Here is a 55,978-nt window from a genome sequence, read left to right as displayed (position 1 = left end):
TCTGCAACTCGTTGAAATCGCGGCCGGCGAACACCGAATTGCGATCGCCGATATAGCGCCTGCGCACCATCAGATTCGGCGCATATTTCAGCGCATCCTCGGTTGTCACGTTGACGTGCGAATCGATCCGCTCGCGCGTAAGCGATTCGACGACGCCCGGCGTGTCAATGGCAAACGCCGGCCGCCGCGCGGTGACGGTGACGACGTCGAGGGTGCGCGCGGGCACGGCCGCCGGGGTTGCAACGGCACCTGGCGGACGCGGCGAAACGGGCGGAAGGCCGGATGCGGAGGCGGCCGGCGCAGTGGCTGGCGAAGCGGCTGGCGAAGTCACGACGGCGGCGTCATTGGCCGCCGCGTGAACGGTGGGCCACGCGAGCGATGCCGCGCACGCGGCCGCGAGTTGCCTGTGCGCGTAGCGTGCGGCAAGAACATTGAGCATGATGAAACGAATCCTGAAAGCGAAGTCGACGACGCGCTGCATGCGCGAGCAAGCGCCACGCTCAGCCTCGACAAACGAGGCCAAACGGCGGCACCAGGCGCCGCGCGCGCAATAAAGCGCTTACGCGGACGCGGCACACGAGCGGGCAAAGGTCAGGTCAACGAGGATTCAGGCGGCGCGCGCGGCTGCGCGATGCGCATGCCGCGGCGCAAAAAAACGGTGGGTTGCTCGCTACGGCGCTCGCAAACGAACCGGCGCACGAAGCTCGGCAATGCAGGCGCACTCGCGCCAAGCGCGACGTTCGCGGCAAAGCCTGGACAATAGACGCAATGCGCGACGCCGCCATGCGCTTGCGATGTATCCCCGCCGCCTTCGTCGGCGATCGTGATGCGCTTCGCCCCTGCCGCGCTGCACAATTCGAGCGTAAACGGCGCATTCGCGACAGCCATGGCTGCGTCGCGCGCATAGCCGATGACGGGCGACAGTACGTTGAGTACCAGCGCCAGCCAAACGAGGCTCATCCATCGCGTCGACCGTTTCATTCGCAGTCCAGGGCAAAGAGGCGCGCAGTATAACAAGCCGATCCGCGCACGCGTCCGGCATCCATTCCTCACGCGCGCCCCGGCGTGTAACGTTTAAGCAACAAAGACAAAATCTAACGATTGATTACTGGCAAGAACCGGAGCTTGAGATCGATAATTGTTTTATCCCAAGGAGAAAATCATGGACGAGAGACCGACCCGCATTCCCCCGCCCGAGAAAGTGATGAGCCCGGACCCGGAGCCTGTGGCTGTCGAATTTCTCGCCGAGTTGCCCGATCATGTGCGCGCGTTTTTTGACGAACAGCACAAGATGTGCGCGCCGAAGTAAGCGCGTTGTTCATCTCACGTTCGCACCGGCAAGCGATCGCAGCCGTCACGCGCCGATGAGCGATCTCGTGTGCGCCTTGCGTCGCCGCTTCGGCACTCCCCTCTGAACCCGGACCCCACCAACGGCCCGGGTTTTTGCCGTCCCCCTTTCCGCTTCGCCCACTGATCTCCCGCTTGCGCCGCATCGCTGCGCGGCATCTTCGCTTATTCTTCTGAATTTCCCGTCACCGGCCCGACTGGCTGGCATCGTCATTTGTCGCCATGAAACAATCGCTTCGCTCAAGTCTTGCTGCCGCCGCGCTCAGTCTCGCCATGATGGCCGCTCCCCGCATCGCCGTCGCGGACGCAGGCGATACGCCGCTCACCAATCTCGTCGCGCTCGTATCGCAGCGCCTCGCGCTCGCCGAGCCGGTCGCGCAATGGAAATGGATCAATAAGAAACCGATCTCGGACCCGCCGCGCGAAGCAACGCTCCTCGCCGACGTCGAAAAACGGGCACAGCGCAGCGGCGTCGATCCCGCCTACGCCCGCACGTTCTTCGAAGACCAAATCTCGGCGAGCAAAGCCGCGCAGCATGCGCTGTTCGCGAACTGGCGCGCCACACAGGGCCCAACCGGGCCCGCCCCCGATCTGGCCACCAGCACGCGGCCGCAACTCGACCGGCTGACGCAGTCTATGCTGAGCGCCCTTGCGCGCGTCGCGCCGCTGCGCGATGCGCCGGATTGTCCGTCACGCCTCGCGCGCAGCGTCGCGAATTGGAAAGCGCTGACGCGCTACGACTCCAACCAGAAGAATGCATTCGATATTGCGCTATCTCACGTCTGCGCAGCAGGCAGCGCCAGCGCTGTCGGCTGAGCGCAGCCGGTGGAGCCCGCCAGTGGAATCAGTTGCAGACCGCGCGCGAGATGCGTCTGCAGAATACGGCGAACGGCAGGCGCCCCGCCCGCGTCGGATTCCAAACGGCTTGCCTGCGCTGCGAGCGCCGCGGCCTGATCGATCGTTGGCGCCGCGCCGACATAGCGCCAGCGATCGATCACATGGAAAAACCGCACCGCACCACGCTCCTCGAACGCGACCGGACCGTCAAACGGCCACTGCACGCCCGCGCCGGGATTGCGCGCGCCGCGCTCGGGCCGCCGGTTGAAAGCCGGCTGGAGCGCCGCAATCCATTCGGCTTCGGCGAGCAGCGCGCCAAGCTCGCTGCCCGTTTCACGCCACTCGATCCGCCTGACCTGCTGCGCGATCCGCATTTCCTTCGACGAGCGGCGCTCGCCCGTCAACAGCGCGCGCAACCGCTGCCGTAGCCTGACGCTGCGTCCCACATAGAGCGGCGCGTCTTCGTCGCCGAACAGCGCGTAGACCCCGCAGCCCGCAGGCACATCTTCCAGACGCTGATCCGTCAAACCATTCGCGAGCTGGAAATGGCGCGTCGCCAGCGCAACCTGCTCCCGCAAACGCTCGAGCGGCACGACGTTGTGCAGTTTCTGCCAGAACTGCCAGACGAGATCCGCATCCGCGAGCGCGCGATGCCGCCCCATCGGCGTGAGCGCATGGCGCTCGATCAACGCGTCGAGCCCGTGCCGGGGCTCGCGCGGAAAAAGCGCGCGCGACAGCCGCACCGTACAAAGCACGTCAGGATCGAACGCAAAACCTGCGCGCTCGAATTCGGCACGCAAAAAGCTCCGGTCGAAGCTTGCGTTGTGCGCAATGAACAGCCTGCCCCGAAGCCGCTCGAACAACGCGGGCGCGATATCGGCAAAGGCTGGCGCATCGCGCACCATATCGTCGCTGATTCCGGTGAGTTGCTGAATGAATGGAGGAATGGGTTGCTGAGGATTGACGAGCGTCGTCCACGTCGACACGCGTTGCGCACTTACCTCGACGATGCCGATTTCGGTGATGCGATGCTCGGCGGCCGAGCCACCAGTTGTTTCGAGATCGACAAATGCAAGTGGCATGTCGATCACAGGGGCGTGCAACGGCAAGGCAGTCATAGGGGGCGTGCTGATCGCGCTTTCTGTTTTTAGGGTACGCGCCGGCGAAGACCCGGCGCTTACAGCGCTATTCTACTCGCCATAAAAATCAAAACCCCCGCCTCGGCGGGGGCTTGCACGGCCCTCGGTTTTTAGGCGTTCAAAGCGCCTGAATATTCGCAGCCTGCTTACCTTTCGGACCAGTCTTCACATCGAAAGATACACGCTGATTTTCTTTAAGCGTTTTGAAGCCCTCCATCTTGATTTCGGAAAAATGGGCAAACAAATCTTCACCGCCATTGTCCGACGTAATAAAGCCGAAGCCCTTAGCATCGTTAAACCATTTCACGATACCGGTATCCATATTCCTAGTTCCCCACTAAATTTAAATAACACACGGGCTACGCCCTTATACGGTCACACAAGGCTCCGATACCCCCCAATCTCCTTACGGACATGGCGGAAGCAACGCGAGCCCGCGTGCTGCTTTTATAAATTGGAAAATCCAATGCAGTCAAGAAAATTTTTAGTGACGTCTTATGCCGCTTGATGGAAACACAACTGGAATCGGTACACTCGCGCTGGAAAATTAATAAGCCGCAACAACACCTGTCACAATTACCGGGATTAGCAGGCATATTTAATTTCAAAAAGAAAAATCTACCGTGAACGAGATAATCGGCACTGGATCGGTATTTTTCCGGGTTGCGGCAGCCCTAAACTTTTGCAAGGCTGAGCGGTGCATTGAAGCAGCAGGAGATCGTTATGCTGAACGGCATCAAACGCTTCGCCCATCGGCTGGGGATTGTGCGTCGCAGCAATCTATCGGGGCGCACTTCCGCTGCGTCCGCGACGCTCGCCAGCGAATTCGACGCAACCTGGCACGGCGATCATTGGCAAAATTTGCTGTCTTCACCCCTCGATGCACGTCATTACGTGATGGAAGACTGGACGCAACCGCCGATGCCGCTGCCTCACGAAGCCGCGGGCCCTCAACCAGTCAAGCGCCGCCGGCGCCGCCGCGAGCAATAATCGCGCGCAAAAAAAAGCGCGACTAGAAGTCGCGCCGACAAAGGTTTGGAGATCTTTTCCGTCAACGAAAAAGTCTGCTTAAGTAAGCAGAGTCTGCAGTATAACGACTTGACTCTCTTTTATTAGTCATAGTCCTGACAAACCTCTATTGTCGAAGCGACAATAATGAGTCGTTGCCGACGATGCCAGTGCGCATATCGCAGCGCATTGTCGCCATCACGCAACGCCGCGATACATTTCATTGTAGTCAGACTTTTCCCACCTCCCCGCAAAGCCTTATAGGACAAGGGCCACCGGCCTTTTATCAATTATTTCTGAAACATAAACATAATATTTCTTAAATTGATTCCATCGGATTTAAGCAACATTCTCTTACACTCCGCATTGATTGATAACGAGCGCCAAGCACGCTCGAAACATACCCTCCCCGGCTTTGTTTCTCGTCTCAATCGCCGGGAGCTTCGAAAAGCAGGTTGGACTGCCATCAGCCCTGTTTTACACGGAGATAAACCCAATGAAAAAGACTCTCATCGTTGCAGCTCTTTCCGGCGCCTTCGCCACTGCCGCCCACGCGCAAAGCAGCGTGACGCTGTATGGCCTGATCGATGCCGGCATCACGTACACGAACAATCAAGGCGGCCACAGCTCCTGGTCGGAAACGTCGGGCTCTGTCAACGGCAGCCGCTGGGGCCTGCGCGGAACCGAGGATCTCGGCGGCGGTTTGAAGGCGATCTTCGTATTGGAAAACGGCTTCGGCATCAATAACGGCGCGCTGAAGCAAAATGGCCGGGAATTCGGCCGTCAAGCATTCGTCGGCCTGTCGCAGACGCAATACGGCGCGCTTACGCTCGGCCGCCAGTACGATAGCGTGGTCGACTACGTCGGCCCTCTGTCGCTGACGGGCACGCAATTCGGCGGCACCGAGTTTGCCCACCCGTTCGACAATGACAACCTGAACAATTCGTTCCGGATCAATAATTCGATCAAATACACGAGCGCCGATTGGTATGGCCTGCACTTCGGCGGCCTGTACGGCTTCTCGAACAGCAATCAGTTCGCGAACAACCGCGCATTCAGTGCGGGCGTGTCGTACAGCTACGCCGGCCTCAACGTCGGCGCCGGCTACCTGCAAATCAACAACGACACGACACCGACGATCAATAACCAGGCGGGCGCCGTAACCGGCGACTACACGTTCGTCGGCAAGCGTCAACGCGTGTGGGGCGGCGGCCTGAACTATACGTATGGCCCGGCGACGGCCGGCTTCGTGTTCACGCAATCGCGGATCAACAAGGCGCTTTTCATCAGCCCGGGCCAGTCGGGCGTGGCGAACGGTATTGCGCTCAACGGCACGTTCCTGCGCTTCAACAACTATGAAGTGAATGCCCGTTACGCGATTACACCGGCCTGGACGGTCGCCGGCGCATACACTTATACGGCCGGCTATATCGACGGCCGTCACCCGGGCTGGAACCAGTTCAACCTGCAAACGGCGTATGCCCTGTCGAAGCGTACCGATGTGTATCTGCAAGGCGTCTACCAGCGCATCACCCAGGATGGCTTGAACATCGGCTCCTATGTCCTCGGCGCGGGCGGCGCATCGTCGACCAACAAGCAGGTCGTCGTTACCGCCGGGCTGCGTCATCGCTTCTAAGCCACGCGTTTCCGCACAAACGAAAGCGCCCCGGCCGGGGCGCTTTTTTATCGCCTGCGAACTTGCAATGCCGCCGCGCGGCTACGCGGCACCCGGCGCGGGATAATGAACGTCGAGCACTTCAATAGGTTGAGGACCGAGCGGCGTCATCAGCGTCACCGTATCGCCGATCCGCGCCTTGAGCAGCGCACGCGCGACAGGCGAAATCCAGCTCACGTGCCCACGGTCCAAATCGACTTCGTCGATGCCGACGATCGTCACGGTATGCTCGGCGCCGTCCTCGGTTGCGTAATCGACGGTGGCGCCAAAGAACACCTGATCCGTACTTTCCTGCCGGCTCGCATCGACGACTTCGGCCAGATCGAGGCGCTTGGTCAGGAAACGGATCCGCCGATCGATCTCGCGCAAGCGCCGCTTGCCGTATATGTAATCGCCGTTTTCCGAACGATCCCCGTTCGACGCAGCCCACGACACGAGTTTCACCACTTCGGGCCGCTCGTCGTCAATCAAATGCAGCAGTTCGTCACGCAAGCGCTTATGCCCGGCTGGCGTGATGTAGTTCTTCGCACCGGGCGGGATCGCCGCCTGTGCGTATTCGAGATCCTCGTCGTCTCCGTCCGACTCCTTCACAAACGCCTTATTCATGATGCTCTCAACGGCTATCCACCAGAATTCGACAAGGTTACACGATCGGCAAAGCGGCGACGCGAACCGGCACGCGCATCGCGCTATCCAATAATTTGTGTTCAGGCACTTCCCTTTTTAAAGAAGTTTGCTATAATTTCGCTTCTGCGTGCGGCTGTAGCTCAGTTGGATAGAGTACTTGGCTACGAACCAAGGGGTCGTGGGTTCGAATCCTGCCAGCCGCGCCACTTTTTCAGGGCCTTCTCCCGGGAAGGCCCTTTCAATTCGAAGTAGTTGTACCGCTTTGCGTGCGGCTGTAGCTCAGTTGGATAGAGTACTTGGCTACGAACCAAGGGGTCGTGGGTTCGAATCCTGCCAGCCGCGCCATCTTTGAAGGGCCTTCCTCCGGGAAGGCCCTTTGTTTTTATGCGTCACACAAGAACCTGCCCGCCGTTGATTTCAACAGGAGCGCGGCGGCCTGCCTCGGATATTTAACACCACCCCTGCCCCACCCTCGGACGGGCGCCGCGCCAGATCACGCTCAATAGTCCTGCCGCTCGCGATCGATTCGCATCCCGCCATCATGGCGCGCATGCACCGCGTCGTCATTCGAACGCTCGCGCATCATCCTCATCACGTCGGGATTGGTGCGCACACGGCGCATCACGTTGGCGAGATGCATACGATCACTCACCTGAATGACGAAGCGCAGCACCGTCGATTCATGGGTCTGATCGTCATCCATCGCGATATGAACGATGTTCGCATCAGCCGAAGTAATGTCCGCCGCGACACGCGCGAAAATCCCCTTCGCGTTCTTTACGAGCACCTTCACCGCGACATCGAACAGACGTCCGGGCTGCGGCGCCCATGCAACGTCGATCCAACGTCCCGGATCGCGCCGGTGAATCCGGCGCGCGACCCGGCAGGTAGTCGTATGAATCGCCATCCCGAGCCCGATGCCGATATAGCCCATGATGTCGTCGCCCGGTATCGGCCGGCAGCACGCCGACAACTGCACCGACATTCCTTCGGTGCCGGTGATGACCACGGGAGGCGCATGATTCGTCGCCTGGCGCTCGGCTCGTGAGCCGTCGTCGTCGGCGTCGCGGCCGCTCATCAGCACCTCGATGCGCTTGGCCATCACCGCGGCGACGCGCCGGCCCAGGCCGATATCCGCGAAAATTTCCTGCCGGCTCTTGTTGCCCGTCCACTGAACGAGTTTCTCCCACACCTCGGGCGTCACGTCGGCCAGCGTGAAGCCGTAGCCCTTGAGGCTCTGATCGACGAGGCGCTCGCCCAATTGCACCGATTCGTTCAGGCGCATCGTCTTCAGATAGTGACGGATCGCCGAGCGCGCCTTGCCGGTACGCACGAAGCCGAGCCATGCGGGGTTCGGCTTCGAATAAGGGGCGGTGATGACTTCAACGATGTCGCCGCTCTTCAGCTCGGTACGCAACGGCAGCAATTCGTTATTGATCTTCACGGCAACGCACTGGTTGCCGAGATCGCTATGGATCGAATACGCGAAATCGAGCGCAGTTGCGCCACGCGGCAACGCCATGATCTTCGACTTCGGCGTGAACACGTAGACCGCATCCGGGAACAGATCGATCTTCACGTGCTCGAGGAACTCGCTCGAATCGCCCGCTTCGCTCTGGATATCGAGCAGCGACTTCAGCCACTGATGCGCGCGCTTTTGCACGTCGTTCAGATCCGCGCCGCCGTTCTTGTACAGCCAATGCGCGGCAACCCCCGCCTCGGCAATCTCGTGCATCTTGCGCGTGCGCACCTGGAACTCGATCGGCGCGCCGAACGGGCCGACAAGCGTCGTATGCAGCGATTGATAGCCGTTGACCTTCGGGATCGCGATGTAATCCTTGAACTTGCCCGGCACGGGTTTATAAAGCGAATGCAGCACGCCGATGCACGTGTAGCAATCGAGCGGATGCTCGACGACGATCCGAAAGCCATACACGTCGAGCACCTGCGAGAACGACAGTTGCTTGTCGCGCATCTTCCGGTAGATGCTGTAGATCGTCTTTTCCCGGCCGTTGATTTCGGCTTCGATCTTGCCTTCGGCCATCGCGCGCTGCGCGGATTCGAGAATCTTGCCGATCACCTCGCGGCGGTTGCCCCGCGCGGCCTTCACGGCTTTCTCGAGCGTCGCGTAGCGATGCGGATTGAAATTCGCGAAGCTCATGTCCTGCAGCTCGCGATAGGTGTTGTTCAGGCCCAGGCGATGCGCGATCGGTGCGTAGATATCGAGCGTCTCGCGCGCGACGCGGCGGCGTTTCTCCATCGGCACCGCGCCGAGCGTGCGCATGTTGTGCAGGCGATCGGCAAGCTTCACGAGAATCACGCGCACGTCGCGCGCCATCGCGAGCAGCATCTTGCGGAAGTTTTCCGCCTGCGCCTCCTCGCGGCTTCTGAACTCCATCTTGTCGAGCTTCGACAGCCCGTCGACCAGCTCGGCGACCTTGGGCCCGAAACGCTCGGCGAGTTCGCTCTTGGTAACGCCCTGATCCTCCATCACGTCGTGCAGCAGCGCGGCCATGATCGCCTGTGCGTCGAGCTTCCAGCCGGCGCAGATTTCCGCGACGGCGACAGGATGGGTGATGTAGGGCTCGCCGCTCTGGCGATATTGACCGAGGTGGGCTTCGTCGCTGAAGTGGAACGCCGCCTTGACCTCTTTGATTTCGTCCGGACCGAGATAGTCGGCAAGCGCGGCGGTCAGTTTCGCGATCGAAACGACGCCGTGCTTGCGCGGCTGCTCCGGTGTCGCGGTCGGCCCGAACAGATGACGAAACGACTGCTCGAGAACCGCGTCGATATATTGACGTGCAGGCGACGGCGCAACGGCTTTGGAAGTGGCCTCGGTGGAGGCGGACGATGGTGCGGTGCTCATTTTCGCCTCCTGGGTTCGCGCGTCGCTGGGGATTACATGGTTAACGAAATCCGGCCGTGCCTTAAACGGGCACTTTCTTCAGCATTTCGACGCCGACCTGGCCGGCCGCGATCTCGCGCAACGCGACCACCGTGGGTTTGTCGCGGCTTTCGATCTTCGGCGTATGACCTTGCGCGAGCTGCCGCGCGCGATAAGTGGCGGCAAGCGCCAGTTCGAAGCGGTTCGGAATCTGCTTCAGGCAGTCTTCAACGGTAATGCGAGCCATGTTGGGTCGTTCCTTCAGAATATGGTGCTTATTCTACCTTATGCGCGCCGTTCGATCCGTCACTCGGCATGCGGCAGATGAATGCCGAGCTCGACGAATAGTTCGGTGTGCCGTGCATATTGCGACGCGAAGCGCAGGCGCGTCGCGGCGACGATGCATTCGAGCTCGGCAAGCGCGTGCTCGAAGGTCTCGTTGATCACGACGTACTCGGCCTCGGCCGCGTGCGCGATCTCGCTGCCCGCGGCAAGCAGGCGCCGCGTGATCACGTTCGGTTCGTCCTGCCCGCGCTTCTTGAGCCGCTCTTCGAGCGCGGCAAGCGACGGCGGCAGAATGAAAATGCCGACCGCGTTGCGGAACTGCTTCTTCACCTGCTGCGCGCCTTGCCAATCGATTTCGAGCAGCACGTCGTGACCGCTTTTCATTTGCTCTTCGATCCACACGCGCGATGTGCCGTAGTAATTGCCGTGCACCTCCGCGCTTTCGAGAAACTCGTGCCGCGCGTGGCGCTCGCGGAAATCCTCGACCGTCGTGAAATGATAGTGCTGGCCGTCCTGCTCGCCGGGGCGGGGCTTGCGCGTCGTGTACGAGATCGACAGGCAGATCGCCGGATCTTTCGACAGCAGCGCGTTGACGAGCGTCGATTTGCCCGCGCCCGACGGCGCGACCACCATGAACAGATTGCCGGGATAAACCCCGGCATGCAGCGTATGCGCGGGTGCGGGTGCGCCTGCGCCGTCGCGATGAGAATCGGTCATGTCACGTTACTCCAGGTTTTGCACTTGCTCGCGCATCTGCTCGATCAAAAGCTTGAGCGCCATCGACGCATCGGCAAGCTCTTTTGCCGCCGCCTTCGAGCCGAGCGTGTTCGCCTCGCGATTGAGTTCCTGCATCATGAAGTCGAGCCGCTTGCCGACACGCCCGCCCTTGTCGATCACATGGCGCGTCTCGGACAGGTGCGCGGTGAGCCGCGACAGCTCTTCGGTGATATCGATCCGGATGCCGTACATCGTCACTTCCTGGCGAATGCGCTCGGCCGCCTCGTCGCGCGACACGGCGGGCGCGCTGCCGTCCGGCGCCGCGACGCCCAGCGCCTCCTGCAGCCGCTCGACGATTTTCTGCTGATGTTTGGCGATCAATTCCGGCACGAGCGGCGCGATGCGCGCGACGATCGCCTCCATTTCCGTCACGTTCGCGAGCAGCATCGCGGCGAGCTGCGCGCCTTCGCGCGAGCGCACGACGACGAGTTCGGCGAGCGCTTCCTTGCCGCACGCGAGCACCGCGTCGCGCAGCGCGTCGGCGCTCACGCCGCTTTCGGCAAGCACGCCCGGCCAGCGCAGCACCTCGCCCGTGCGCAGGCGCTCCGCGTCCGGAAACGCGTCGAGCACCGCACGCTCGAGTTCGGCAAGCTGATCGAGCGCCGCGCGGTTCAGCGCGCCCGCGCTGACGCTCTGATCGCCGCGCTGCAGGTTGACCCGGATGTCGACCTTGCCGCGCGACAGCTTGTTCATCAGCATTTCGCGCAGTTGCGGCTCGCACACGCGCACGTCATCCGGCATCCGGAAGTTCAGGTCGAGAAACCGCGAATTCACAGTCCGCAATTCGACCGATACGCTCGTGCCGCCATTGCCCGCGGCCGTCGCAAGCTCACGCGTCGCGCTCGCGTATCCCGTCATGCTGTAGATCATCATTCGTCCCGTCGTTGGAAGGGCCATGCGGCCCTGAAGGATTCGAGGCGCCCGGCGCTTGGCACGGCGCGGGGCGCTAAACGCGCATTATCCCATTTTTGCCCGCATCGGCCGCGGGTCGGCACGGCGCGCGCGCGGTAAAATCGGGGTTTCCCTCACGCGTATGGCTCCGATGACCCATTCCCCCTCACGCCCGAGCGAGCGCCGCGCCGACCAACTGCGCGACGTGCGTATCACGCGCCACTACACCAAGCATGCGGAAGGCTCGGTGCTCGTCGAATTCGGCGACACCAAGGTGATCTGCACCGCGAGCATCGCCGAGCGCGTGCCCGAATTCCTGCGCGATCGCGGCCAGGGCTGGCTCACCGCCGAATACGGCATGCTGCCGCGCGCAACCCACACGCGCAGCGACCGCGAGGCGGCGCGCGGCAAGCAAACGGGCCGCACGCAGGAAATCCAGCGCCTGATCGGCCGCGCGCTGCGCGCGGTGTTCGATCTCGAAGCGCTCGGCGCACGGACGCTGCATCTCGACTGCGACGTGATTCAGGCCGATGGCGGCACGCGCACGGCGAGCATCACGGGCGCGTTCGTCGCCGCGCACGACGCGGTGACCAAGCTGGTCACGGCCGGCAAGCTCGCGCGCTCGCCGATCACCGATTACGTCGCGGCGATCTCGGTCGGCATGTACGAAGGCGCGCCGGTGCTCGATCTCGATTACGCGGAAGATTCCCAGTGCGATACCGACATGAACGTCGTGATGACCGGGGCGGGCGGCCTCGTCGAGGTGCAGGGCACGGCCGAAGGCGCGCCGTTCTCGCGCGCCGAGATGAACGCGCTGCTCGATCTCGCGCAGGCCGGCATCGGCGAACTCGTGCGCCTGCAGCGCCAGGCGCTGGGAGTCTGACGTGAAGCAGCCTTCGCCTCCAACGAACGCCAGGGAAAACAGCCCGGCGCATGCCGGCGCGCCGGGCAAAGCGACGCACGCAACGCTGTCGCGGATCGTCCTCGCATCGAACAATCCGGGCAAACTGCGCGAGTTCGCCGCGCTGTTCGCGCCGCTCGACATCGAACTGGTGCCGCAAGGCGAACTCGGCGTGACCGAAGCCGACGAGCCGCACGTGACGTTCATCGAAAACGCGCTGGAAAAGGCGCGTCATGCGGCGCGCGCGACGGGCCTGCCGGCCGTCGCCGACGATTCCGGCCTGTGCGTGCCCGCGCTCGGCGGCGCGCCTGGCGTCTACTCGGCGCGCTACGCGCAGCGCGCGGGCCGCGACAAGAGCGACGCGGCAAACAACGCGTACCTCGTCGAGCAACTGCGCGGCGTGGCCGACCGGCGCGCGTATTACTGCTGCGTGCTCGCGCTCGTGCGCCATGCCGACGATCCCGAGCCGATCGTCGCCGAAGGGCGCTGGACGGGCGAAATCGTCGACACGCCGCGCGGCGCGCACGGCTTTGGCTACGATCCGCACTTCTTCGTGCCGGCGCTCAACGCGACGGCGGCCGAACTCGAACCCGCCGCGAAAAACGCGATCAGCCATCGCGCGCTCGCGCTGCAAGCGCTCGCCGGCAGACTCGAACAAGCGATGCGCGAGGCGGCGCAATGAGCGAGGCTGCCGCCAACGGCGCGCGCATCGTCGCGACGTTCGCCGCGCCCGGCAAGGTTCGGCTCGCGTCGCTGCCCCCGCTTGCGCTGTACGTGCATTTCCCGTGGTGCGTGCGTAAGTGTCCGTACTGCGACTTCAATTCGCACGAATGGAAAGACGGCGGCGCATTGCCCGAGCAAGATTATCTCGACGCGTTGCGCGCCGATCTCGAAGCGGCGCTGCCGCTCGTCTGGGGCCGCCACGTGCACACGGTATTCATCGGCGGCGGAACGCCCAGCCTGCTTTCCGCGGCGGGACTGGACCGGCTGTTGTCCGACGTGCGCGCGCTGCTGCCGCTCGACGCCGACGCGGAAATCACGCTCGAGGCCAACCCCGGCACGTTCGAGGCCGCGAAGTTCGCGCAATTCCGCGCAAGCGGCGTGAACCGCCTGTCGATCGGAATTCAAAGCTTCAACGAAGCGCATCTGAAGGCGCTCGGTCGCATCCACGACGCCGCGCAGGCGCGCGCGGCAGTCGAGATCGCCGCGAAGACGTTCGACAACTTCAATCTCGACCTGATGTTCGCGTTGCCGAACCAGACGCTCGACGAGTGCCGCGCGGATCTCGAAACGGCGCTGTCGTTCACGCCGCCGCATCTGTCGCTGTACCACCTGACGCTCGAGCCGAACACGTACTTCGCAAAATTTCCGCCCGCGGTGCCGGACGACGACGCCTCCGCCGACATGCAGGACTGGCTGCACGAGCGCACGACGCAGGCGGGCTATGGGCGCTACGAGGTCTCCGCCTATGCGAAGCCTCACCGGCAATGCAAGCACAACCTCAACTACTGGCGTTTCGGCGACTATCTCGGGATCGGCGCGGGCGCGCACACGAAGCTGTCGTTTCCGAACCGGATCCTGCGCCAGGCGCGCTACAAGCACCCGGCGACGTTCATCGAACGCGCGAAGGCCGGCGCCAGCGTGCAGGAAGAGCGCGAGGTCGGCCCACGCGAGCTGCCGTTCGAATTCATGCTGAATGCGCTGCGGCTCGTCGAAGGCGTGCCGATCACCAGCTTCACCGAGCGCACCGGCATGTCGGTCACGGCAATCGAGCCCGCGCTCGCCGAGGCCGAACGGCGCGGCCTCCTCGCGCGCGACCATCTGCGCATCGCCCCCACGCCGCTTGGCCAGCGCTTTCTCAACGATTTGCAGGCGCTGTTTCTGCGCGACGAATAAGCGCGGCAATACGCATTGCGTGCGGCGCACGCGAAAACGCCGTTGCTTCACGTTCGCCGCACGCGCTGTTTCGGTTACAATGCACGCCCGTGGAAGCGTGGCCGAGTGGTTTAAGGCACTGGTCTTGAAAACCAGCGACGGGCAACCGTCCGTGAGTTCGAATCTCACCGCTTCCGCCAGAACGATCCCGCCCGCGCTGTCTCGGCCTGGCGGGATTTTTCGTTTCGGCACGGATATTTCGCGCGCCCGAGCCACGCGCCCGGCCGAACGCCGGGCCGCCGGAACTATGTCGCCGCTCGCTTGTCCCGATGCATGCGCGCCTGCGTGCGCCTATCATGAAATCGACGGTCTTTCGCTCATCGAGGAGGCGATCATGACGCCACACTCCCCCCGCCTCTTCGCCGCCTGGCGACATGCCGCCGCGGCAGCCTGCGCGGCCGCGCTCACCGCCTGCACCATCACGCCTCCGAACGCCGGCGCGCCCGCGCCGGGCGTGCCCATGGCAGGCACGGCGGAGTACCGCATGAGCATCGCGCGGCGCATCGCCGAGCGCAATCCGGAACACGTGCTGCACGGCACGCCGCAAGCGATGCTGCGCTCGCTCGTCGTCGTTTCGTTCACCGTCGATCGCAACGGGCGGCTCGTCAACTCGTCGGTTTATCGCAGCAACGGCGACGACGAAGCCGAGGGCATCGCGCTCGCGTCGCTGCGCCATGCCGCGCCGCTGCCACCGCCACCCGTGAGAATCCTCGACGCCCATGGCGAAGTCGAACTGATGGAAAGCTGGCTCTTCAACGACGACGGCGAATTCCAGTTGCGCACGATCGCGTCGCCGCAAGCGCAGACGCTCAACTGAACGCGAAACGCGTAAGGCCGCGGCGGCGATATGACGTGCATGAGATACGCGGGCGGCGTGCCTGGACACCCGCCGCGATTTTTTGCGTGAGGCCGAACTTGCGGCGCGCAACGCCTGGGCACGGTGACGTTGATGAGCACGCGCGAGGCTGCCAAGCGGCACCCGCGCCCCGAAGCGATCCGCCAAACGGCCCCGACAAGCTCGCTATAATTGCCCGCACCGCGCTTTAGCCGCCAGGCCGCGCGCAAGCGGCAGGCCCGATCGGCCCGCCGCGCGATGCGCATCGAAGCGCCGCGAGCGAATCGCTCGCGCGGCGCTTCGCTCGGACCGCCGCGCCGTACCGCACGCGATGCGGCCCCCTCGATTCCGGGATCTGAGCCGCCACCCGGCTGCCGGCTTGCAAGCGATTCGCCGCCGCCCGTCACGCACCATAAACGATACGTAAAAACCATCCAAGGAGACATCGATGTCGCAAATCCGCTCGTCAACGGCTCAGGCACCGGCCCCCGGCCGAGCCGAGCCCGCCGCTGCCGCCGCGCCACGCATGGCCGATAGACGCGAGCAGCGGCGCATCGTGTTCGCGAGCTTCATCGGCACGGCGATCGAGTTTTACGATTTCTATGTGTACGCGACCGCCGCCGCGCTTGTGATCGGCCCCGTGTTCTTTCCGCACGGCTCGTCGACCGCGCAGGCGCTATCCGCCTTCGTCACGTTCGGCATCGCCTTCGTCGCGCGGCCGATCGGCTCGTTCCTGTTCGGCCATTTCGGCGACCGGATCGGCCGCAAATCGACGCTCGTCGCGTCGCTGCTGGTGATGGGCATCTCAACGACCGCGATCGGCCTCGTGCCCGGCTACGACACGATTGGCACGCTTGCGCCCGTGCTGTTGTGCGTGCTGCGCTTCGGCCAAGGCATCGGCCTCGGCGGCGAATGGGGCGGCGCCGCGCTGCTGGCGACCGAGTACGCGCCGCCGGGCAAACGCGGCTGGTTCGGCATGTTTCCGCAGTTGGGCCCGTCGATCGGTTTTCTCGCGTCGAACGGCCTGTTTTTCGCGCTCGCGCTGTCGCTATCGGACGCGCAATTCCGCGCGTGGGGCTGGCGCATTCCGTTTCTCGTCAGCGCGGTGCTCGTCGCGCTTGGCCTGTACGTGCGCCTGAAGATCGCGGAGACCCCCGCTTTCCAGGCGACGCTCGATCGCCACGAGCGCGTGCGCGTGCCGATCGCATCGCTCGTCGCGCACCACTGGCGGCCGACGCTGCTCGGCGCGCTCGCGATGATCGTCTGCTACACGCTGTTCTATATCTCGACGGTGTTCTCGCTATCGTATGGCGTGAGCACGCTGCACATGCCGCGCGAGCGCTTCCTCGGCCTGCTGTGCTTCGCGGTGCTGTTCATGGCGCTCGCGACGCCGCTGGCCGCCGCCGCTGCCGACCGCTTCGGCCGCAGGCCGGTGCTGATCGCCGGGTCGGCCGCCGCGCTGCTGTCCGGTTTCGCGATGGCGCCGCTGCTCGGCAGCGGCTCGACGCCGCTCGTCGCGCTGTTCCTGACGATCGAGCTGTTCCTGATGGGCGTGACGTTCGCACCGATGGGCACGCTTTTGCCGGAACTCTTTCCGACGCCGGTCCGCTATACCGGCGCGGGCGTCGCCTACAACCTCGGCGGCATTCTCGGTGCATCGATCGCGCCGTATATCGCGCAACTGCTCGCGGCGCGCGGCGGGCTGGCGTGGGTCGGCGCCTATGTGTCGATCGCGGCGGCGCTCAGTTTGGTCGGCGTATTGCTGATGCGCGAGACCCGCGATACGTCGCTTGCCTGAGCGCAATGGGCGCGCGGCGCGCGCATGACGCAACGGATTCGCGTGGCGCGGAATCAGCCGTATCGTTCGCCGGCCGACCGCTTCACGTCAGCCGCGTTGTCACGCCCGTATCGGTCCGCGTTTGCGCCGCGCACCGGCGCGCCTGTACTCGATCAGGCGCCCGCCGGCCCTGCCGCAACCGGCGGGCGGCCGTTGTGTTCCGGCCGTAACGGGATTGTCGCGATGCATTTCATCCATCTGCGAAATTCCGATCTCGTACTGATCGTCGCGTTGGCCCTCGGCCGCGCGCTGCTGCTGGCGGCGCGCTTTAAACCCCGAACCTGGCTCGGCGTCGCAGGCCAAGCGCTCGCGGCCAATCTCATGGCGATCGCGGCTGTCATCGCGCTCGAACTGTTGCTTGCATAGCTCGGCAACGCTCGCGCTTTGCGCGGCGCAAGCGCACCGACCGTTCCGCCGCGAAGCGTGCAGCCCGCGACACGCGATTAGCCGTGGCGGCTGGTCTCAGCTCATATTTCAACTTGATTACGCCCCCCTCTCACGCAAAATCCTGCGTGCGACGCTCTCTATAATTGCAATTTTGTCAGCGCCGCCGCCCATGCCACGCCACCGCCTCTTCCCGTCCCTCGCGCGCCGCACCCAACGTATCTGGCGCCAATATGGCGTGTTCTGGCTCGGCGCAATCGCCGTGGGCCTGACCGCCGTGCTCTATGCGCGGCTTATCGATCGGGGCTACGACGCGTTCCGCGCTCTCCAGCATCGCTACGTATGGCTGCCTTTCGTGCTCACCCCCGCGATTGCGGCGCTATCGGTCTGGCTCACGCGCCGCTTCTTTCGCGGCGCGGAAGGCAGCGGCATTCCCCAGGTGATTGCGACGCTGCACGCGCAGCCGGGCGCGTTCGGCTCCCGGCTGCTGACGCTGCGCATTCTGTTCGGCAAGGTTCTGGTGTCGTTGCTCGGCATCCTCGGCGGCTTCACCATCGGCCGCGAGGGGCCGACCGTGCAAATCGGCGCGTCGCTGATGTTCAATCTGCGCCGCTTCTACCCACGCTCGAATGCGCTGATCGAGCGGCAGCTCGTGCTCGCGGGCGCGGCGGCCGGCCTGTCGGCCGCGTTCAATACGCCGCTTGCCGGTATCGTGTTCGCGATCGAGGAGTTGAGCCGCAGCTTCTCCGCGCGCGCAAGCGGCGTGCTGATCACGGCCATCATCATCGCCGGCGTGATCGCGCTCGGCTTGAACGGCAATTACACGTATTTCGGCACAATCGAAATCGGCGCGCATTTCCCCAAAGCGCTCGCCGCCGCCGTGCTGCTGACGGCGCTCGTCACCGGCATCGCGGGCGGCCTGTTCGGCTGGCTGCTGCTAAATACCGCCCGATGGCTGCCGGCAAGGCTGCTGTCGCTATATCGTGAGCGTCCGATCGTATTCGCGGCCGGGTGCGGTTTGGCGATCGCATTCGCCGGCCTCGTCTCGGGCGGCACGACGTTCGGCAGCGGCTACGCGGAGGCGCGTGGCCTGCTCGACGGCCATGAGCAATTGCCTGCGCTGTATCCGTTCCTGAAGATGATCTCGATGGTCGCGTCGTACCTGCCGGGCATCCCCGGCGGGATTTTCGCGCCGTCGCTGTCGATCGGCGCCGGATTCGGCAACCTGCTGCATTTCGTGTTCAGCGACATGCACCTGCCGATGCTGATCGCGCTTGCGATGGTTGGCTACCTCGCTGCCGTCACGCAATCGCCTATCACGTCGTTCGTGATCGTGATGGAGATGATCAACGGTCACGCGCTGGTGATTTCATTGATGGCGACCGCGTTGATTGCCAGCCGCGTATCGCGCTTTTTCGTGCCACCGCTCTATGAAGCGCTCGCCGAGCGCTATCTGAAGCCGCCTCAGCCGGCGCACGCCGCGGCGGCCCGCGACGCCGCGCCTGCCGGCATGACGGCGGTCAGGATGCCGGTGGATGCCGCCTCGGCGCCCGCCGATCCGCTCGATACGTTGCGCGACGAAACCGACGCGGATACGCGAACCGAAGCCGAAGCCGGCTGTCATGCTGACGCTGACGCTGACGCTGACGCTGACGCTGACGCTGACGCTGACGCTGACGCTGACGCTGACGCTGACGCTGACGCCCGCCGCCATGCCGACGGTAACGCAAGCACCGCCCCCCAAACCGACGCCGCCGCCTGCGCCGTCGATACGAACACGCCGCGCGCCGCAACCGCGCCAACCGCGAGCGCCCCGCCGCCAGCCCGCGACGGCACGCTGGCCTCGGCCGAACCGCCGCAACGACCCCGTCAATAGATCACGACGGGCGCGGGCCGGTAATACACCGGCCGCGCGGGCACCACGACGCAGCCGGCCAACGTCAACGCGACAAGCGCGAGCCCCAACAACGTCCGTTTCATCGCACGCTCCCGCTCATGCCCAATGACCGCCAACCCAGACCCAGTTCGGCCCGCGCGGCACCCAGCGCCCCGGCACCCAATGCATGCCGACGCGCTCGGCCTGCCAATGCCCTGCTATCCACACGTAGCGGCCATGATCCCAATGCCAGTGGCCTCGATCCCATACATAGCCGACGCGCGGCGCCGGCGTGATCTCATAGCGCACGGGCGGCGGCGCGCTCGGCGCGATCACGACCACTTCAGGGGACGCCGGCTCGACAATCGCGCCGGGCGCGACCTGCGCGACAACGATTTCCCCGGCGCTCGCGGCAAGCGGCGCGAGCGCGCAAACGGCCGCACCGGCGACGGCAAGCGGCCACGCAACACGACGAATAGAGAACGACATCACAGCCTCCGAGAGTGAATGAGCGCGCGATGCGCGCGCATTCATTCAATGCTCGGAAGAGCTGAAAAGCAGACCGGGGCTGTATTACAGAGCACTCGAGAGTGCAACCGGAAGTAAGGCACGCGCGGCGCCGTGGCACCGCGCGCTTGGCGGACAACGAAGAGCGGCAGCGCGGCCTCAGGCCTGGGGAATCTCGATCTTCACCTCGAGCACTTCCAGGTCGTCCTGGCGCTCGAGGCTCACGCGGATGTCATCGTTCGAAATCTTCACATATTTCGAAATGACGGCGACGAGCTCCTTTTGCAGCGCCGGCAGGTAATCGGCAGGCGGACGGCCGCCCACCCGCTCGTGCGCGATGATGAGCTGCAGCCGCTCTTTCGCGACGGCCGCGGACTTCTTCTTCTCGCCGAGCAGAAACGACAGTATCGACATGGCGCGCCTCCGTTACTTGTTGCCAAAGAGGCGCTGCAGCAGGCCCGGCTTTTGGTAGTCGATGAAGCGCAGCGGCTTGTCCTCGCCGAGAAAGCGCGCGACGATGTCCTTGTACGCTTCGGCGACGTCGGTGCCATCCAGATGCACCGCGGGCAGTCCCTGGTTCGACGCGTGCAGCACCGCCTCGGATTCCGGCACGACGCCGATCAGCTTGATGCGCAGGATCTCGCTGATGTCGTCGAGCGACAGCATCTCGCCCTCGCTCACGCGCTTCGGGTTGTAGCGGGTGATGAGCAGGTGCTCCTTGATCGGTTCCTTGCCTTCCGTCGCGCGTTTCGTCTTCGACGACAAAATGCCGAGAATGCGATCGGAATCGCGTACCGACGACACTTCCGGATTGGTCACGATCAGTGCCTCGTCTGCGAAATACATCGCATGCAGCGCGCCCGCCTCGATGCCTGCCGGCGAATCGCAGACGATGTACTCGAAATCCATCGCCACCAGATCGTTGATGACCTTCTCGACGCCCTCACGCGTGAGCGCGTCCTTGTCGCGCGTCTGCGACGCGGGCAGGATGTACAGGTTCTCGCACTTCTTGTCCTTGATGAGCGCCTGATTCAGGTTCGCTTCGCCTTGGATCACGTTGACGAGGTCATACACGACGCGGCGCTCGCAGCCCATGATGAGATCGAGATTGCGCAGGCCGACGTCGAAGTCGATCACGGCCGTCTTGTGGCCGCGCAGCGCGAGGCCGGAGGCAAAGCTTGCGCTCGTCGTCGTTTTGCCCACGCCGCCCTTGCCCGATGTCACCACGATGATTTTTGCCATTTACCTACCCTGTGTTCGTCAATGAGAACCGACCGATCCGTTTGCCGCGCCCGCGCATCACGTCAGGCGCAGCGGCTCGATCATCAGTTTTTCCTGTTCGAGCCGGATCTGCACCGATTTGCCGAGCACGTCGGCAGGCAGCGGATTCTCCGTCGTCCGATAGATACCCGCGATCGAAATCAGTTCCGGTTCGAGACACGTGCAAAAGATGCGCGCGTCGTGATTGCCATGCACGCCCGCGAGAGCGCGGCCGCGCAGCGGCGCGTAGATGTGGATGTTGCCTTGCGCGATGACTTCGGCGCCGTGACTGACCGGGCCGAGCACCACGAGGTCTCCCTTCGCGTATATCTGTTGTCCTGAACGCAGCGGACGGTCGATCACGAGCGTCGCCGCGTATGGCGTGACGGCGGATGCCGCGGATACCGCATCCGCCCCCGGCATGTCCGCGCCGGCGGGCAAGCCCGCTTCGGCCGCGCGCGCGGCCTCCCCCGCCGCTTGCATCCCGTTCGACTGGGCCGGCTCGCCCAGCGTGCCTGCCGCAGCCTCGCTGAGCGCGTCCGCGCCGGTCTTGTGCGCCGCGCCGCGCCGGTCGCGCGCCTCGAGCAGCGGCAAGCCGGCGTCGGCAGCCCATGCGTGCTGCGCATGCTGCGCAACCACGCCGACCGCGCGCATCCTCACGTCGTTCAGCATCTGGCGGATCGCGTCGAGCGGCACGCGTTCGCCGTCCGCAAGCCGGCGCACGTCGATCGCAACGACGTCATCCGCAAAAAATTCGGGAGTCGCTTCGAAACGTTTGACCAACTCGGCGCGCAGCGCATCGAGATCGGTGGTTTTCACGATGAACAGCAACGTGTCGACCGAACCGCTGCGCAGTTCGAAGAATGGCGATTTTTTTAGCGACATGGACGTTCTGCAAAAAAATTTTGCGTATTTTACAGGGGTCCACGCAGACGGCCATATTTTCGGGCGCACGCGGCCCGGCGCCGCCGATGGCGCCCCGCCGGGATACGGCGCCGCAAGGCTCGGGAATCGCGCGCACGAGAGGTACTTTCTTACACGCGCCGGCGGCAGACAAACAGCGATTTCAGCGCGCCAGGCACGCGCGCGATCGGCGCGCGCTCGCCGGTATCGGCAAAACCGACATGCTCATAGAAGCGGATTGCAACACGGTTCTGATCGGCAATCCATGCATAGACCTCGACGGCGCCGCGCTCGGCGAGCCAATTGCGTGCCGTATCGACGAGCAGCACGCCGCCGCGCAGGTGACGCACCGCGTGCGCGACCCACAACTCGCTCACGAACGCGCGACGCTCTGCGATCGCTGTCGCAGCGGCCGCATCGACTCTCAACTCGGCTTCGGGCGTCTCACCGCTCGCAAAGGGCTCGCGCAGCGAAGCCGCACGCAGTTCGCGATACACACCGCCCTGATCCGCGGCAATACGACGAACAGTCAAAATCGAACTCATGCAGATACAGCCCCCTTCGGACAGCAAGCCGTTAGCTTCAACCGAAAGCAGGGCATGAGTCAAATCGTAATTTTCGAACACCTGTATAAATTTCGGGGGACATAGGATGTGTCGAGGTCGGATGTTGCGACGCAACGTATCCGTGCGAGCGATGCCCCTCGAGTGCAGCGAGTCCCAGGCTTCGCCGCTTGGTTGGCGGGCTCTCCGGCATCCGGGCGACGACACTCCGGTAGACGTCCGAGCAGCCAAGCCCGAACGGAACCAACCGTTGCGCGTAAAAGCGGTTCGCCGCGCAACTACGAGTTGACTTATGCCGCGATGTCGATCGACCGATTAATTCATTTCACCTGGTTTCGCATTAGAAAACATTCAAAATCAGCCCTGCAACGTCCGGCCCGATCAAATTTCACATCAAATAGCGACATACCCACCCAACCCGACCAAAACTAAAGCAACCAATCAAAACATTGCCACAATACACCGCAATCCACCTAAAATACCCGCATATAAATATCATTATAATGACAGTCATTATCATGAAAAATAAACGTCAACCATTGACAACCTGATTGACAATAGCGCGGACAATTGCGTACAGTGGCACGAGAAACGAATTGCAACACGAGCTTTCGCAAAGACCCTGTCATTCAGAAATTTGATGCGGCTTGCATGAGTTTGAATCGGGCGATACCAATATTCTTGTCATGCTCGATCCGTTCGTATCCGGCAGCGCTCATGCCATGCCCGATCGGAGTCGAGCCTCCTGGAATCAAACCACTTACCTCTGGCAGACAATAAATTTCATATTAATTTTTAAAACGGCACACTTCAGCGCACACCATTCTCCATCACATATGATAATTAAGTGAAAATAAGGATATCAATCAGACATGTATCACGGCACCATTGAATCCAAACATTTTCCCTCACGGCACGATACTTTTCAATCAATCGGCCAATACGCCGAAAAATGCACCAAGTACTCACGGCATTCGTTCAAGCCGATCAAGGAGCACGCAAAACACGTCGAAATTCATAACCACTCCCAATCGGCGCCCACTACGCATCGGCATCGCCCTTATTGATTCATCGTCGCACAGAAATCAAGCATCGATCGGAATCAAAATTTCCGTTAAAGTGTTATTGTTTTGGTTTATTATGGCAAAGATTGCATATTTAGATTTCGACTCACATGACATAAAAAAAATTCAGTCGACATTGCTCGCCCACGGATACAACTGCCTTCCCTTCGAAGACGGGGAAATGTTAATATCAAAGCTAAAGAAAAATAAATTCGACCTGCTGCTACTCAACTGGGACGCCCCGTTTGTAACCGGCTACGACGTTCTGATGTGGGCAAAAAGCAATTTAAGCTCACACGTTCCGGTGATTTTTTTATTACACCAAAATCAGGAAAATTACGTCAGCAAAATATTGGCCGCTGGAGCCGATGACTATATTATTCAACCATTCGGCGAAACCGAACTCATTGCGAGAATCAACGTTCAGTTGAGTCGATCCCGGCAAAGGAGAAAATCAGCGGATCAATCGATAATGATCGGCGATTATCTGATTGATTTGGCCAATAGACTTTGCTACTATCGCGGCGCTCCCATTTTACTCACGCCGAAGGAATTCAAAGTCGCTGCATTATTCTTTCGGCATGCCGGCGAAATTCTCACTCGAGAGCATTTGATGGCAGTGATCTGGGGGTATGGTGGTAGCGTTGTTTCCCGATCTCTCGATACACACGTCGCCAAAATCCGCCTCAAGATGAAATTACGCCCGGAAAATGGAGTCCGGCTCGTTTCCGTGTACGGACACGGCTACCGAATGGATGTCATGGGAACGCAAAGCTGATATTTTCGAAGACATAGCATCTCTTGAAATATTTGCGCAACTTCAACATCACCATGACCAATCCATACGTTCGAACAGCATATAAATCAGTGATAACGAACGTCGCCGATACCGGAATAAATTCAATGCCGGCTTCGATCGAACAATCGACGTCTTTGAATCTCTCCATCTCGACTTTGGCCATCGAAAATGCACCACAAACGCCATTGCCGCGAGCGCGCATTCAGTTTAGCTGCAAGAAAAATTCTCAAATTTCAAGACGAAACTCTCGACCGCCAACAATCAATTCCAATAATTCACAAAGCGATGATCGCCACACTTAGAATGACAAAACTTTCGGAGTAATCAAAAATATCCGTTCCATTCGAGAATTTTCATTATCCCGGCTACGGAATAACGCACCCAGAAGCGGAATTTTAGACAATACCGGAACACCATATTCAGCAGTCGATTGCTTTTCCACCTTATAACCAGCAATCAGCAAACTTTCATTCTCCCCGACAAAAGCCTGCGTATTAATTTCACTTGTTTTGATAATTGGGATCTCCTTGACCGCCCCCTTGGTAATACTTCCTTCCTCAATATGCACATTGAGCTTGATTTTAGTCTCGCCGCCGCTTTCCACAACCATAGGCAAAACGCGCAGCGAAGTACCAACCGATACGTTATACAAGGCTCCACCCGTATAACCCGCCACGGGTATAAAGAATCGCGTCTTACTATCCATGACGGCTTCGACATTGTCCAACGTGGCCACCTTCGGCGTCGCATCTATCTTTGCCTTTGAGGTTTGCTGAAGCGCATTGATCCTCGCGAGCAGATAACGGCCTGCATTGCCCAATACCGCCGAGATCGAAGCCCCTACCGGAGTAGCATCCAGAAGAGTAATATTATCGGCCGCCGTTCGGCCAAAACTCGGGTTGAGATTTCCATCATAACCGTTTTGCTGCCGAGTGCCTGTTCCTGTTTGCACATCGACATGGCTATTATGCGCTCTCCAATCCACACCAATTTGCTTGAGCGCATCATCGTCTATTTCAATAATGTGTGCCTCTATTTCTACCAGTTTAGGCTGAACATCCAGCTTTTCGATTATCGAAGAATATTGCTCGATACGCTGAGGCGTATCGCGAATAAGTACCGAGTTGGTCATCGGATTCGCTTCGATTACCGGGAGCATCTTCTCGTTGGCGCTTTCGACTTCACGGCCGCCACTCACAATAATTTTCCCGTCGGCCGCATCGACATCCGGGCTGCCAGCGGCAGGAGATTTACCGCTGAATAAGTTTGCCAATGAGCCGTCCGGCGAATCCGGAAGCGTCGGTATCGGTGGTGGATACCCATTGCCACTGGAACTTCCATTTACGTCACTCAGTTGGCGCAGACGCCGTACATTCGATGTCACAACATTCGGAAGTGCCCCATCGCCGGAATTGTGCAACGTCGAACTGGATGCATAAAGTTGGGACAATATGTTTGCCACTCCGGGTATGACAACGGCTTCGCCGTCAATTTGAACTTTATGATCCGCCGCCCATGCATGATTCAACTTGAACACACGTACAACCGAACCGGCTTGATTCGCTATGCTCTGATCGAGTTGTCGAGCGACATCGTTCACAAGCTGCACATATTGCGCCGGCCCCGTAACGATTGCAGTCCGGGCATCTTCAGCATAAGTCACCGGAAACCTCGAGTTGGACAACTTCATCTTTTTCAAAGTCGCGGCCAACTGACGAGTGTTCGCATAGTTCATCTTGATAACTTGGCGAGTCATTTCGTTCGCGTTGCTGATCGATAATACCGCGCCGTCGTAAAACCAGACGAAGCCAAAGCTTGCAGCAAGCGTGTCGAAAAAACGTTGAGGCGACATATCGAATCGGCCAGTGACGGTCCCTTGTACGTTTGGAGCAATCTGCGCGGGAATTTTTTGACTGGCCGCGAAATCGCGCAGCACATCCTTCAAATCCTTGCCTTCAACAGAAATATGCACTGTCTTACTAGGCCACTGGATCGGCCTTGCATTCGATTCACAAATCACACCGGCGAGCAAGAATATTGCCACTGCGATGGCTCGCAACAATGCCATGAGATTTCCCCGAAAATTTTTGGTATATCTATTAAAATATTTAATGAACGGTCACGGTGCAAGCGTTTGAGAAGGAGCTTCATGAAATTGCTTTCGATAGCCATTCAATAGCGTCGTGCAATTGCGCACCCCCCAGCGCCTTGCCACCTCTAATACATTGCGCGTCGGCTCACTCAGCAATTCTTCCCGAATACGCTCCATTCTCATATCGCGAATCAACTCTGTCGGGGACAAGCCGAGATATTTTCGAAACGCCCATTGAAGAGCCCGTTCCGTCAGATTGATTTCCGCAGCAATCTCACAGATCGACAGATCACTTCGATTCAAATTATCAATTATGAAATGATATGCACGGCGATAGCGAACGGGCAGCCGGGCGTCGATATCGTCTGCGGGAGTTCTCAATTTCGTCGCCCGATTTGGCAGCGGAGCCAATCGAGAATTCTCGCGAAGGCACTGCATGGCAGTCAAAGTGTAGCGGCTGTACCACTGCCACGCCTTTTCTATATGGCCGCGGGCCTGTTCAGTCTTCGCGGTGCAGTACAAATAATCCAGCCTGGCATGGGCCGTCAGCTCTCTTTGCCCATCTCGATGCAACGGTTCAAGCACCGCTTCCGCAATCTGCGGAACGCTACCAATCAAGCCAGCCATCGCAATTTCAAGACGCACGGTTCTTTGATAATTTTGCATTCCTAATTTACATGCCCAACACAAATGAACATTTGCCGAACTCGCCGCGCTATACACGCCGCTCATCATTTCCCTTAGTTTCTGCACGTATTCGATCCGGGCGCGCAACACATTTGGCGATACGCTTGGTACTTTTCTTTGCATCCACTGGCCGTCCACTGAATCGAGCCCGGAGCGCCAGTAAGCATGGTCGCTCAGCGCATTTGCACAGTGCATTTCTATTTGAACGGTGATATCGAATCTCATCGCCTCTATCAAAGCCTTCCAGAGTTCATCCACCTCCGGACTTTCGTGAATTCGCTCTTCGAGCACGCCCAGCGCCTCAGCGACTTCATCGACGCGCCCCATAGCGTATAGTGCGCAGATCATGCCGAACCTGGCTTCCAACTCCTGCTCCAACCCTATGTCCTCAGTCCAAGCGATGATGCGCGCGAAACACGATAGCGCCGTACTTGGCCGATAACGATACAGCGCCTGCCATGCGGCATTGCGACAGGACGTGACTCGCAATTCTCGTTTTGACGAACGAATCATGTGTTGGGATCGTTGATAATTCTCTTCGGCCTCCACTTCCATACCGAGACAAACTTGTAAATCCGCAACCAGTTGCAGCACGCGCGACGCATGCGTACCATTCCCTCCCTCTTCGCTACAACGGTGTAATACTCTGCTGGCCGTAAGAATTTGGCCGTCGAGCAACATGTCGACAATGTGATCGGTTGGAATAGACCAGGACCGTATTGATTGAATATTAAGAAGTGGAAAATATAAGATAGAAAACATCGCTCATCACCTGTAACTACAACTCAAACATGCAGACTTCGAAGAGATCGACACTATACCTATTCAAAGTAGCCACAATTGCCAACCAGTTTGTGAAAGATTGTGAATATTTCGCGAGCAAACAGAATTTCGTACTGCTAGATTTTTTTCGCTCAACGATCAAATGTAATTTTCAATGATTGCTAGAGTTCAGGCGAAGTCGGCTTTTCCATTCCGCGCCGGCGCTTGATCGGCGTGTTTCACCAAGAGGTCTTTCGCCATGACGGCTGTACAAGAACCCGAATATATGGATTGCCCCGCGGGCGTCGTGGGCGGATTGGTCGAAACGATATCCACCGCGTTGCTCGACAACTTTCCCAAATTGTCTGCTGATGAAAGCGATATCGAGCTGGTACTCGACGCATTGCACGTGCTGCGTCCTCACGTCGCAGAAATCAACGCGCTGGATGGCGTTTTACAGATGACGCGCAGCAACTGGGATAGCGCGATTCACATACTTCGTGACGTTTGCAATGCGGCTCCTCAATTCGGTCAGGCCAGAGCCCTTCTCGCATATTGTCTGTCGATGAAAAACGATCCTGAATGGAAACGTTTTGCAGAAGAAGCATTGGAAATCTCTCCGAGCACCGACACCCGGTATCTCGTGCAAGCGCTCCAGGCAAGAGACGATTTGACGCGAGCAGTGGAAGCCGCACAGAACGGAGCGGAGTTTGTCGTACCAGACTCCGTCGCACGGCTCACTGCGCTCGCCAATACCGACGGCGTGACAAGAGAACAGCCCGATACGGCGCAGGCGCAAACGCAACTCGCGCCGGATGCGTCAATGTATTCATTCCGGCGAGCCTGAAGCCAGTGGAGTCACACAAATGAACGGATCCATAACAGATCAGCTGCTGCAAGCGGCAGTCGAAAATATAGGGAAAGATGTCCAAACGCCGATCGACACGCCCGCTGCACACCTTGTCGAGCGCTTTCGGACGCTGATGCACCAAGCTCCGATGGTTGCGCCAGAACCGACCGAATCCAACGGAACCATTGTGCTGAAATTGGCAAAGCTGCACGATGGTCAACTTCAACAAGCTGTTAATCATATTAACCAATTATCGCATTCCATTCCTTATCTCACGACGAAAGAGGTCATAGCAAATTCGGCCTACATGATGAAAGAAATCGCCACCGTGCAAGCCAACATGTCGGTAAAGATCGCGGTAGTGCACTCTTCGAAATCGGCGCTCGACACGCTGATGCGCAACCAGTAATAAAACAAATTTATAGTTTCGCTTCCGCGAGCAGATTGTAACCATGCGAAATGCATTTTTTAAATATAGTAATCGCATTTTGCCAATTATTATATTTTCAACACTTATTTTTATATCTGGGTGCAAGAAAGAGCTATATACGGGCCTTTCGGAGCAAGACGCCAACGAAATTCTGGCTGTCCTGCTCGAATCGAAAATCGAGTCATCGAAATACCCGTCCTCGGACGGCAAGACCTGGTCGCTGGACGTCGAGGATTCCAACTTGGTGCGTGCGGTGCAGGTACTGCGCGAACATGGCTTGCCACGCAACAAATTCAATAACCTCGGTGATCTATTCCGTAAGGATGGCTTGATATCCACACCAACCGAGGAACGGATCAGATTTATTTACGGCACGTCTCAGGAGCTGTCGGATACCTTGTCGAAAATCGACGGCGTACTTGTCGCCCGCGTGCAGATCGTCTTGCCGAATAACGATCCGCTTGCGCAATCCATCAAGCCATCGTCGGCGGCGGTGTTCATCAAATATCGCCCTGGAGCCGATGTCCGCGCGTGGATCCCACAGATCAAAACACTCGTCATGCACAGCGTCGAAGGGCTGACATACGACCAGGTGAGCGTCATTGCGATGCCTGCGGATCTTGTCGACACCTCAACCAATGCTGTATCCGCTCCGGCAGCCGATCACAATGTCTGGCTACATCGCACCTTGATCGCGATATTGGTCATCGGTTTGATCGTCGCGCTCGTCGTCATCCAACGAAGCTTGACAGCCAACTTAAGACAAACGGCCGGTAGTGATGCACGAATGCCGTTCAGCATGCCCGGCCGTAGCCAAGAACCAGCCTCGGGCACTGTTTCCAAGAAATGGTGGAACGACGGATTCTCGTCGCTAGTCGAGCGCATCCGAAAAATACGATCACGCTAATTCGATGAGACCGGGCCGCACAGTGTGCCCGCCTCTTCCACTCATATGAAGACCCAACCGACCCGCCCGCCATCCAAACGCGCAGCCGCGCTGCGCGAAACGTATGAGGCCAATCTGTCGCACGCTGCGCTATGGGCACATCCCTCCTGGTACATGGCCATACTGGGCGTCGATGAATCGATCGTCGAACAATGGCGTCACACGCTCGCCCATACGAGCAAAGACGCACTTCATGTCTGTTCCCGCGCGCTCGCCGAAGCCGCACATGTCATCCATCCCGATCCCGATGCATATCAACGGCCCGCGCTCGAAACGTCGGCAAACTCGCCGGCTCGATTGAATCTCGCACTTCTGAGCATGTTGCCGACCGCCGTCGGGTTGCAGGTATTGTGCATGCGCGCGCTTCTTTTCCGTCGCATCGAACTACGCCGAACGATCGATAAACGCGTATGGGCCAGATTGTCGGAATGGGCAGGCGTCCATATCGAAACGCTCATCGCCGACGCGCCGCCGATGGACACACTCGAGACCGATCGCGGCCTCCATTTGCCGATCGATGCGTTGGATGCCCAAGCGCTCGCCAACGAAGGGTTCGTATTGTTCATGCGTGACGGTTGCCACGACGGTCTGTCATATCGCCATCTGCTGCAACTGGCGCTCAAGCACGGCGGCCATGACGGCGGCGCGCCGGCGTTCATGCCCGGAAAGACCGACGCGAACGGCAGCGCATGGCTGTATTCACAGTTGCCCAACTGGCTTGGAACATGGTCATGGTTATTTGGCTAAGACGCAATGGGTCGGCAACGGCTCAGATCGGCGCTGATGCAATCAATAACGACCTCGGCGTAACCGGTGACGTCATTGCGCGTGACACGTTTGGCAAACTGGTCGAACTCGAGCAGGCGTATGCCATACTCGCCGACCAGCGTGAAGCGCTTCTCGCAGACGCGCATGCGCAAGCGGCATCGATCGTCGCAGCGGCCGAGGACAAAGCCCAGCAATTACTCGATGCGGCCCGCAGGGATTGCGAAAGTGCGATAGCTCAAGGCTATGCCGACGGATATGACCAAGCACGCACCGAATGGATGGAGCAAGTCGCGGCATCTGCCGACATGCAAACCAAAATGCAGAAGCGCATGTGTGCGCGGCTGGCCGAAATCGTCACGTCAGCAGTCGAACAGATCGTGCATGTTCAAAATCACGATGCGCTATTCGAGCGTGCGTTATCCACGGTCGAACGGATGGTCGACGGCGCAACCTATCTGCATGTCGCCGTCAATCCTCAGGATTTCGAACAAGCACGAACGACATTCAATCGCCTCGCCTCGCGTTGGCGGGAGCTGGGTTATCCGATATCGCTATCGGTCAATATCGACAAACGGCTTGCGCCGGGTAGCTGCGTCTGCGACTCCGACTGCGGCACCGTCGACGCCAGTCTCGACACGCAGTTACGCGCCATGCGCAACGCGGTATCGCGCGCGCTGAAACGGGCGGTCGATCGCACTGCCTCCGCCACGATGGCAGACGAGACGTCCGATCCGGGCCTTCATGTCTGGCAATCTGCCGACGCGTTCATCTCCGCAACCGATATTTCCGGCAGCCAGATGATCGAGCAGCCGCATGCGGATGACGGAGCGTTCGCATGAAGCCCGCATGGTCCGTGGAGGAGTTCGATCTCGAGAGATTCGCGGCGGAAATCGAACAGGAACTCGGCGTTCAATCAACCGTCACCCGCACCGGCAAAGTCATCGAAGTAATCGGAACGTTACTCAAGGTCATCGGTGTGGATTTGTCATTAGGTGAACTATGCGAATTACGCGACCCAAAAGGCTCGGTGCTGCAACGTGCCGAAGTCGTCGGCTTCACGCGCGAATATGCGTTGCTCTCGCCATTCGCATCCCTGGAGCATATTTCACGTTCGACACAGGTCATCGGGCTTGGGCGCCCGCTGTCCGTAAAAGTGGGCGATGCGCTGCTCGGGCGCGTAATCGACAGCCTGGGTGAACCCGTCGACGAAGGACCACCGATCGAGGCCGCGACGCTGCGCCCGATCCTGACCTCACCGCCTCCGCCGATGAGCCGGCGCATGATCGAAATGCCGATGCCCACCGGCGTGCGCGCCGTGGACGCACTTCTGACGCTGGCCGAAGGACAACGGATGGGAATCTTTGCTCCTGCCGGAGTCGGGAAAAGCACGCTGCTCGGCATGTTTGCCAAAGGAACCGCCTGCGACGTCAACGTGATCGCGTTGATTGGCGAGCGTGGTCGGGAAGTGCGCGAGTTTGTCGAATTGATTCTCGGCCCGCAAGGCATGCAGCGTTCGGTCGTCGTCTGCGCAACGTCGGATCGCTCGCCGACCGAGCGAGCGAAGGCCGCATACGTGGCAACGTCGATCGCCGAGTATTTTCGTGATCGCGGCCAACGCGTGCTGCTGATGATGGATTCATTGACGCGATTTGCCCGCGCCGTTCGGGAAATTGGTCTTGCCGCCGGAGAACCTCCCGCACGGCGCGGCTTCCCGCCTTCGGTCTTCGCCGAATTGCCGCGGTTGCTGGAACGCACCGGCATGGGCGAAGTCGGATCGATCACCGCCCTCTATACCGTTCTGGCCGAGGACGAAACCGGAAACGATCCCATTGCGGAAGAAGTGCGCGGCATCCTCGACGGGCACATGATTCTTTCTCGCGAAATCGCCGCGAAGAATTTTTATCCGGCCATCGACGTGCTCAAGAGCCTGTCCCGCGTTATGCCTCAAGTCGTGCCACCGCACTATATGCAGGCATCGGGCCGCCTGCGCGAACTCATCGCCAAGTATCAGGATGTCGAAATGTTGCTGCAAATCGGTGAATACAAACCGGGCACCGATGCACTTGCAGATGAAGCCATCGAGAAACACGAAGCCATCCGCGCGTTCCTCTGTCAGGCCACGACACACTACGCACACGCATCCGATACGGAAAAGCTGCTCTTCGCACTCGCGGGCAACTGATGGCGCCGGCCCTCCTCATTCGGGCGCTGAAACGTTCGATCGAGCGCGGGCAACGATACGACGGGCAATTGCGCCAGCAGCTTGCAACGCAGCGCGATGAGTATGCAACGCGTGCCGCGCATTGCGACGCCCAGCGCGAACGCTTGGAGAGCGAACGGAACACGTTGGATAGATACATCCGCAAGATAGACGCGCTAACCAGCTGCGGCCAGGCGTTTCACCCTGAATTGTTCAATGATTACCATACCTATGTGAATATTCTGACGGAGCGCGTCGATATGCAGTGCGAAGAATTTCAGCGGCTGGAAGCGCTCCTGTCCGAGGCCGCCGAGACCATTACTCAAACGCTTCGCGAAATTGCACGAAACACTGGCCGCATCGATCGCTGCCGCGATCGTCTACAAACGATTGAACGGGCGCTCGAAATGGCGTCGAACGATGCGCTCGATGAGGAAGCCGAAGAGCTTTCCGTTGCCCGGTCACTCCGCAGAAAGGCACTCCGATGAACGATACGCTGACCATTTTCCCCTATGGCCCGCTACTGGTTCAGTACGCGACAGTTATCGGTCTTTGCTCGCTCCGGTTCGCGGTGCCGGCACTCATGTTCCCGCCTATTGCCAATGGTTTGAGCGGCTCCGTCCGCACTGGCGTCGTCATGTTGTTCGGATCATACGTCGCTTATGGGCAACCTTTGTCGCTGGGTCAAAAAATCCAAGGTATGTCGGCGCTTCTGATGACGGGCCGCGAAGTATTGATCGGACTTCTGATCGGATTCGCCGCGTCGAGTGTATTCTGGGCCGTGGAAAATGCCGGCATCTATATCGACAATCTAACAGGCTACAACAACGCACAAGTTAGCAATCCGTTGCGTCAGGAGCAGTCGACGCCGACCTCTACATTACTATCGCAAATCGCGACCGTCGCGTTCTGGTCGCTCGGCGGGATGACGTTTCTGCTCGGTGCGATATACGAATCGTATCGATGGTGGCCGATCGCGGCGATCAAACCGATTCCACTCAATATTCTCGAATCGTTCGTTTTGACACAAAGCGATTCGCTGCTGCAACTGACGGCCAAGCTGTCGTTACCAATCGTGTTCATTCTGCTGCTGGTGGACTTTGCCTTCGGTTTCATCGGAAAGTCGGCGGAAAAACTGGATCTGGGAACGTTCAGTCAGCCAATCAAGGGCGCTCTCACCGTACTGATTCTCGCCCTGTTCGCCGGGCTGGTGATCGACCAAACGCGCAGCCAACTGACGCTGCAGGCACTCGGCGCGCAACTCGAGCACTGGATCGGGCATTAGCCGCCAAACCAGCCGGCGTGCGGCTCTTGCGTTCATTTATCCGGTATCGGCCACAAGCTCCGCGAGCCGCCTGTGTCATACGGTTTCGCCTCGCCTATGAAGAATTCGCATCGGGCCGACGATATGATGTATCTATCACGTAACCTTGAGACAAGTTCAAATTAAGCATTATTGATTTCATGCGACTTGTCAAAACTTGGTACGGGCGATGAAGCTGTTACGCGTATTGACCGGCTTTCATGCCGGCGCACAACTCAGTATCGAACCTGGTGTCTATCGCATCGGCGCGCATGCCGATGCCGATATCCAGTTAATTGACTGGCAAGGAAACGACGTGGTCTTACGCGTCGACACCAACGGCGTCGTGACCGTGTCGCCGAAGCGCGACGAAACGGACGCTGACGTTGCGACCGCCGAGCCAGGCCTGCCCATCCGAAGCCTGACCGATCTCGAGCCGGTTCAGTTTGGAGAAACGGTGCTATGCGTGGGAAACGAAACCCCTAAATGGCCGTCCGACGTCGAACTGCTTTCCACTTTGCTTGCGCAGCCGCACGAATTGCGTGCTCACGGCACGCGCTTCTATCGTCATGCGATCGCCGCAGCCGTCACATGTGCGTTGTTCGTATCCGCGACGATCGGCCTGTCGCTCGATACCGCGGAGGCCAGCCATGCGTCGACGCTCAATTTCACTAGCGAAAATGCGCAGCAAATCCGCCGTGCGCTCGCGGCAGCGCACCTCGACGGGCTGTATGCGCGGGCAATCGGCAACACCATCGCCGTATCCGGCATCGTATTGAACGACACGGACGATCGAGCGGCACGCAGGATTCTCGATCGATTCAGCTCGACCAATACGATCGAGCGCAACTACGATATCGCACAGGACGTAACCCGCAGCATCGGCGACATGCTCGGTGTCAATGGCGCGTATGTCACGTATCTCGGTGACGCCCGTTTCGCAGTCAATGGGCCGGCTCTCGAGAAAGCCGCGCTCGAAACCGCCATCGCTCGCGTTCGGGACGATCTCGGCCCCAACATCACGGACGTTGTGTTACGAACCAGCGGCCCGGATGCCACAACTCGCCCGATCCCGTCTTATTCGGAAATGCTGGCTTCCAACGACGTGCACTTTGCCCAAACCCCCGATGGCGTCAAACATCTCTTCAGCAGCAGTGATCCGATGGAAAGTGAAAATGCGATACCCAGATAGCCATATCGGATCGGCACGTCTGCCCGCGGTTCGAACGGCGCAGTACGCGTTGCGATTCGGCATCGACTGTCGAACAAGATTGGTTCGCTGCGCCAATCGCACCGAACCGCATCGGCGGCACTCAACTTGATTTGAACGAAAATGTACAAATTGCTTGAATCACACTCATCGGAAATTGAAAACATTTCCAAAATCCTGAATCAAGACGGCAACTCGCAGCGCATCGGCGAGATATGCCAAGCACTCGAAGAAACCGCTCAACGCATAGGCGAAACCAAAAGCACGACAGAGCTTGATCGCAGCAACCTCATCAAGCTGTACCGTGGATTCTTTGCCGCGTCACGCGTACTCCAGCAATTGCAACATCGAGAGAAATAGGATGAACCGGCCAAGGCCCGGGCATACCGACAGGCGGACATGAATGATCCGCCCCGGCAAAATACCAGCCACCGGAAACTCGCGGTGGCCAGGTTGTAGTGGAGCGTCATGCTCATTTATTTTTAAGGAGATTAAAATGGTACGCAATACTAACTCTGTCAATACGAATCGCGATCTCAACCCTCAAAGCAACACGTTCAACGTGAACGACATTCAATCGCTGCAACAAAGCATGGCCAAGTCGACGGAATTCCAAATGCAGACGATGGCTATGCAAACTGCATTCCAGAAGCAACTGGCGGCCGCGCAAGCGGAAGCCGATATGTACAAAATGGAAGCGGAAGTGACGAAGAAGTCGTTCTCCGATACGGAGCGGGTCGGCGGCCAATAACGGCCTAATCGTATTTCGTGGATATTCGAATGGATATCCACGAAATACCTCCTCATATGCGGCCGGCACAAAATACGTGCCGGCGCGTTGTACCCTTGGCACTACCGAATATATTTTTCGCACAAGTGCCATATCGGATAGAAAGTGAGCAGCGAGCGTTATGTCACGTTGATCTCGGAATTATGCGAGACGGTTGGATTGACCGATGTCGATCATGTCCTCAGGACACGCACCATCGAGGTCGACGGATTTGATGTGCGGCTCGAATATTTCGAGCACGATCTCGATGCGATGTATATCAACTTCAGCTTCGGCACGATGACTTCGGGCCGCACGCTGGTGGTATTCAGGCTGATGCTGGAAGCCAATCTTCTGATCTACGCGCAAGACCAAGCGCACTTGGGGCTCGACGCGGATACCGGCGGAATCATTCTGGCGTTGCGCTTCCCATTCGACATGGGCATTACCGGGCAAGCCATCGCCGAACTGCTTGCACACTATGCAGGCCACGGCCGCTACTGGCGGCAGAATATTTTGGAATCGAGCGACGAGATGTTCGAAGGCATCGCATCCGGGGTGTTTTCCTGGCTGCGCGCATGACACTTTGCCCTCGAGCACCACTGCGCTGCCGATCGATTCAGCACGCTTCCACGAGATCGTCATGGATCCGCTTGCTCACCGCACGAGCTTCCGCAAACCTCGCGCCGAGCTTCGAGATCGAGCCACGCCCTCTGTTGCAGAGATCCCCTAATTCGGCTTGCACAACACGCGGGTGAACGGCACGCATTCGGTCATTGCGGCTTGCCGCGGCCGAAGACTGCCCTTTCAGCCAGATGACACGTCGGACCATGTCAGCCGCCGCGTAACGGATAGCTCGTTACTTCCGGCAAGCGCTTCATCCGCGCCTAACCAACGAACGCTGCGGGGACTGGCTTCGGATTACCGCAATTCATTTCGCGAGCATCTCTTTCATCACGATTCTTCGCCCTATGATCAATTACGTGGAATCCGGCTCGGTAACCACATCATTCAATTCAACCGGAGAAATAGATATGTGTAACTGCTCCAAGGCTTCTCAAGCAAACGGCGTTCAATCTCCCGCACAGGATGCGGCGTCTTCGCCGGCCATACAGCAACTCGTACAGGCCGTCATGCAAGCCCTGCAATCGGCGGTTCAAAGCCTCGGGACCAACAACGGCGCCACAGGCGCCCAAACTCCAGTGGCGGGCTGAGTTTCCCGTCCAGCGAGACTCGATCCGGTGGAACTGGCTTTTGGCAACCCAGTTGTTTCAATTTTGGAGATTCGATAATGGGTAAAGGTAGATGCAATGGCGTTCGCTCATCCTGCCAGGCCAGTTCTACTCGCTGCTCAGGCGCGGCTGGTCCGCAGATGAAACAGTGCAATCGTCAGTGTCAGACGGCTTGCCGCAACGTGTGCAAAGGGGCGAAGCCCCAGATTTGCGCGGCACCAAACAATCCGGCTCGAACCGCCCCGGCTATCGCCGCGCCTCGGCCTGGAGCCACCGCGCCGACGGCTGCTCCGCCATCGTACAAGCCCAGTGTCACGCCCGGCGCCGGTCCGTCCGCGTCGCTCGTTCCCGGCACAGGTATCGGGCCGGGTGCTGGCGCTTCCGCTTCGCAGGTTCCGGCGGTGGGTATCGGCAGTTCGGCATCGCGAGCCTATGCGGCCGGTATCGGGGCAGGCGGCTCCGCGTCGCAAGCGCCCGGAACAGGTATCAGTCCATCCGCTTCACAAGCTGGCCAAACCAGCATCGGCGCCGGCAGCTCCGCTTCGCAAATTTCCGGCACCGGCATCGGAACCAGTCTATCCACGTCTCAAGCATATGGTTCCGATATCGGCGCCACCAATCCCGCAGCCGTGAACGACCTCATCAGTCTTCTGGTGAACCTGTCCGATTCGATGGCTTCCTGAACCACGCGTACCGCGGCCGCCGGCATGCAGCCAGCGGACGTTATCGGCAAATTTGAAAGGACGAGTGAGCGGTTTCTATCCTGATTCAAATCCATGCCTGATATTGACCGCTTTCAATTTCAGCACTGCGAATCTATCTCGAGGACCTTATCATGGATAATCTATCAACGGCATCGACAAACTATTTTCCGAATATCAATTCGGCGAATTTCGGCAATGCATCGCAGATCTCGCCGAGCCAGATGATGATGCTGGGTGTACTGGCTTATTTCATAGGCCGCTACATGTCGCAAATGCAGCAGAACGGATTCAAGCCCAACACGGCCGGTAACGCTCAGCCCTCACCGGCGAACGACGCTGGCTACGGACAACCCCCGTCAACGAATCCGGTGGGCGGCCAAGCGAATTCTCCGTCCAATAATCCCGCCGGCGGTGCGGGTTCGCTGCCGTCTCTGTTCGGTGGCCAACAAGGTTCACCGGCAAACGGCGCAACCAACGGGCAAAACCTGCCGGCTTCGCCGTTTGGCACTCCACAAGGCTCATTGTCGACCAGTGCTTACAACGGAAACGGCCAGGGCAATTGTGATTGTGGCGGGAACCGCCCGGCGAATCCGGCATGTCCTGGTCAATCGCCTGTTCCGATTGGCTGCGCGCCGGACCGTCGCACGCCGGAAATTCAATCGTCGCTCGCGCTGAAGCCGTCAAAGAACGGCTACAGCGGCTCAGCGTCGATGACGACGCATGGCGGCTATCGCATCGAAGCTAATCAGCCGACGCAAAAAGGCGGTGATTCGTCGATCAATATTTACGGCCCCGACGGCAAGAAATTGCGAAGCATCTGGGGAGACCCTCATATCACCGATGCAAGCGGCAAAGGCAATATGTTCAAGGGTGCGGCTGACCTTCGGTTGCCGGACGGCTCACGAGTGCTCATGAATACCGAACAGGATCCGGCTCACCCCGGCGCGTATCGCGTCAAGAATTTTGGCGTAGTCGATCAGAATGCCTATGCATTCGTCAACAATGTGAATGGCGGCGGTGATTTGAGCGTCAACTTCGCACGCGGAAACGGCAATCAAATTGCGAATAACTTCGATGCCAATGTCTCGCGCAACAATCTGCAACTGACGGCCGACGGCCGCGTCATCGATCTCGTCACCTCTCAAGACATCAATAATGGAGCGCAGATGGATACTGCCAAGCCGTTCGCGGCAGCGGCATGACCCGGCTTTCCCGGCGACACCGCCGGAGTGACGAAACAGAGAACGAAGCTCGATATCGGCGCATAGGTCGCGACTACGCGCAAGCACGACATACGGGCCGAATCGATGCCTGATGACTTGCGAGCGGCATGGATTTCATCCATGCCGCCCGTTTTCCTTCAATTCATGAAAGATGCAGTGGCGTCGTCCGGAACCCTCTGGAGTACGCATGATTTCCTACACGCACGATGAATACGCCGTCGCGAATGCGCGAAATGGTTATGGCGCAACGGATAGACAAGCTTTGGACAGGTAGTCGATGAGTGACGAAAAAACCGAGGAGCCAACCGACAAAAAACTCCGCGACAGCCGCAAGGAAGGCAAGGTCTCGAATAGCCGCGACTTCACCGAGGCGGTCACGCTATCGGCAACGATCGTGCTCCTGATCGTGATGACGGATCATCTGGGCGATACGTTTCGGAGCATCGTGAAAATACCGATCGGCTTCATCGACGGCGATCACTCGTTGGCGAACATCCTCGCGCAGACCTATAAATTGGCCGGACTCATGCTCATCGCCACCGTGCCTTGCGTCGCCGTCGCCGTTCTTGCTTCGATCGGCGTCTCGGCCGCCCAGGTCGGCCTGCAGATATCCATGAAACCGGTCACGCCCAACCCCGCAGCCGTCAATCCCGCCAGCGGGCTCAAGCGGATCTTCTCGATGCGCACGCTGCTCGATTTCGTGAAGATGGTCATCAAGGCCGCCATTATCGGCATCGCGATGTGGAAAAGTATCGAAGGGCTGTTTCCGTTGATCGCCGGCTTCCTGTACCAGCCGCTGTCCGAACTTCCCGCGTTGCTTTGGCATATCTCGCTCAGGCTGTTCATGATCGCTGCCGCAGTCTTCGTCCTGGTGGGCGTGGTCGACATCAAATTACAGCGCGCGATGTTCATCAAAGAAATGAAGATGAGCAAGGACGAGGTCAAGCGCGAGTTCAAGAATGAGGAAGGCGACCCGCTGATCAAAGGGGAACGCCGCCGCCTCGCGCGCGCGCTGGTTTCCTCGCCTCCGCCGTCCAAGCGAGTCGAAACCGCGAACATGCTGGTGGTCAATCCCACCCATTACGCGGTGGCCGTGCGTTACCGGCCACCAGAGGATCTATTGCCGCGCGTGGTAGCCAAGGGCGTCGACGAAAGCGCCGCGCAATTGCGGCGTGTGGCAATGGAAGCCGGCGTGCCCATCATCGGCAATCCGCCAGTGGCACGGGAGCTATATAAAGTCGGCATAGACGAACCCATTCCGGAATCGCTGTTCCAGGCCGTGGCCACCATCCTGCACTGGCTCGAAACAGTCGGCCCGGATGCCGGCATCGCGCATAACGGCGGTTGATTCCGCAGGAAAACCGAACACCTATGTTCAAATCACTCAAGCTTCCGGCCGGTGGCGAAGTCGGCGTCGCACTGCTGATCGTCGCGATCATCTCGCTGATGATTCTGCCGCTGCCGCCCGCGATCATCGACATTTTGCTCGGCATCAATATCACGCTCAGCGTCACGCTTCTGATGGTCACGTTGTATGTGACCAATATCGTGTCGCTATCGGCCTTTCCCGCGCTGCTGCTGTTCACTACGCTGTACCGCCTGTCGCTCAACATCGCGTCGACCAAATCCATTCTGCTCAAGGCGGACGCCGGACATATCATCGAAAGTTTCGGCAGGCTGGTGGTCGGCGGAAACTTGGTCGTCGGGCTGGTGGTGTTCGTGATTATCGCGACGGTTCAATTCATCGTGATTGCGAAAGGTTCAGAGCGCGTGGCGGAAGTCGGTGCGCGCTTCACGCTCGACGCGTTGCCCGGCAAGCAGATGAGTATCGACGCGGACCTGCGCGCCAATCTGCTGACCGCCGACGAAGCGCGTCGCAAACGCGCGCTGCTCGCCATCGAAAGCCAACTGCATGGCGGAATGGATGGCGCGATGAAATTCGTCAAAGGTGACGCGATCGCAGGGCTCGTCATCACGCTGATCAATATCGTTGCCGGCATTGCCGTCGGCGTCGTTTATCACGGCATGACGACGGGCGAAGCGGCAAATCGCTTCTCTGTCCTATCGATCGGCGATGCGATGGTCTCGCAAATTCCGTCGCTGCTTCTGTCGGTGGCCGCAGGCGTCATGACCACGCGCGTCGTGGACGAAAGCCAGCCGCGCGCCGGCTCGCTCGGCGACGATATTGGCCGGCAGCTCACGTCGAATTCGCGCGCGCTGTACTTCACCGCGGTGCTGCTGCTCGGCTTCGCCGCGGTGCCCGGATTCCCGTCCCTGCTCTTCGTGATGCTCGCCGCCATTCTCGCAATCGCCGCCTATCATCTCAATGCGAAACATCGGCACAGCGCGCCGGGAACCGAATCCGACGCGTTGCAATCGATGCAACGCCCAGGCGCGAAGAGCGAAATGCCTGCCATCCTGACCAGCGCTCCGCCCTTCGCGTGCCCGATCGGCATTCGCCTTTCGCCGGACGTGGTCCCCCGGCTGACGATGCCCGCACTCGAGCGTGCGTTCGCACTTGAGCGCGCGCATCTGCAACAGGAACTGGGGCTGCCGTTTCCCGGCATTGCGATGTGGCCTCACCCCGCACTGCCCGAAGCCACTGGCGAAATTCTCGTACACGATGTGCCCAAGCTGAAGATCGATCTTCCGTCAGGCAAGGTCATGCTGCCCGAACCCGAACGATGCGCGCCGTATCACCCGTTGAGTGCGACGAATGACGCAACGCCGCCGGCGCCGAACGCGGAAACGTTCGGGCCGATCGACGCAACAGGCGCGCCAACGCGCTGGGCAGACGAACGCGCCGCGCCACCCAAGGCGGAAGTGTGGCGCATCGAGCGCGTGATCGCCCATGCAGCGATTGGGATGATTCGACATCATGCACCGCAGTTTCTAGGCGTTCAGGAGACGCAATGGATACTGGATCAAGCTGCGGTCGACTATCCCGGCTTGGTAGCCGAAGTTCAAAAGGTGCTTGCGCCGCAACGTATCGCGGAAGTGTTCCGCCGGCTGCTCGAAGAGCAGGTTCCGATCCGCAACGTCCGATCGATCATGGAGAGCCTCATTCAATGGGGCCCCAAGGAGAAGGATCTCCTGATGCTCACCGAGTACGTGCGCGGCGACATGTCTCACTTGCTGGCGCATCAAGCGGCTAATGGAGAGCCTGCGCTTTGCGCGGTGCTTTTCGATCTGCCTGTCGAACAACATATTCGGCAATCGATCAAGCAAACCCCGACCGGCAATTATCTTGCGCTGCCGCCCGACGAAATCAACATCCTGGTCAACAAGGTCGAATCGCTGATTCATGATTCGCCTCGCAACCGGATCGCCGTGGTCACCTCGATGGATATCCGGCGCTATGTGCGAAGAATGATCGAAACGAGGCTGCCGTGGCTGTCGGTTTATTCGTACCAGGAGCTTGGAGAGCAGATCGAACTCAAGCCGCTCGGCCGGGTCACCATTTAAGGCGGAACGCGTAGGATGGCAAACCATATCGCGGAGCGCATCGGCGCACCGCACGCTCGGCGTAAATCCGATGCAGCCCAGGAGCCTGGCAGTCTCTTAGCCGGCTCCGGGCCGCGAAAACCCGCGTCCGCGGAGAATCGTCTTACCCTGGTTGCCTGGGAGCGCTCACGGCGCCGTTGCACTTCGAACGCGGGTCAGGCATCCGGCCCGATTCAGTCGCGACCGCAACAGGGCGCCGCCCATGACGGAACGTTGGCCGCCGACTCGTTGCCGCCTGCCGACGGCAACGACGATACCGACGATTATCGTGCCGATACCGATTCCGGCCCCGATGCCTGCGCCAGTGCCGGTTCTTCTGATCGGCGGGCGAAAAAAACCGACATCGCCCAACGGCGCCTCACTCCTGCAGCCGCCGTCGCGAAACTCGGCCAGCATATCGCATCGCTTTACAACGGCCTCGCCACGCTAGATTTCGGCGAATGGCAAATTCATTTTCCGCTGGATGAAGATTATTTCGGACCGACCCGGCTGACGCTGTCGTTTTCGCCAATCCTCGTGCAACTTCGCTTCGATACTTCGGTATCGCAAATAAAACAGTTACTGTTGAACCATAGCGGCGCACTTCAACGTGAGCTTGATCAGACGCTACGCGCTTGCGGTGAAACGCGCCAAATCGAGATTTTCGTATGGTAACCAACTTGCATTGGCCTGGTTCGACGCTTCGAAAGCAAAAACCGGAAGCCTTGAGGCCGTGGCGGACGAGATGAGGTCATCGCCAATGCCCATCGAATCGCCCATCGAAACGGTACAGTCCGCTGAATTCGAATCGCTGCCGCGCTTCTCGAAGATCATCGACGCCGAACACCGTCCGTTGAACCTGCCCGCCATCGATTCGTCGATGGCAAACATCACGCGCATACTCTGCAACCAGCGACTGATTGCGTATATAGAGGCGCGCGGCGAGATCGCGCATCTGAGCATCGAACCGCTCGATCGGTTGCCCGAATGGCAACACCCGGCGCTCGCGCGGCTTTCGTTCAGCGTGCAATCAAGCGAGTTGACGGTATCCGTCGGCTTCGATCTGGACGCATATCCGGTGTTGGCTGCGGCCGTGGGAACCGACGAGCCGCCATATGAAACGGCTGCGACGCCACGCGCCGGCACCGCAGGCGCCCCGCAACAGGCGATGCCGAACGCGCAATCGGCTCGATCGGATTTAAGGCAAGCGCTTGCACGCGCGTTGCTCGAGCCCATGCTGACACTGCTGGCGCCATGCGGCTTGAACCATCCGCGCGTGCATGCGATACGCCGGCAAGCGCCGGCCGGCGAGCATGACCACCGCTCTTTGCTGAGACTGTCATGCCGGGCGCTTGGGCGCAGCCACGAATTCGTGCTGCATATCGACAAAACGATACAGGCGCTCGAACGGCTGGCCCCCCCGCTATCTGCCGCCCGGCTCGGTTCGTTGCGTCTGCCGGGGCGGCTCATCATCGGCGTCAAGCCGCTTGCATACGATACGTTGCGTGCGCTCGCACCGGGCGATGTGATCCTGCGCGCGCTGCATCCGTCGTTGAATGCCAAATTACTTGATGCGTCCGGCGCCCCCCGTGCGAGCGTTTTCGCAACGGCTGCTTGGGGAGCGCCGAGGTGCGTCCGCTTATGTGCCGCCGTCGAGTTCGATCGACAATCTCTCGTGCTTATCAAGGAGCCCGTCATGTCCGACGCATCCGAATCCGATCTCACCGGCTCGGCCGACGAGTTGATCCATATTGGAGAGCTGGAGGTGCCGGTTCAATTCGAAGTCGATATCGTCAAACTCTCGCTTACTCAACTCGCTTCATTGAGAAGCGGTTATGTGATCGAGCTGGAAACCTCGGTCGACAAGGCCCAATTGCGTCTCGTCGCACATGGGCAAACGATCGGCTATGGAGAAATGGTGACCGTTGGAGAACATCTCGGTGTTCGAATCCTGCGGATGGCATCCGAATATGTTTCAACTGACTGATGTTACAGGGCTGCTGCTCGTCGTCATCGCGCTCAGCCTGCTGCCGTTCATTGCGATGGTCGTCACCTCGTATGCGAAGATCGTGGTCGTGCTCGGGCTGCTGCGCAACGCGCTCGGCGTGCAGCAGGTGCCGCCCAATATGGTGATCAACAGCATCGCCATCCTCGTGTCGGTCTACGTGATGGCGCCGATCGGCATGACTGCGGCAAAAACGCTGGAAAACCGGCAAACCGGCATGCCGACGACACAGGTGGTCATACAAGCGTTCGATGCCGCGCGCGAGCCGTTTCGCAACTTTCTGAAAAAGCACGCGCATGAGCGCGAAAAGCGTTTTCTGTTGCGATCGGCGTCGGCGATATGGCCCAAGGAACAAGCCGACAAGCTGCGCGAAGACGATCTGATCGTTCTCGCTCCGGCATTCGCGCTGACGGAACTGGCAGACGCCTTCAAGATCGGCTTCCTGTTGTATATCGCCTTTATCGTGGTGGACTTGACCATCGCCAACATCTTGCTCGCGATGGGACTCAACCAAGTCACGCCCACCAATGTCGCGATTCCGTTCAAGCTGCTGTTGTTCGTCGTGATGGACGGCTGGTCGACGCTCGTTCATGGCCTGATATTGACCTATCGATAGCATTCGTCGGCAGCCCCACGCTGAAGGGTCCGATATGGATATTCATACACTCACGCGCTTCACCACCGAAGGCATGCTCCTGTGCCTGGCTATTTCGCTGCCGCCCGTCATCGTTGCGGCGCTGGTCGGCTTGACCGTTTCTTTCCTGCAGGCCATCACGTCCATGCAAGATCAGACCTTGTCGCATGCGGCAAAACTGATTGCGGTCATGCTCGCGATCGTCATCACTGCCCCCTTGGCATGCGCGGCCATCCTGCGCTTGGCCAATGAAATCATGCGCACCGCGATTCCGTCATGACTCGTATCCAGACAAGCCGCCCGGCGTACTGCGAACATGCCGGACGAACCGACTACAAACGCGACGTCGGCGGCGTGCCCAATCACGCTCAATTCTTCACGTTGTACCGAAACAGCATCCGGTTCTCATATGGGCGCGAACCTTTGCGCAGATCGTCGACGAGCGCCGCGCGCGCTGGAAAAGCGGTCAACAAATTGACTCGCCGGCGCACTAGACAGGCGGCCGACAATTTCGACGAGCAATGTTGGAACGAATGCGAACTCGAGTGGCGCGACGGCCTCGATGCGCCGTCGCCAAGCGACGGCGCCGGCGGCAATCCGAATCAACAGGAGCAAGGTCAGGAGCAACGCAGGTCGCTCAAACTGCTCTCGATATTTCGGAATGCGGACGATGCCCCGGAAAAATCGTCGTCGTCGACGGCGCTGCTCCAAGATATCGGCGCGCTGGATGATCGCTCGTTCACCGATGCGTGCCGTGACGTATTGCTGAACCACGGAGCGCACGCCTGCCTGAATCTGGTCCGACTCAGGGGCCTGTTGAAAGGAACGGATCATGCGCCGACGTTGGAATGTCTGTGGAGTCTATGCAAAGAACTGACGCCGCACGCATCTAGCGCGTACTTCCTGATGCCCCTGTTGTTCAAGGCGATGGACGCGCCTCGCACCCCAACGCAGCACGAACGCGCAGTCTGCGTCACGTTGCTGAATTTGCCGCAGGGCGTCATTCGGCCACTCGAATGATTCAATAAAAAAACGGGCCGAATAAATTCGTCGTTCATCGAATTAAATTGTCGAATTCGACATCCTCGCCGCAAACCCGTGCATCCCTGTCGATTCGTCATGATTCGAAGCCGCCGGTGATCGCGAGTCGGCAATTTCATTCCCCGTACAAAGCGATAACGCGCGCATTCGCCAGCGGTGACGGTCCATGTCGAGAGTGAGCCGTTTCGCATGTTCAAGAACCTGACGGGTTGGCATCGTCGCCTCGGCATACTCTCCAACCCGTCGTCCATATGGCGGCGCTCCAGCTCGGCACACCGGTTCCGCCGGTGCCGCGGCCGCGGCATCCGCGTGCGCGGTTTGTCGGGTCAAAGGCGATCCGAATGCGGCAACGAAATGCTTGCCGATATCGGAACGCCATTGCGCCGGGCTCTCAGCCCGCGCCTCCCCGCCTGCCGATGCTCGCCAGCGTTTGTTCGGTGACATTCGCGACGAACGCGCCCGCCAGGCGGACAGGCGACGCGAACGAAACCAGCATCGCGGCGTTTCCGAGGACAGTGATCCCGTTTTCCAGCCAATCGGCGGTGCGCCCGCGAGCCATATCGGTCACGCTCCGGAACATACCCCGCGCCACGCCGCCGCCGGCCTCGTAGATATCGCTTACGGTTTTCTCGATGCCGCTCTCGATACCTCGCTGGCATTTCTTCACGAGGCGCGCAGCCTCCGGGCTCATCGCGTCGAGCACCGCATTGGGGACGGCCGTAACCAACGCGCTGGCGGTGCGCACCACTGCGCCGGCCGCGCGTTCCGCATTGCGCACCCCGTTTTGCACGGTCGCGCCGAGATCGGCGAATGCACGTCTGAAATCGCCGTGCAGCAGGCCGTTGAGCACGTCGAACATTCCTTCGACGTTATGTTCGATACCACTGATCGTTGAAATTGCGATTTCCTCGATACCGCGATAAACGTCTTTCCCGCCTTGCGCGATTCCATCGGAAAATTTTTTAAATGAATTCATGTCTCATTTCTTTTTTAAATTAAAAGTCATGCCGGCACGGCTGCATCCGGCCGGAAAATTGATATCGTCCGGTGTTCCCGTCACCGGACATGCCGCAGGCGCAGCGCGGCTCACGCGAGCCGGTATCGTCACGCCGTCGGCGCGTGCCGGCTCCATCGCTGCCGGTCTTACGGACTGCACGGCGGCTTGGCGCGACTGCACGCGCGCCTGCGATCGTCGTTGAATTGCTCCGCACTCGTTTTCGGAGGAACCGATCGCGGCACCTCGCCCGGCTCGAAATCGCGATTTATCCTTTTATTTATTTCGTCGAATGAACGGTCGACAGCGCCGCGTGCCTCTTTCTCAGTAGGGTTATCGGCATGCACGCAATCAAAAACCAAAAAACCCAAAATCGTCAGATATTTTAAGTAATTCTTTTTCATGAAATCTCCATCGCACTGCCTTCCTACGAGTACGTTCCGTCGCATCGGATTCCGACCTGCAAACACCCTGGCGTCCGCTCGAACATACCGTTGAATCAAAGAAATTCCCGCGTTGAATCACACCTCTTCCGTTATGTCGATGCAGCAATGTAAGTGCTCCTTTCATCACAGGAAAGCCGCCACGCGAAAGCCCCTGCACTGCGGCGAAAGTCATGTGCGCCGCCGCGGGCGGCCGGGCGCGGCCATCAGCGCATCGAGCAGCGTATCGTATTCGGCGACGAGCGCGGGGTTCTCGGCCGTATACCGGCGCAGCAGCGCGCGCTGCCGCTTTGCATACGCGTCCCACCGCGCATCGTGCTCGCCGAGCGCGCGTGCGAGCGCCGCCGCGCCCTCGCGCACGTCATTGCCCGGATAGTAGTACCCCAAATCCGGCGCCAGCGCCGCGTTGTGCACCAGCGGATACCCCTGCCAGCATACGTCGAAGTAAAAGTAATTCAGCGGGTTCTCCCATTGATGCGAGACCACCACGTCGGTATGCCGCGCCAGAAACGTCGGCGTGTCGTAACGCCCCACGAAGCTCGCGCGCTGCGCGCGCACCAGTTCCAGATATCCCATCAGCATCACGAACTCCGGGCTGCCCGTGGCGAGATGCTCGGCGTTCGTCACGTGCGTGAAGGCAATCGCATCGGGGTCGCGCCGGAATACCTCGTCGATGATCAACAACGGATACACGCAGCATTTGACGACGTCGTGGTTCGGCTCCATGATCGTCAGCCGCTTCGCGCGCGCGCCGCTCGGCCGATACTCGCCTGCGTGCGGCAGCGCGCGGGCGCGCTCGGTCACGCACAGCGGATCCCACACGAACGGCACGACGCGCGCCGGGCAGCGCCGCAGCGATTGCAGAAACGGCAGCGACGACGGCGCGATCTGCGGGATCGCCCAGACCTCGTCGTAATCGCGGTTGATCCAGAGCCCGTCCCACAAGCGCCGGCCGAACAGAATCGATTCGATCGCGTTGATATATTCGACGCCACAGCAATAGCTGACGAGCTTCACGCCGCGCGCCTTCAGATACGCGGTCTGCGCGCCGCCGATCTGCCCGCCGAGTTCGATCAGCACGTCGAGCGCGTCTTGGGCGTCGGACCACGGCCGCGTGTCGAATACCCGGCGGTCCCACGGCAGCGCGTCGGTGATGGGCACTTCGGTGGTGTTGACGAGCGTGACCCGATGGCCGCGCGGCGATGCCATCAACAGCTTGGCCAGATAGAGCGCGTTTTGCTTGATGCCGTTGATCCACAGGCTCTCGTCCGGCGCACGCAAGCCGATCGTGATGCCGATGCGCCAACCGGAGAACCGTGCCGCGCTCATCGGGACGTCTGCCGCGACGGCACGGCCACGGCCCGCACGCATGCAAAGCGCCGGACGAGCGCGGCGCGCCAGCGCCGGATCACCTGCCGCGCCGAAGCGGCCTCGGCCGCGCGCAGTCGCGCGCGCAGCACGGCCAGCGCGGCGCCCTGCTCGGCCATGCGGACCTGCGTGCGCCGCTGCCGGTCCTCGGCGGCGTCCAGCGCGCGATGGGCGTCGTCCAGTGCCGTCTCGTAAGTCTGCTGGATCTGCTGCGACTGCACCTCCAACTGCCGCAGCCGCGCGCGCGTCGCGCCCAGCTCGGCGAGCGCCTCGCTCTGGCTGGCGAGTTGCGCATGCAGCCGCGCGCGCTCATGCGCGACCTGCTCGCGTTCCGCGCCCCATGCGCTCAGCCGCGCGTCCCGCTCGGCCAACCGCGCCCGCAAATCCGCCCCCTGCTGGGCCTGCTCGGCCAAGTGCCGCACGAGTTGCTCACGCAGCGCGGCCACGTCCAAATTGCGGCGATGCAGTTCGCGCTCGGCCTGGCTCACCAGCCGATGCGCGGTGCCGGCGTCGTGGCGCAGCCGCTCGAATTCGTCCTGGCGCGACGCGAGTTCGAGGTCCAGCGCATCGATGACGATCCGTTGACTGAGGGCGCTGCCCAGGCGCGCATAGATCGTATGCAGCGCGGTGCGAGTGCCCGCGTCGGCGGCAAACAGCTCGGCGAGCGCCGGTAGCGGTTGCGGGCCGACGCCGAGCACGCCTAGGCCGTCGTTGTGCGCCAGCGCGAACGACGGATAGCACGCGCCGAGTTCCTGCCAGAGCCGCCACGTGCCGAAACCGGGCTGGCGCCGGTGGATGTCGTGGAGCACCACCACGGCGCGGGCCGACAGCTTGGGCAGCCACGCGCGAAAGTCGTGCAGCGCGGCGTCGTAATCGGGCCGGCCGTCCAGATGCAGCAGGTCGACTTCGCCGTCGGCGAAATACGGCAACGCGTCGTCCGCGCCCATCGGCAGCCGGCGCGAGATCGCCGCATAGTGCGTGTCGTGGAACGCGGCAAGCAGCGCGCGGGCCTGCCCGGTGTGAAGGGGCTGGGCGCACGCGTCGTCGTCGCGGTCGCGTGGCCCGCTTCCCACGGCGTAGCAGCGCGTCGCGAGATTCAGGCGGACGACGGCCTGGCAGAAGGTCAGATAGGTCAGGCCCTGACGCGCGCCGAGCGCGACGAGGGTGCGCGGCGCCATCGCCTCGGTCAGCCAGAAGACGAACGGCGCGTACTCGTGCGCGGTGCCAACGCCGTCATGCTCGGGCAGCCAGAACGATGCGGCGCTCAGGCCGGGCCAGCGCCACGTGGCCGGCGCGCCACACGCCTCGCTTTCATCGCCGCGCGGCGCTGCGCCCGGCACGATCGGAAACGCGGCCATCAAGCACGCTCCCCCGAGACGGTGCGCGCCCGGCGGCGGGACACGAGACGGCTCAGCACGTTGGTCATATGGCTCAGATGGTGGGCGTTCAGCGGCGCGGTGAACACCGAGCGCTTGAGCAGCGGAAAGCCGCATTCGAGCATCACATCCCACAGGGCATGGAACGGATCGGTGTCGCCGTGGCGCTCGAGCCGCGCGCGGCGCCACGCGTGAGCCCGGGCCGGATCGGCGGCTTCGAGGATCTGCTCGTAGGTCCAGACGGCCTGCATCGGTACGCCGCGCGCGCGCATGAAACGCGAGAAACCGTGCTCGCAGCCGTTGAGCGCGCCGGCGCGCTCCTGCAGCGGCCGCCAGGCCGCCCAGAAGTCGCGCCACGCTGCGCACTGCACGAGTTGCGGCGAACAGTATAGAAAGAACGACGGCAAATGCCCGTCGTACAACCACCCGTCGATTGCGCCGGTGAGCACGGCGCAGCTCTCGCGGGCCCGCGCGAAGAGCGGCGTGAGGCTGTTCACGGTGTCGACCACGCTGTCGTTGGTGAGCACGAGCGGGTGATGCGGCGTGAAGCCGTCGCGCTCGAGCAGCCGCAGGCCGACGTGATACAGGCCCCAGTCGTGCGCGCGGTTGCGGGTCTGCACGATGCGCCACACGCGGCGTGCAAGCTGCGCGTGCGCCGCCGGCGCGAGCGGGGCGCTTTGCGTGACGAACAGCAGGCAGGTGTCCTGCCCGGCCAGCGCGTCGAGATAATCGTAGACATAAGGGGCGATGTCGCCGTGGGTATCGTGATGGGCGAACAGCACGATCGCCTGACCGGCCTCGGGCGGCGGGCCAACGCGCTGATCGTGCAGCACGATCTGCCCGGCCTTGAAGCGCGCCAGCTCGTCGCGCGCGAAGCGGGCTTCCCGGCCCAGCAGCCCGAACAGCTCGGCGCGCCAGCGGGCGGGCGCCAGCGCGTGGCCATGCGCGTCGTGCCATTGCCTCACCGAGAACAGCGCATTGGGATCGCGGGGCGCATCGCGCGTCTGCCCGCAGAAATGCTCGACGCAATGCATGCCGTCGGGCATCGACGCGCCATACGCATGCCGATAGAAGTCCGGATCGAACAGCGCATTGGGGCCGACGGCGTCCTGCTCGAGCAGGCACTCGCGCGCGGACAGCTCGGGGCGGCCGCTCGCGTCGCGGATCCAGTCGAGGTCGATCAGCGGATGGGGCGGATAAGTATCGCGGCTCATGGTGGGCGCCTGGGTAGCCGTCACGCGTGCGCGCAAAAGGCCAGCGCGGTGCGGATGACCTGATGCATCCTGTAGTCGCGGTACTCGGCCAGGCGCCCGCCAAAGTGCACGTGGCCGGCGAGCGACTCGGCCGCCTGCCGGTAACGCTGCGACAGCAGCGTGTTCCATGCGTCGTTGACCGGATAGTCCGGCGCCTGGCCCGGCTCACGGGCCTGCAGGTAGACGCGGGTAATCAGCGTGCGCCCGGTGGCGGGCGCGGTGGCCGGGGCGCCTGGCCATCCGGTGGGCGCCACCTCGGGCAACACGGTTGACGCCGCGCCGGCCCCCGCTCCCTCGGCGTCGAAGTGTTTGTGCTCGATGATGCGGGTGTACGGCACGGTGGATTCGGCGTAGTGGACGACGGGCGCGCCCTGGAAATCGGCCACCGGCAACACCTCGCGCTCGAGGCGCAGCGTGCGGTACGCGAGCGGGCCGAAACGCTCGTCGAAAAACGCATCGATGGGGCCCGTGTAGATCACGCGCGAGTAGCGCTTGAGCCAGTCGTCGCGCCGGTAGAGGAAATCGATGCCCAGGTGCACGTCGCTGCCGGCGAGCATCCGCGCGATCATCGGCGTGTAGCCGTCGAGCGGCAGGCCCTGATAGCGGTCGCTGACATAGCGGTCGTCGAAGCTCAGCCGCACGGGCAGGCGCGCGGCGAACGCGGCGGGCAGTTGGGCCGGATGACGGCCCCACTGCTTGACGGTATAGCCTTCGATAAAGAGCCGGTACAGCGTCGGGCCGAGCGTGGCCAGACAGGCCTGCTCGAGCGTCTCGGGCGCCGCGCACGGAATGCGTTCGGCCGCGAGGCGCGCGTGCGCGTCGCGCGGCGTGCTGGTGCCGAACACTTGTTGCAGCGTCATCAGGTTGATCGGGAAGCTGTAACGATGCGCGCCATGCGCGACCTTGACGCGATGCTCGTATGGCCGGAACTCGGCGAAGCGATTCGCGTAGTCCCAAATCGGCTTGGCATCGGTATGAAACACAGGGGCGCCATATACATACTCGTGACATCGCACATCGGCGTGATAGCGGGTGTACGCATGGCCGCCGATGTGCTCGCGCTTGTCGAGCACCGTGCAGCGATGGCCGCGCCGAGTCAACTCATGCGCGCAGACCGCGCCGTACAGCCCCGCGCCGACGATCAGCACCTTCATCGGCTGCCTCCGGCCGGATCGGGCGCGACGGGCGCACCGCACACGACGGCCCGGCGCCCGCCGCCGCGCGGGCCGCCGGGCGACGCATCGGTCAACGGCATCGCGTCCGTATGCGGGAAGGACATGACGGCCCCGGCTCAAGAACGCGGCTGACTGGCGGGCGAGCTGGCGGGCTGCGCCGCGGCCGCGGGCACGGGCCGGCGCGGCACGTAGCCCGTCAGGCGCCACTGGCCGTCGGGCTCGAGCCGGAAGCTCAATTGCTCGAAGACGACCTGCCCGCTCGCGAGCGTCGTCACGTAATCGACGTTCGCGTACATCCCTTCGGGCGCGCCCTGCGAGCCGGACAACGCGATGCGCGCGACGTTCGACCAGCCGCGCTGCGCGACGGGCCCCATCGCCTGGCGCGCCTGCTTGATCGGCTTGACGAATTGCGCCTGCTTCATCTGCGTATGCACGAACGGCGCCATGCCGCGCCAGACCGCGTCGTATTGCGCGGCGTCGAGCTGCTTGACGATCTCGTCGGCGTCGCGGATCAGCGCATCGGCCGACGTGCCGGGCGGGGTCTGCGCGTGCGCGGGCGGCATGCTCCAGGCCGAGGCCAGTGCAACGCACGCGGCGGCGGCCCAACGGGCGAAGCAAAAAAAACGACGCGAAGCCAAAGCGAGCGAACGGGTGTGTTTCACAGTCATCTCCTGAGCTTGAGTCATGCCATCCATCGACGAACGCCCTGCGGCCTCGCCAGAGGCCGCAGGCGGGGTTTCATTCGCGCTCGCCCATTGCGCACGCGCCATCCGGGTCGATGACGGCCAGGATTTCGATGCGCGCGTCGCGCACGCGGTAATCGAGCAGGCAGCCGGGCACCGGCTCGGCACGGCGCACGCCGGCGGCAGGGGCAGGCGGATAGAACGCGGGCCAACGGGCGATCAGGGCCAGCACCGCATCCAGTTGGCGCAAGCACCAAACGGAATCGCGCTCGGCCGGGCAAGCGGTCAGCCAGCGCTCGAGTTCGCGCAGCGCGCCGCGGCGCCAGACGACCGGCGCGGCGCCCGGCGCGGGCGGACGCGGCACCGGGCGCGCCAGACCGATTCGGCGCGCGAGTGCCGCGAGCGCGCTCGGCGCATCGATCAGCTCGGCCTCGACCGGCTCGGCATCGAGGGCCGGCCACGCGTCGCCGCCGCCAGCCGTCGCGTTCAGTTGCACACGCAATTGCGCGCCGCGCGCGACTTGCCGCGCGAGGCTGTCCTTGTGCCGAATTTCGACCGCCCATCCCGTTGCCATCGCGACTCCCCCGTCGAGCATGCGGCGTCGCGTGACGCCGCGGGTTGTGTGCTGTCTGCGTGCTGCTTATTTCATTCGTGCTGCCTGCCGCCGCGCGTTCATCGCGGGTAATACAACGCGGCGATCGCTGCGCGATACGCGGCGATATTCGCGTCATACTCCGGTGCCAGCGTGCGTAAAAACGCCTGCGCGGTGCGGCGATAGGCGTCCAAATTCAAGTCATGCTCCGCGTGCGCACGCAGCAGCGCACTGCCGAGCGCTTCGACGTCGAACTCCGGATACCGATAGCCGCACGCGCCAATCATCGGCGAGTTGTGAATCAACGGATAAGCGCCGTGCAGCGCTTCGTAATACAGATAGTTCTGCGCGTTCTCCCACTGGTGGCTGACCACCGCGTCGATACGCGAAGCCGCGACCTGATAGAACGGATAGCGCGGCTCGAACGACGCCAGGCCGTGCCGCACCAGCTCGAGGCTCGCGGCAAACTCGGCGAAGCCCGGGCGCGCGCCCAGATGCGCGGCGTTGAAGACGTGCACGCTGTCGAGCCGCTCGGGCGCGAGCCGGTGCGCGACATCGCAGCCGAGCACCGGCACGAAGCTCGTCTTGACCATGCAGAGGTTCGGCTCGAAGATCCCCGCTCGCCAGCGCGCGCGTCCGGGCCGATAGCCGAACGGCGTATCGGCGGGCAGCGCGGCGGCGGCACGCTCGAGCACCACGGGGCTCCACAAATGCGGGACGATCGTCACGGGCGCGCGGAACGTATGCGCGAAATACGGCGCGCAGCTCACCTCGTATTCCGGCAGGGTCCAGACGGCGTGATACGGCGCGCCGGTAATCAGCAAGCCGGGCTCGAGCTGAAACATCATGCGCTCGATGTCGATCACGTAGTCGTTGCCGACCCGCATCGAGACGATCTTGCCGCCCGCGTCTCGAAACGCGGCCACCCAATGGCGATCGAGTTGCGCGCTCATCTCGATCATCAAGTCCAGATGGTGCGCGGCGTCGGCCATACCGATGACGGGCACGGGGGCGTCGGCGAGAAAGCGCCGCGCGTCGTCGAGCGTGCCGTCGCCGCCGCCCGCGACGAGGCACACCTGTTCGATGCCGGGAATGCGCTTGAGCAGCATCGCGAGGAACAGGCAATTCTGGAAGATGCCGTTTTCCCACAGCGATTGCTGCCCCTGGCGCACGAAGATCGACACGCCGACGCGGCGTGGCAGCACGGCCGCGCTCATGCCGAGCCTCCCGGCGCCGGGGTGGCCCGCGCGCCGCGCGCAGCGGGCGATGCGGGCGCAGGGCCGGCCGTGTTTGCCGTGTTTGCCGTGTTTGCCGTGTTTGCCGTGTTTGCCGTGTTTGCCGTGTTTGCCGTGTTTGCCGTGTTCGCCGTGTTTGCCGTGTTTGCCGTGTTCGCCGTGTTCGCCGTGTTCGCCGTGTTCGCC

At 61.0% G+C, this 55,978-nt stretch carries 60 protein-coding genes and 3 tRNA genes (1 of these 63 cut by a window edge); 38 read left to right on the top strand and 25 right to left on the bottom strand.

The window, feature by feature from the left end:
• Both BSIN_RS09770 and BSIN_RS09765 read right to left on the bottom strand, forming a co-directional pair.
• On the bottom strand, window positions 1-439 hold the start of the coding sequence (locus tag BSIN_RS09770; RefSeq protein WP_089340342.1) for a TonB-dependent receptor. It extends 1,952 nt beyond the left edge of the window; the window shows 439 of its 2,391 coding nt (coding positions 1-439); the start codon lies at window positions 437-439; the stop codon falls past the left edge of the window.
• 152 nt (window positions 440-591) lie between these two features.
• A complete protein-coding gene (locus BSIN_RS09765) occupies window positions 592-981 on the bottom strand; it encodes a DUF2946 domain-containing protein (RefSeq protein WP_089340329.1) in 390 nt (129 codons plus the stop codon).
• A gap of 181 nt (window positions 982-1,162) precedes the next feature.
• Between BSIN_RS09765 and BSIN_RS25990 the strand changes: the two genes are divergently transcribed.
• Together BSIN_RS25990 and BSIN_RS09760 are read left to right on the top strand one after the other, a co-directional pair.
• Window positions 1,163-1,309 (top strand): hypothetical protein, encoded by a 147-nt coding sequence (locus BSIN_RS25990; protein WP_173678657.1) that lies wholly within the window; start codon window positions 1,163-1,165, stop codon window positions 1,307-1,309.
• Between the two features lie 260 nt (window positions 1,310-1,569).
• The gene (locus BSIN_RS09760; RefSeq protein WP_089340328.1) at window positions 1,570-2,163 is read left to right on the top strand and encodes a chorismate mutase; all 594 of its coding nucleotides are present in this window, start codon (window positions 1,570-1,572) and stop codon (window positions 2,161-2,163) included.
• On the opposite strand, the gene BSIN_RS09755 is transcribed toward BSIN_RS09760, so the two are convergent.
• Together BSIN_RS09755 and BSIN_RS09750 are read right to left on the bottom strand one after the other, a co-directional pair.
• Window positions 2,124-3,302, bottom strand: a complete 1,179-nt coding sequence (locus BSIN_RS09755) for an exonuclease domain-containing protein (protein ID WP_089340327.1) — start codon at window positions 3,300-3,302, stop codon at window positions 2,124-2,126. The two genes, BSIN_RS09760 and BSIN_RS09755, sit on opposite strands and share 40 nt — an antisense overlap.
• Window positions 3,303-3,441: 139 nt before the next feature.
• Window positions 3,442-3,645 (bottom strand): cold-shock protein, encoded by a 204-nt coding sequence (locus BSIN_RS09750; RefSeq protein ID WP_059519850.1) that lies wholly within the window; start codon window positions 3,643-3,645, stop codon window positions 3,442-3,444.
• A gap of 401 nt (window positions 3,646-4,046) precedes the next feature.
• Between BSIN_RS09750 and BSIN_RS09745 the strand changes: the two genes are divergently transcribed.
• Window positions 4,047-4,313, top strand: coding sequence for a hypothetical protein (locus tag BSIN_RS09745; RefSeq protein ID WP_059520062.1), 267 nt, complete (start codon window positions 4,047-4,049; stop codon window positions 4,311-4,313).
• A gap of 514 nt (window positions 4,314-4,827) precedes the next feature.
• Window positions 4,828-5,967: a porin gene (locus BSIN_RS09740; protein ID WP_059519851.1), complete on the top strand. Its 1,140-nt coding sequence runs from the start codon at window positions 4,828-4,830 to the stop codon at window positions 5,965-5,967.
• An 81-nt stretch (window positions 5,968-6,048) separates the two neighbouring features.
• Here the strand turns inward: BSIN_RS09740 and greB are convergent, their stop codons facing one another.
• Entirely contained in the window at window positions 6,049-6,612 is a 564-nt protein-coding gene (gene greB, locus BSIN_RS09735; protein WP_089340326.1) for a transcription elongation factor GreB, read from the bottom strand.
• A gap of 150 nt (window positions 6,613-6,762) precedes the next feature.
• Between greB and BSIN_RS09730 the strand changes: the two genes are divergently transcribed.
• Window positions 6,763-6,839, top strand: a tRNA-Arg gene (locus BSIN_RS09730).
• Window positions 6,840-6,901: 62 nt separating this feature from the next.
• Window positions 6,902-6,978 (top strand) — tRNA-Arg (locus BSIN_RS09725).
• Window positions 6,979-7,132: 154 nt separating this feature from the next.
• On the opposite strand, the gene BSIN_RS09720 is transcribed toward BSIN_RS09725, so the two are convergent.
• The 4 genes from BSIN_RS09720 to BSIN_RS09705 all read right to left on the bottom strand — a co-directional run bounded on the left by BSIN_RS09720 (window position 7,133) and on the right by BSIN_RS09705 (window position 11,449).
• Window positions 7,133-9,499: a RelA/SpoT family protein gene (locus tag BSIN_RS09720; protein WP_089340325.1), complete on the bottom strand. Its 2,367-nt coding sequence runs from the start codon at window positions 9,497-9,499 to the stop codon at window positions 7,133-7,135.
• A 61-nt stretch (window positions 9,500-9,560) separates the two neighbouring features.
• On the bottom strand, window positions 9,561-9,764 hold the full coding sequence (gene rpoZ, locus BSIN_RS09715) for a DNA-directed RNA polymerase subunit omega (protein ID WP_006025620.1): 204 nt from the start codon (window positions 9,762-9,764) through the stop codon (window positions 9,561-9,563).
• A 59-nt stretch (window positions 9,765-9,823) separates the two neighbouring features.
• Window positions 9,824-10,519 carry a guanylate kinase gene (gene gmk / locus BSIN_RS09710; RefSeq protein ID WP_089340324.1) on the bottom strand — a complete coding sequence of 232 codons (696 nt, stop codon included), beginning with the start codon at window positions 10,517-10,519 and terminating at the stop codon, window positions 9,824-9,826.
• 6 nt (window positions 10,520-10,525) lie between these two features.
• Window positions 10,526-11,449 carry a YicC/YloC family endoribonuclease gene (locus BSIN_RS09705; RefSeq protein ID WP_089340341.1) on the bottom strand — a complete coding sequence of 308 codons (924 nt, stop codon included), beginning with the start codon at window positions 11,447-11,449 and terminating at the stop codon, window positions 10,526-10,528.
• Between the two features lie 172 nt (window positions 11,450-11,621).
• Between BSIN_RS09705 and rph the strand changes: the two genes are divergently transcribed.
• The 8 genes from rph (at window position 11,622) to BSIN_RS09665 (ending at window position 19,238) form a co-directional block, all read left to right on the top strand.
• Window positions 11,622-12,353: a ribonuclease PH gene (gene rph, locus BSIN_RS09700; RefSeq protein ID WP_059519855.1), complete on the top strand. Its 732-nt coding sequence runs from the start codon at window positions 11,622-11,624 to the stop codon at window positions 12,351-12,353.
• Between the two features lie 85 nt (window positions 12,354-12,438).
• On the top strand, window positions 12,439-13,053 hold the full coding sequence (gene rdgB, locus BSIN_RS09695; RefSeq protein ID WP_069235169.1) for an RdgB/HAM1 family non-canonical purine NTP pyrophosphatase: 615 nt from the start codon (window positions 12,439-12,441) through the stop codon (window positions 13,051-13,053).
• Window positions 13,050-14,267 carry a radical SAM family heme chaperone HemW gene (gene hemW / locus BSIN_RS09690; RefSeq protein ID WP_089340323.1) on the top strand — a complete coding sequence of 406 codons (1,218 nt, stop codon included), beginning with the start codon at window positions 13,050-13,052 and terminating at the stop codon, window positions 14,265-14,267. Before rdgB ends, hemW begins: the two co-directional genes overlap by 4 nt.
• 91 nt (window positions 14,268-14,358) lie before the next feature.
• A tRNA-Ser gene (locus tag BSIN_RS09685) sits at window positions 14,359-14,446 on the top strand.
• A 194-nt stretch (window positions 14,447-14,640) separates the two neighbouring features.
• A complete protein-coding gene (locus tag BSIN_RS09680; RefSeq protein WP_089340340.1) occupies window positions 14,641-15,123 on the top strand; it encodes an energy transducer TonB family protein in 483 nt (160 codons plus the stop codon).
• 544 nt (window positions 15,124-15,667) lie between these two features.
• Window positions 15,668-16,939, top strand: coding sequence for an MFS transporter (locus BSIN_RS09675; protein ID WP_089340322.1), 1,272 nt, complete (start codon window positions 15,668-15,670; stop codon window positions 16,937-16,939).
• Window positions 16,940-17,161: 222 nt separating this feature from the next.
• Window positions 17,162-17,344, top strand: a complete 183-nt coding sequence (locus BSIN_RS09670) for a hypothetical protein (protein WP_089340339.1) — start codon at window positions 17,162-17,164, stop codon at window positions 17,342-17,344.
• Window positions 17,345-17,534: 190 nt separating this feature from the next.
• Window positions 17,535-19,238: a chloride channel protein gene (locus BSIN_RS09665; RefSeq protein ID WP_089340321.1), complete on the top strand. Its 1,704-nt coding sequence runs from the start codon at window positions 17,535-17,537 to the stop codon at window positions 19,236-19,238.
• 117 nt (window positions 19,239-19,355) lie between these two features.
• Here the strand turns inward: BSIN_RS09665 and BSIN_RS09660 are convergent, their stop codons facing one another.
• From BSIN_RS09660 to BSIN_RS09640, 5 genes are all read right to left on the bottom strand, one after another.
• The gene (locus tag BSIN_RS09660) at window positions 19,356-19,772 is read right to left on the bottom strand and encodes a YXWGXW repeat-containing protein (protein ID WP_059519861.1); all 417 of its coding nucleotides are present in this window, start codon (window positions 19,770-19,772) and stop codon (window positions 19,356-19,358) included.
• 132 nt (window positions 19,773-19,904) lie between these two features.
• Window positions 19,905-20,159 (bottom strand): cell division topological specificity factor MinE, encoded by a 255-nt coding sequence (gene minE, locus BSIN_RS09655; protein WP_004186076.1) that lies wholly within the window; start codon window positions 20,157-20,159, stop codon window positions 19,905-19,907.
• A 12-nt stretch (window positions 20,160-20,171) separates the two neighbouring features.
• Window positions 20,172-20,987 (bottom strand): septum site-determining protein MinD, encoded by an 816-nt coding sequence (gene minD, locus BSIN_RS09650; protein ID WP_059519862.1) that lies wholly within the window; start codon window positions 20,985-20,987, stop codon window positions 20,172-20,174.
• 57 nt (window positions 20,988-21,044) lie between these two features.
• Complete coding sequence (minC, locus tag BSIN_RS09645; protein ID WP_059519863.1) at window positions 21,045-21,890, bottom strand: septum site-determining protein MinC; 846 nt, start codon at window positions 21,888-21,890, stop codon at window positions 21,045-21,047.
• Between the two features lie 149 nt (window positions 21,891-22,039).
• Entirely contained in the window at window positions 22,040-22,588 is a 549-nt protein-coding gene (locus BSIN_RS09640) for a GNAT family N-acetyltransferase (protein WP_256583713.1), read from the bottom strand.
• Window positions 22,589-23,359: 771 nt separating this feature from the next.
• Between BSIN_RS09640 and BSIN_RS09635 the strand changes: the two genes are divergently transcribed.
• Window positions 23,360-24,313, top strand: a complete 954-nt coding sequence (locus tag BSIN_RS09635; RefSeq protein WP_143757393.1) for a response regulator transcription factor — start codon at window positions 23,360-23,362, stop codon at window positions 24,311-24,313.
• Between the two features lie 319 nt (window positions 24,314-24,632).
• On the opposite strand, the gene sctC is transcribed toward BSIN_RS09635, so the two are convergent.
• Window positions 24,633-26,402: a type III secretion system outer membrane ring subunit SctC gene (gene sctC / locus BSIN_RS09625; protein ID WP_089340318.1), complete on the bottom strand. Its 1,770-nt coding sequence runs from the start codon at window positions 26,400-26,402 to the stop codon at window positions 24,633-24,635.
• A 51-nt stretch (window positions 26,403-26,453) separates the two neighbouring features.
• Complete coding sequence (locus tag BSIN_RS09620) at window positions 26,454-27,875, bottom strand: helix-turn-helix domain-containing protein (RefSeq protein WP_089340317.1); 1,422 nt, start codon at window positions 27,873-27,875, stop codon at window positions 26,454-26,456.
• Between the two features lie 259 nt (window positions 27,876-28,134).
• On the opposite strand from BSIN_RS09620, the gene BSIN_RS09615 reads away from it, so the two are divergent.
• The 22 genes from BSIN_RS09615 to BSIN_RS09520 all read left to right on the top strand — a co-directional run bounded on the left by BSIN_RS09615 (window position 28,135) and on the right by BSIN_RS09520 (window position 46,652).
• Window positions 28,135-28,722 carry an HrpB1 family type III secretion system apparatus protein gene (locus BSIN_RS09615; protein WP_059519869.1) on the top strand — a complete coding sequence of 196 codons (588 nt, stop codon included), beginning with the start codon at window positions 28,135-28,137 and terminating at the stop codon, window positions 28,720-28,722.
• A gap of 19 nt (window positions 28,723-28,741) precedes the next feature.
• On the top strand, window positions 28,742-29,134 hold the full coding sequence (locus BSIN_RS09610; protein ID WP_089340316.1) for a hypothetical protein: 393 nt from the start codon (window positions 28,742-28,744) through the stop codon (window positions 29,132-29,134).
• Window positions 29,135-29,177: 43 nt separating this feature from the next.
• A complete protein-coding gene (gene sctJ / locus BSIN_RS09605) occupies window positions 29,178-30,062 on the top strand; it encodes a type III secretion system inner membrane ring lipoprotein SctJ (protein ID WP_083237252.1) in 885 nt (294 codons plus the stop codon).
• A gap of 45 nt (window positions 30,063-30,107) precedes the next feature.
• Window positions 30,108-30,848: a type III secretion protein HrpB4 gene (locus tag BSIN_RS09600; protein WP_089340315.1), complete on the top strand. Its 741-nt coding sequence runs from the start codon at window positions 30,108-30,110 to the stop codon at window positions 30,846-30,848.
• Window positions 30,833-31,708, top strand: a complete 876-nt coding sequence (sctL, locus tag BSIN_RS09595; RefSeq protein ID WP_089340314.1) for a type III secretion system stator protein SctL — start codon at window positions 30,833-30,835, stop codon at window positions 31,706-31,708. The genes BSIN_RS09600 and sctL overlap by 16 nt, the downstream gene beginning before the upstream one ends.
• Complete coding sequence (sctN, locus tag BSIN_RS09590) at window positions 31,705-33,051, top strand: type III secretion system ATPase SctN (protein ID WP_089340313.1); 1,347 nt, start codon at window positions 31,705-31,707, stop codon at window positions 33,049-33,051. The genes sctL and sctN overlap by 4 nt, the downstream gene beginning before the upstream one ends.
• Window positions 33,051-33,557 carry a hypothetical protein gene (locus BSIN_RS09585; RefSeq protein ID WP_089340312.1) on the top strand — a complete coding sequence of 169 codons (507 nt, stop codon included), beginning with the start codon at window positions 33,051-33,053 and terminating at the stop codon, window positions 33,555-33,557. The genes sctN and BSIN_RS09585 overlap by 1 nt, the downstream gene beginning before the upstream one ends.
• On the top strand, window positions 33,554-34,354 hold the full coding sequence (gene sctT / locus BSIN_RS09580; RefSeq protein ID WP_089340311.1) for a type III secretion system export apparatus subunit SctT: 801 nt from the start codon (window positions 33,554-33,556) through the stop codon (window positions 34,352-34,354). Before BSIN_RS09585 ends, sctT begins: the two co-directional genes overlap by 4 nt.
• A 208-nt stretch (window positions 34,355-34,562) precedes the next feature.
• Window positions 34,563-35,564, top strand: a complete 1,002-nt coding sequence (locus tag BSIN_RS09575) for a hypothetical protein (protein ID WP_089340310.1) — start codon at window positions 34,563-34,565, stop codon at window positions 35,562-35,564.
• A 141-nt stretch (window positions 35,565-35,705) separates the two neighbouring features.
• Window positions 35,706-35,942, top strand: coding sequence for a hypothetical protein (locus BSIN_RS09570; protein WP_059519877.1), 237 nt, complete (start codon window positions 35,706-35,708; stop codon window positions 35,940-35,942).
• Between the two features lie 136 nt (window positions 35,943-36,078).
• Window positions 36,079-36,333 (top strand): hypothetical protein, encoded by a 255-nt coding sequence (locus tag BSIN_RS09565; protein WP_059519878.1) that lies wholly within the window; start codon window positions 36,079-36,081, stop codon window positions 36,331-36,333.
• 144 nt (window positions 36,334-36,477) lie between these two features.
• Entirely contained in the window at window positions 36,478-36,933 is a 456-nt protein-coding gene (locus BSIN_RS09560; RefSeq protein ID WP_059519879.1) for a CesT family type III secretion system chaperone, read from the top strand.
• A 389-nt stretch (window positions 36,934-37,322) separates the two neighbouring features.
• Window positions 37,323-37,565 (top strand): hypothetical protein, encoded by a 243-nt coding sequence (locus BSIN_RS25265; protein ID WP_143757392.1) that lies wholly within the window; start codon window positions 37,323-37,325, stop codon window positions 37,563-37,565.
• 419 nt (window positions 37,566-37,984) lie between these two features.
• The gene (locus tag BSIN_RS25260) at window positions 37,985-38,266 is read left to right on the top strand and encodes a hypothetical protein (RefSeq protein WP_143757391.1); all 282 of its coding nucleotides are present in this window, start codon (window positions 37,985-37,987) and stop codon (window positions 38,264-38,266) included.
• A 152-nt stretch (window positions 38,267-38,418) separates the two neighbouring features.
• Window positions 38,419-39,489: a hypothetical protein gene (locus BSIN_RS09555; protein WP_089340309.1), complete on the top strand. Its 1,071-nt coding sequence runs from the start codon at window positions 38,419-38,421 to the stop codon at window positions 39,487-39,489.
• Between the two features lie 298 nt (window positions 39,490-39,787).
• Complete coding sequence (gene sctU / locus BSIN_RS09550; RefSeq protein WP_059519881.1) at window positions 39,788-40,858, top strand: type III secretion system export apparatus subunit SctU; 1,071 nt, start codon at window positions 39,788-39,790, stop codon at window positions 40,856-40,858.
• Window positions 40,859-40,881: 23 nt separating this feature from the next.
• Window positions 40,882-42,975 (top strand): type III secretion system export apparatus subunit SctV, encoded by a 2,094-nt coding sequence (gene sctV / locus BSIN_RS09545; RefSeq protein ID WP_089340308.1) that lies wholly within the window; start codon window positions 40,882-40,884, stop codon window positions 42,973-42,975.
• Between the two features lie 15 nt (window positions 42,976-42,990).
• Window positions 42,991-43,668 (top strand): type III secretion system protein SctP, encoded by a 678-nt coding sequence (gene sctP / locus BSIN_RS09540; protein ID WP_089340307.1) that lies wholly within the window; start codon window positions 42,991-42,993, stop codon window positions 43,666-43,668.
• An 85-nt stretch (window positions 43,669-43,753) separates the two neighbouring features.
• On the top strand, window positions 43,754-44,980 hold the full coding sequence (sctQ, locus tag BSIN_RS09535) for a type III secretion system cytoplasmic ring protein SctQ (protein WP_159935927.1): 1,227 nt from the start codon (window positions 43,754-43,756) through the stop codon (window positions 44,978-44,980).
• Window positions 44,964-45,614 carry a type III secretion system export apparatus subunit SctR gene (gene sctR / locus BSIN_RS09530; RefSeq protein ID WP_059520066.1) on the top strand — a complete coding sequence of 217 codons (651 nt, stop codon included), beginning with the start codon at window positions 44,964-44,966 and terminating at the stop codon, window positions 45,612-45,614. The genes sctQ and sctR overlap by 17 nt, the downstream gene beginning before the upstream one ends.
• A 34-nt stretch (window positions 45,615-45,648) precedes the next feature.
• Window positions 45,649-45,912: a type III secretion system export apparatus subunit SctS gene (sctS, locus tag BSIN_RS09525; RefSeq protein ID WP_059519885.1), complete on the top strand. Its 264-nt coding sequence runs from the start codon at window positions 45,649-45,651 to the stop codon at window positions 45,910-45,912.
• A complete protein-coding gene (locus tag BSIN_RS09520) occupies window positions 45,909-46,652 on the top strand; it encodes a hypothetical protein (RefSeq protein ID WP_089340305.1) in 744 nt (247 codons plus the stop codon). The genes sctS and BSIN_RS09520 overlap by 4 nt, the downstream gene beginning before the upstream one ends.
• A gap of 412 nt (window positions 46,653-47,064) precedes the next feature.
• On the opposite strand, the gene BSIN_RS09515 is transcribed toward BSIN_RS09520, so the two are convergent.
• The 9 genes from BSIN_RS09515 to BSIN_RS09480 form a co-directional block, all read right to left on the bottom strand.
• On the bottom strand, window positions 47,065-47,532 hold the full coding sequence (locus BSIN_RS09515) for a hypothetical protein (protein WP_143757389.1): 468 nt from the start codon (window positions 47,530-47,532) through the stop codon (window positions 47,065-47,067).
• A gap of 284 nt (window positions 47,533-47,816) precedes the next feature.
• Window positions 47,817-48,071 carry a hypothetical protein gene (locus BSIN_RS25255; RefSeq protein WP_125910517.1) on the bottom strand — a complete coding sequence of 85 codons (255 nt, stop codon included), beginning with the start codon at window positions 48,069-48,071 and terminating at the stop codon, window positions 47,817-47,819.
• A 210-nt stretch (window positions 48,072-48,281) separates the two neighbouring features.
• Window positions 48,282-49,439, bottom strand: coding sequence for a DUF2827 domain-containing protein (locus BSIN_RS09505; protein ID WP_089340303.1), 1,158 nt, complete (start codon window positions 49,437-49,439; stop codon window positions 48,282-48,284).
• Entirely contained in the window at window positions 49,436-50,836 is a 1,401-nt protein-coding gene (locus BSIN_RS25810) for a class I SAM-dependent methyltransferase (RefSeq protein ID WP_159935925.1), read from the bottom strand. The genes BSIN_RS09505 and BSIN_RS25810 overlap by 4 nt, the downstream gene beginning before the upstream one ends.
• Window positions 50,836-52,068: a hypothetical protein gene (locus BSIN_RS25805; RefSeq protein WP_159935923.1), complete on the bottom strand. Its 1,233-nt coding sequence runs from the start codon at window positions 52,066-52,068 to the stop codon at window positions 50,836-50,838. The genes BSIN_RS25810 and BSIN_RS25805 overlap by 1 nt, the downstream gene beginning before the upstream one ends.
• A gap of 20 nt (window positions 52,069-52,088) precedes the next feature.
• A complete protein-coding gene (locus BSIN_RS09495) occupies window positions 52,089-53,261 on the bottom strand; it encodes a UDP-galactopyranose/dTDP-fucopyranose mutase family protein (protein WP_089340302.1) in 1,173 nt (390 codons plus the stop codon).
• 137 nt (window positions 53,262-53,398) lie between these two features.
• A complete protein-coding gene (locus tag BSIN_RS09490; protein WP_256583712.1) occupies window positions 53,399-53,944 on the bottom strand; it encodes a DUF4019 domain-containing protein in 546 nt (181 codons plus the stop codon).
• A gap of 76 nt (window positions 53,945-54,020) precedes the next feature.
• Complete coding sequence (locus BSIN_RS09485; protein WP_089340300.1) at window positions 54,021-54,539, bottom strand: hypothetical protein; 519 nt, start codon at window positions 54,537-54,539, stop codon at window positions 54,021-54,023.
• 98 nt (window positions 54,540-54,637) lie between these two features.
• Window positions 54,638-55,774 (bottom strand): DUF2827 domain-containing protein, encoded by a 1,137-nt coding sequence (locus tag BSIN_RS09480; RefSeq protein ID WP_089340299.1) that lies wholly within the window; start codon window positions 55,772-55,774, stop codon window positions 54,638-54,640.
• Window positions 55,775-55,795: 21 nt separating this feature from the next.
• Here BSIN_RS09480 and BSIN_RS26190 point away from each other — a divergent pair.
• A partial coding sequence (locus BSIN_RS26190) for a hypothetical protein (protein ID WP_218192411.1) occupies window positions 55,796-55,978 on the top strand: 183 nt, incomplete at its 3' end.

It is taken from the genome of Burkholderia singularis (assembly GCF_900176645.1).
Taxonomy (GTDB): Bacteria; Pseudomonadota; Gammaproteobacteria; order Burkholderiales; family Burkholderiaceae; genus Burkholderia; species Burkholderia singularis.
Note: the sequence above shows the minus strand (reverse complement) of the source record. Positions and strands in the feature narration are given on the sequence as shown.

Bases quoted from the DNA above. Each gene is read 5' to 3' on its own strand.
- rph (WP_059519855.1), top strand. From the start codon at position 11,622: ATGACCCATTCCCCCTCACGCCCGAGCGAGCGCCGCGCCGACCAACTG.
- sctL (WP_089340314.1), top strand. From the start codon at position 30,833: ATGGTTATTTGGCTAAGACGCAATGGGTCGGCAACGGCTCAGATCGGC.
- sctP (WP_089340307.1), top strand. From the start codon at position 42,991: ATGGCAAACCATATCGCGGAGCGCATCGGCGCACCGCACGCTCGGCGT.
- sctN (WP_089340313.1), top strand. From the start codon at position 31,705: ATGAAGCCCGCATGGTCCGTGGAGGAGTTCGATCTCGAGAGATTCGCG.
- hemW (WP_089340323.1), top strand. From the start codon at position 13,050: ATGAGCGAGGCTGCCGCCAACGGCGCGCGCATCGTCGCGACGTTCGCC.
- minC (WP_059519863.1), bottom strand. From the start codon at position 21,890: ATGTCGCTAAAAAAATCGCCATTCTTCGAACTGCGCAGCGGTTCGGTC.
- sctV (WP_089340308.1), top strand. From the start codon at position 40,882: ATGTTCAAATCACTCAAGCTTCCGGCCGGTGGCGAAGTCGGCGTCGCA.
- BSIN_RS09620 (WP_089340317.1), bottom strand. From the start codon at position 27,875: ATGTTTTCTATCTTATATTTTCCACTTCTTAATATTCAATCAATACGG.
- BSIN_RS09505 (WP_089340303.1), bottom strand. From the start codon at position 49,439: ATGAGCGCGGCACGGTTCTCCGGTTGGCGCATCGGCATCACGATCGGC.
- BSIN_RS09670 (WP_089340339.1), top strand. From the start codon at position 17,162: ATGCATTTCATCCATCTGCGAAATTCCGATCTCGTACTGATCGTCGCG.
- BSIN_RS25265 (WP_143757392.1), top strand. From the start codon at position 37,323: ATGATCAATTACGTGGAATCCGGCTCGGTAACCACATCATTCAATTCA.
- sctT (WP_089340311.1), top strand. From the start codon at position 33,554: ATGAACGATACGCTGACCATTTTCCCCTATGGCCCGCTACTGGTTCAG.
- BSIN_RS09660 (WP_059519861.1), bottom strand. From the start codon at position 19,772: ATGAATGCGCGCGCATCGCGCGCTCATTCACTCTCGGAGGCTGTGATG.
- BSIN_RS09555 (WP_089340309.1), top strand. From the start codon at position 38,419: ATGGATAATCTATCAACGGCATCGACAAACTATTTTCCGAATATCAAT.
- BSIN_RS25255 (WP_125910517.1), bottom strand. From the start codon at position 48,071: ATGAAAAAGAATTACTTAAAATATCTGACGATTTTGGGTTTTTTGGTT.
- BSIN_RS09765 (WP_089340329.1), bottom strand. From the start codon at position 981: ATGAAACGGTCGACGCGATGGATGAGCCTCGTTTGGCTGGCGCTGGTA.
- BSIN_RS09515 (WP_143757389.1), bottom strand. From the start codon at position 47,532: ATGTTCGACGTGCTCAACGGCCTGCTGCACGGCGATTTCAGACGTGCA.
- BSIN_RS09480 (WP_089340299.1), bottom strand. From the start codon at position 55,774: ATGAGCGCGGCCGTGCTGCCACGCCGCGTCGGCGTGTCGATCTTCGTG.
- BSIN_RS09720 (WP_089340325.1), bottom strand. From the start codon at position 9,499: ATGAGCACCGCACCATCGTCCGCCTCCACCGAGGCCACTTCCAAAGCC.
- BSIN_RS09745 (WP_059520062.1), top strand. From the start codon at position 4,047: ATGCTGAACGGCATCAAACGCTTCGCCCATCGGCTGGGGATTGTGCGT.
- greB (WP_089340326.1), bottom strand. From the start codon at position 6,612: ATGAATAAGGCGTTTGTGAAGGAGTCGGACGGAGACGACGAGGATCTC.
- BSIN_RS09600 (WP_089340315.1), top strand. From the start codon at position 30,108: ATGAAGACCCAACCGACCCGCCCGCCATCCAAACGCGCAGCCGCGCTG.
- BSIN_RS09570 (WP_059519877.1), top strand. From the start codon at position 35,706: ATGTACAAATTGCTTGAATCACACTCATCGGAAATTGAAAACATTTCC.
- BSIN_RS09755 (WP_089340327.1), bottom strand. From the start codon at position 3,302: ATGACTGCCTTGCCGTTGCACGCCCCTGTGATCGACATGCCACTTGCA.
- BSIN_RS09740 (WP_059519851.1), top strand. From the start codon at position 4,828: ATGAAAAAGACTCTCATCGTTGCAGCTCTTTCCGGCGCCTTCGCCACT.
- BSIN_RS09565 (WP_059519878.1), top strand. From the start codon at position 36,079: ATGGTACGCAATACTAACTCTGTCAATACGAATCGCGATCTCAACCCT.
- BSIN_RS25805 (WP_159935923.1), bottom strand. From the start codon at position 52,068: ATGAGCCGCGATACTTATCCGCCCCATCCGCTGATCGACCTCGACTGG.
- sctR (WP_059520066.1), top strand. From the start codon at position 44,964: ATGTTTCAACTGACTGATGTTACAGGGCTGCTGCTCGTCGTCATCGCG.
- BSIN_RS09615 (WP_059519869.1), top strand. From the start codon at position 28,135: ATGACGGCTGTACAAGAACCCGAATATATGGATTGCCCCGCGGGCGTC.
- BSIN_RS09610 (WP_089340316.1), top strand. From the start codon at position 28,742: ATGAACGGATCCATAACAGATCAGCTGCTGCAAGCGGCAGTCGAAAAT.
- rpoZ (WP_006025620.1), bottom strand. From the start codon at position 9,764: ATGGCTCGCATTACCGTTGAAGACTGCCTGAAGCAGATTCCGAACCGC.
- minD (WP_059519862.1), bottom strand. From the start codon at position 20,987: ATGGCAAAAATCATCGTGGTGACATCGGGCAAGGGCGGCGTGGGCAAA.
- BSIN_RS09585 (WP_089340312.1), top strand. From the start codon at position 33,051: ATGGCGCCGGCCCTCCTCATTCGGGCGCTGAAACGTTCGATCGAGCGC.
- BSIN_RS09485 (WP_089340300.1), bottom strand. From the start codon at position 54,539: ATGGCAACGGGATGGGCGGTCGAAATTCGGCACAAGGACAGCCTCGCG.
- sctC (WP_089340318.1), bottom strand. From the start codon at position 26,402: ATGGCATTGTTGCGAGCCATCGCAGTGGCAATATTCTTGCTCGCCGGT.
- sctS (WP_059519885.1), top strand. From the start codon at position 45,649: ATGGATATTCATACACTCACGCGCTTCACCACCGAAGGCATGCTCCTG.
- sctU (WP_059519881.1), top strand. From the start codon at position 39,788: ATGAGTGACGAAAAAACCGAGGAGCCAACCGACAAAAAACTCCGCGAC.
- sctJ (WP_083237252.1), top strand. From the start codon at position 29,178: ATGCGAAATGCATTTTTTAAATATAGTAATCGCATTTTGCCAATTATT.
- BSIN_RS25990 (WP_173678657.1), top strand. From the start codon at position 1,163: ATGGACGAGAGACCGACCCGCATTCCCCCGCCCGAGAAAGTGATGAGC.
- BSIN_RS09705 (WP_089340341.1), bottom strand. From the start codon at position 11,449: ATGATCTACAGCATGACGGGATACGCGAGCGCGACGCGTGAGCTTGCG.
- BSIN_RS09675 (WP_089340322.1), top strand. From the start codon at position 15,668: ATGGCCGATAGACGCGAGCAGCGGCGCATCGTGTTCGCGAGCTTCATC.
- BSIN_RS25810 (WP_159935925.1), bottom strand. From the start codon at position 50,836: ATGGCCGCGTTTCCGATCGTGCCGGGCGCAGCGCCGCGCGGCGATGAA.
- BSIN_RS09575 (WP_089340310.1), top strand. From the start codon at position 34,563: ATGAAGCTGTTACGCGTATTGACCGGCTTTCATGCCGGCGCACAACTC.
- sctQ (WP_159935927.1), top strand. From the start codon at position 43,754: ATGCCCATCGAATCGCCCATCGAAACGGTACAGTCCGCTGAATTCGAA.
- minE (WP_004186076.1), bottom strand. From the start codon at position 20,159: ATGTCGATACTGTCGTTTCTGCTCGGCGAGAAGAAGAAGTCCGCGGCC.
- BSIN_RS09665 (WP_089340321.1), top strand. From the start codon at position 17,535: ATGCCACGCCACCGCCTCTTCCCGTCCCTCGCGCGCCGCACCCAACGT.
- BSIN_RS09495 (WP_089340302.1), bottom strand. From the start codon at position 53,261: ATGAAGGTGCTGATCGTCGGCGCGGGGCTGTACGGCGCGGTCTGCGCG.
- gmk (WP_089340324.1), bottom strand. From the start codon at position 10,519: ATGACCGATTCTCATCGCGACGGCGCAGGCGCACCCGCACCCGCGCAT.
- BSIN_RS09680 (WP_089340340.1), top strand. From the start codon at position 14,641: ATGACGCCACACTCCCCCCGCCTCTTCGCCGCCTGGCGACATGCCGCC.
- BSIN_RS09750 (WP_059519850.1), bottom strand. From the start codon at position 3,645: ATGGATACCGGTATCGTGAAATGGTTTAACGATGCTAAGGGCTTCGGC.
- BSIN_RS09760 (WP_089340328.1), top strand. From the start codon at position 1,570: ATGAAACAATCGCTTCGCTCAAGTCTTGCTGCCGCCGCGCTCAGTCTC.
- BSIN_RS09520 (WP_089340305.1), top strand. From the start codon at position 45,909: ATGACTCGTATCCAGACAAGCCGCCCGGCGTACTGCGAACATGCCGGA.